Genomic DNA, 55,769 nt, shown 5'->3' with positions numbered 1-55,769 from the left:
GCGTTCAGGCAGGACGCCTTGGCGATTAGCCGCCGATCCTTCTCCTATTCGTGAGCACCGCCTTAGCAGGCCTGACGGTTTGTCGACACGCTGAAAAGACGGCATCAAGCATGCCGTCTTTTTTTATGCTCTCCCCCGCTTCGCTTCGCGGCGCAGCAAATAAATAAAATACGGACCGCCGATAACGGCTGCGATCAATCCAGCCGGTATTTCAAGCGGCGGAACAAGGCCTCTTCCGGCGGCATCGGCAATCAAGAGGACGATACCGCCGACGAGAGCTCCAACGGGAATCAAGATCCTCGTTTCTGCCCCTGCCAGCTTTCTTGCGATATGGGGCGCCATCAGCCCGATAAAACCGATTGTCCCAACGGCGGTCACAGCAGCAGCTGTCAGCAGGACCGCACCGGCAAGCAGCAGAAACCGTGTTCTTTCAAGCCGGATGCCGAGGCCGACGGCAATCCCGTCCCCTGATTTGATGATATCGAGCGGTTTTGCCGCAAACCATATCGGAGGAATCACCAGACAGCACCATATGAAAAGAGACAGCACATCATCCCAGCCTCTCCCCCATAGACTTCCGTTCAGCCAAATTAATGCATTGTTGACATTCGGGCTCCCCCTTGAGATGAATAGCTGAATGCCCGAATGGCAAAAAGCATTGACCGCTATCCCGACGAGCGCCAGCCGTACAGGAGAGATCCCATTTCGATAAGCCAATAAATAGACGAGGACTGCAGCCAAAACGCTTCCTGAAAAGGCGGCGCCTGTCAGCAGCAGCGGACTTTGCTGCGAAAACAAGACCGTAACGATCACAGCGGCCAATCCCGCTCCTCCTGTAATCCCAAGCGTGTCCGGGGCGGCCAGCGGATTTTTCATCAGCGCTTGTGCGACTACACCCGCGATCGATAGCGCACCTCCGGCAAGCACAGCGAGGAGGATTCGCGGCATTCGAAATTCCATCACCAAAAAGCGGACTCCCGCATCCCCTTGCCCTGCCAGCGATTTCATTACCTCCCACAGTCCGATGTTTTCATCTCCGATCGCCAAATTGAGCACAATGAGCACGAACAAACAGGCAAATAGCGCACAGAGAACTACCGCCGATTGTCCGCGCCGTCTTTTCGTTTTTCTTGCCGTATTGTTCATCATGCCGCCCCCTTTTTCCGTCTTCTCGCCAAATAGATAAAAAACGGCGTCCCGATCATTGCCGTGACAACTCCGACCGGCGTTTGGTACGGAAAATAGACAAAGCGGGACAGAATATCAGCAATCAGCAAAAGAACGGCTCCAAGCAATGCCGAATACGGAATCACTACACGGTAGTCAGCCCCGATGAGATACCGGATCATATGAGGAACCATCAATCCGATGAAACCAATCGGTCCGGCAGCGGAAACAGATGCTCCCGCCAACGCGACAACAGTGAAGGCGATGAACAATCTGCTGAGCCATACGTTTTGTCCCAGCCCATGAGAAACATCATCTCCGAGACTCATGACGGATGCCACCCTCCCTAAGGCCAAAGCCGTCAACAAACCCGCAATGCTTACCGGAATCAATAAATGAAGCTTATCCCACGAGCTCCCCGCTAAAGAACCGGAAAGCCAAAACAATAACGTTTCCGTCGACTCTTCATGAAAAATGAGCAGCATTTGCGTCATCGAAGCAATGATCGCCTGAATGACGACACCGATCAAGGCAAAGCTAATATCCCTGTCGTGTTCGCTGAATACTGAGGCAACCGCGTACACGATCAACGCGGCTGCGGCACCACCGGCAAAAGCGGCTCCCATCGCGATCTGGGGAACAGCAAGCGCAGGAAACATCACCGTCAAACATACGACAGCAAGAGAGGCCCCTGCATTGATTCCGAAGATGCCCGGAGATGCGAGCGCATTTCTTGTCACCGCCTGCATCAGTGCGCCCGCGGCACCTAGATTTGCGCCGATTAATGCGGCGGCCAAGGCGCGCGGAATTCGGATGGACTGAATAATCGCGTGCAATTTTGAACCGTCGTACGCAAACACAGCCGCCCAAATGTCGGACAGCGCAATCATTGACGAACCGATTGAAACAGAAAGCGTAAAACTCGCAAGCAAAAGAAAAACAAAAATGAGCGGTGCAAAACGTTTCACATAATATATCAAACAGGTCACTCCTTTAGAAAAAAACAAGCGCATGCTTTTATAAAAAGCATGCGTCATCCCGTCCAACAAGCCGGCAGGCTCCTAAGATTTTTTTTGATCCTCAGACAGAAGATGCTGACCGATTTCATCCATCAGCGCATCTGCTCCGTCAATACTGCGTCGGAGCGACCAGGCGAATCTGTCGGCTTCATAAACCTTGCCGTTTTTGACTGCGCTGAGCTTTTTCCAAAGAGGATCTTTTTCGATCGGTCTTTTCCCGTCTTCATCAACTTTATCCTTTTCTCCCGTCATCAGGACAATCATGTCGGGGTCTTTCTCAAGCAGCTGTTCGAGCGTCATTTTAATATTGACGGATTCACCGTTTTCGGCATCGCCTTTGCTGCTGTCTCCGACACCGTACGTATAGCCGATTTTTGTCAGAAGCTGAGACGTGAAAAAGTTTTCGTCGCGCACGGTGATTTCTTCATTTGTGTTTCCGAGCAGAAGAATGCTCTGTCTCCGGCTGCCAAATGTCTGTTTCAATTCATTCAGCTTTTGTTTATGTTCAGCCAACTTTTTCTCCATTGCGCTTTCTTTGCCGACGGCTTTCGCAATCGTAAGAGACGCATCAAGCGTGTCCTGATAATCGGCATTTAAGTTTTTCAGCGCGATTGTCGGCGCAATTTTCGACAGCTTATCATAGACGCCGCTATGCCTGCTCGAATCGGCAATAATTAAATCGGGCTTTAACGAAGCAATTTTTTCAAAACTTGGCTGGGCGCGGGAACCGACTGAAGTATACCCTTTGATTTCTTCTCTGACCTTCTCGTTAATAAACTTAGGTTTGCCGTCGTCCGCAATTCCGACAGGCTTAATGCCCGCATCAAGGAGCGCATCAATAAAACCCAATTCAAGGACCACAACTTTTTTCGGATGATTCTGCACTTTCGTTTCTCCAAGATCATGCTTAACTGTCACGGAATCCTGACCGGAAGTTTTCGTACTCTCGCTTCCTCCAGAGCAGGCTGTCATCACTGATATCATCAATAGGAATAAAATAGCAAAATATTTGAGCTTCATATGTATCTCCTTTTCTGGTAGTAGACGAGATTATTATAGCAACACTTCATACCAATGACAACGATAATCATTATCATTACAAAAAAAGAAAGGAGTCTCTCCCTCCTTTCTACACCCGTTCATTCGCGGAATCCTCCGCTTTGCTTTCTCTGCTGAGGGAAAGGATGATGACCGTGATAATCACCATCACCGTACCGGCACCTTGAAAGGCATTGAACGGCACATCCAGCCAGACTGCCGACGACAGAACGGCCGCAAGCGGTTCGGCGCAGCTCAGACAGCTCGTTTCTTTTGCAGAAAGATAAGAGAGGCTGCCGATGTATAATGCAAACGCCAAAGCTGTGCCGCACAATACAACAAACAGAATGGCTGCCGCCTCCCCTGCCCCAATGTGCGAAAGGTCAAACCGAAACGGCGGAAACAAAAAAGAAATTCCGGCCCCTCCGATCAGCATTCCCCATCCCGTTACCGTCAAAGCACCGAACGATTGAATTAATCCTCCTGCAAAAACCGTATAGAAAGCAAGCGCACCACCGGACAAAATGCCCCAAACAGCGGCCTGAAACGGAATATACAAACTGTCCGGCCTTCCGCCTGTCAAAAGAAGAAACACGCCGGAGAGCGCCAATAAAGTAAGCACGGCGTCTTTCCATTTAGGCGGAAGTTCTTTTTTAACATATAGGTAAAACAATACGAAAAAAGGCGCCAAGTATTGAAGAATTGCAGCAGCTGCAGCATTTCCCTTTTCAATTGAAGCAAAAAACGTATATTGGACGGCAAGCATCCCAAAAATGGAAAATACCAAAATCGAACAAATATCTGTTTTTTTCTTCCATATCCGACACACATGTTTGAAACCGTTTTTCATTGAAACATATAACAAGAGAATAACTCCCGATGCCAGAAGCCTGACAGAGACAAGCGAGCCGGCGTCAGCCGCTCCCCTTTCGAATACATACTGCGCAGCGCTTCCCGACAATCCCCACAACGAAGCCCCTGCCAGCACCATCAATACGCCTTTCACATGAGCTGATTTCATATCTTTCACCCGTTTCTGTATGCGATATATTGCATATTTTAATAGATAATCGACAAGGCCGCAACTCCTTCACCAAAATATGATGTTATAAAATAAACGAATAGTATTTTCATAAAATGAATCATGTGAATCAATCTCCTGTCATACGCGGACCCCGGGACCTCTTTCCCTGCCAGGATGAAGCGGTCTATTCATACTTTCGAACTGAATAATTTTCTAAAACAGTGATTAATAACCAATAAATTTTAAATTGGTCCTTCAAAAAAATAGGTCTACCATATAATTCATTTTTCTTCTATAATAAATTAACAGAATAATTCGAATAGAGTATATTATCCATCTATTTCAATTATTCTGAATAAAACGGAGGAGAGTGAGTAATGATGAGGAAAAAGAGTTTTTGGCTTGGGATGCTGACGGCCCTAATGCTCGTGTTCACGATGGCCTTCAGCGATTCGGCTTCTGCTGCTCAGCCGGCGAAAAATGTTGAAAAGGATTATATTGTCGGATTTAAGTCAGGGGTAAAAACCACATCCGTCAAAAAGGACATCATCAAAGAGAGCGGCGGAAAAGTGGACAAGCAGTTTAGAATCATCAACGCCGCAAAAGCGAAGCTAGACAAAGAAGCGCTTGAGGAAGTCAAGAATGATCCGGATGTCGCTTATGTGGAAGAGGATCACGTTGCCCATGCTATGGCGCAAACCGTTCCTTACGGCATTCCTCTCATTAAAGCAGACAAAGTGCAGGCTCAAGGCTACAAGGGAGCGAACGTAAAAGTCGCCGTCCTGGATACAGGAATCCAAGCTTCTCATCCGGACTTGAACGTAGTCGGCGGAGCAAGCTTTGTAGCCGGCGAAGCTTATAACACCGACGGCAACGGACACGGCACGCATGTTGCCGGTACAGTAGCTGCGCTTGACAATACAACCGGTGTATTAGGCGTTGCGCCGAGCGTATCTTTGTACGCGGTTAAAGTGCTGAATTCAAGCGGAAGCGGATCATACAGCGGCATTGTAAGCGGAATCGAGTGGGCGACGACAAACGGCATGGATGTTATCAACATGAGTCTTGGGGGAGCGTCAGGCTCAACAGCGATGAAACAGGCGGTTGATAATGCATATGCGAAAGGGGTTGTCGTTGTGGCGGCTGCTGGGAACAGCGGATCTTCAGGAAACGCGAATACAATCGGCTATCCTGCGAAATACGATTCTGTCATCGCAGTTGGTGCGGTAGACTCTAACAGCAACAGAGCTTCATTTTCCAGCGTCGGAGCAGAGCTTGAAGTCATGGCTCCTGGCGCAAGCGTGTACAGCACTTACCCAACCAGCACTTATGCAACATTGAACGGAACGTCAATGGCTTCTCCTCATGTAGCGGGAGCAGCAGCTTTGATCTTGTCAAAACATCCGAACCTTTCAGCTTCACAAGTCCGCAACCGTCTCTCCAGTACGGCGACTTATTTGGGAAGCTCCTTCTACTATGGAAAAGGTCTGATCAATGTCGAAGCTGCCGCTCAATAACATATTCTAACAAATGGCATATAGAAAAAGCTAGTGTTTTTAGCACTAGCTTTTTCTTCATTCAGTTGAAGACTGTTCAATATTTTGAATCCGTTCCATTATGGTCGGATGGCCATATTTAAAAATCTTGACGAGAAACGGCGGATTCGCCTCGCTCAACCCGGCTTTTGAGAGCTCTTGAAAAGTCGAAACCGCTGCATCGCTGTTGTTCGTCAGTTCAATCGCATACTGGTCAGCGGCTTTTTCCTGATGCCTCGAAACTGCGTTTGTAAATGGAGAAGACGCGAAAGAGATGACCCCCATCAGCATCAGGAGAAGCGGGAGTGCGGCAAGATCGGATTTTCCCGCAATGTGAAGACTTTTTCCATAGCGGCCGATGATCCGCTTGTACAGCTTGTCGATCACATAAAAGACGGCAAGGGATAAAAGCAGGTACCCGCCGAGTCCTATGTAAACATGCTTCATTACATAGTGCCCCATTTCGTGCGCCATAATGAATAAAATATCCGGCTCATCCAGCTTGTTCAGCGTGGTATCCCAGAGCACAATCCTTTTATTGGCGCCGATCCCTGTCACATAAGCATTTAACGCATTCGTTTTTTCAGACATGTTCACTTCATAGACGTGATTCGCAGGAATATCCGCCTGATCGGCCAGATTCAGAATGCTTTGTTCGAGCTCTTTATTTTTCAGCGGATAAAAGTCATTGTATAAAGGATCGATGACAACCGGCTGAAGGAAAAATAAAAACAGCGTAACCGGAACCGTCAGGCACCAGGCATAAAACCACCAGCGTTTTTCATTCTTTTTGATCAAAAAGTAAAAGACGATCACCGCCGCAGCCGTTATCGGAAAGCTGATCCAGAAGTCGATCACCTGGTCTTTGATCCAGCTCGCGGTTGTCTGCGTTGATATGCCGTAGTCAAGCGAATATTGATAGCTGATCCAGTCAAGCGGCAAAGAAATGATCGTGACGATCAGAAACAAAGCAAAAACATATGCCGTTATTTGAATCGTTCTCCGTTTTGACGTCTGCTCCGCCCAATTCTTCATTTTCTTTGATAAACCGGCAATCAACAATATAAAAAATAAGAACCACTCAAACGGAATCCGAATAAAAAACAGAAAGTCCTTTATTTTCGAGTACTCTTCCGTCAGCATGAGTTCCCTTTCGTTCATAAATGTCGCCGGGTCTGCGCTTGTCCCTTTCAGCGCCTCGGGAACGGAGGGTTCACCGGCCATAAAGAGATACCAATAGAAAAAAAGGCCGTACAGCACATACAGGAGACCGGCTCCCGCGATCCATTTCCGCATGGCGAATCACTTCCTCTCACATAGCAGTTACTTCTATTGTAAGCTTTTCATGCGAAAGTTAGAACCAAGCCTTACAATGAGAGCAAGAGGCCGGCTCCTGCGAGCGTCAAAATCGTCCCCATCACGACGACTATGACGCTTGCTCCAAAATAGGAAAATAAAAATGCGATAAGAGCGCCGGCAAGTCCGTAGAGCATCCCGCTTTGCACCGAAAAAATGCCCGGGAAAATGAGAGCCCCCAAGACGGCGTACGGCACATTTTTCAGCACGCGCTCCAAAAATCCGGGAAGCTTCAGGCTTTCAAAAGCAATGAGCGGCACCATCCGCGGTATATATGTAACGGCAGCCATGCCGATAATCATCCAGATGATCGGACTAAACATAGTTTCTCTTCCCCTCTGTTCTAAATTGGTGCAGCCATTCGATCAGGATGGCGGATAAAAGTGTAGCACAGACGATCGACCATCCTGCCGATAACATTCCGTTCATTTGGAAAACCGTATTGAATAGCGCGGCCGCTCCCGCCAGCAGCAGGACTTTTCGCTGTTTTTTCAAAGGCGGCACCAACAATCCGATAAACATAGCATAAAGGGCGATGCTCATGCTTTCCTGGAGAACAGCAGGCATGGCAGCCCCGGCAAAATGCCCGGCCGCACTCCAAAAAACCCAGCTTACATATCCGATCGAACCGAGGCCGATCATATACCCTGTCGTCAGCTTTTCCTTTCTTAAAGCAGCGACAGCAAACGATTCATCTGTCACCGCGAAAAATGAGTAAAACGCTTTTTTCCAAGGCGAATCTTTTTCTACCAATTGATTCAAAGTCGCTGAAAATAAAAAATGTCTGATGTTCACAATGAACGTCGTCATAACGATTTCGATCATTCCTGTCTGAACGGCGAGCATGCTTAAAGACATATACTGGGACGCTCCTCCGAAAACAAGGGCGCTCATCAAAAACGTTTCAAAAAGTGACAGCCCCGTTGTTTTTGCTAAAAGCCCGAATGTCAAAGCGACCGGGATATAGCCGACGGCAAGGGAAACCCCTGAACGAAGCCCGTCTAGGAAGTTGAGTGAATCCTGCTTTTCCATCTTGACACCTCTTTACGGATAATAAATGAGTGTATAGCATGATGCCGTTTGTTCCGTGTTGTTTTCGTACGTATGGACGGTGTTTGCGGTAAAATGCATCGCATCACCTTCGTTCAAGTCGCAGGTGTAATCACCCGCCGTCACTGCGATCGCTCCTTTAGAGACGAGCACGTACTCTTCAATCCCGCCGTGGTGAGGCTCTGATTCGTGCACACAGCCGGGCGCAAGTTCAATATAAAAGATTTCAAACTTCTTTTTTTGGTCGAACGGAAAATGCGGAAATGCCGCGTATTTTTCTTCTCCGGCCATAACGGGCGTTTTCTCATGCTTTCTGACGACCGTCGGCTCCCCGGCAGGCTTTTCTGCCAAGGAAGTAAATGATACTTGCAGCCCGTTTGCGATCTTCCACAAGGTTGTGATCGTCGGACTTGAAGCTCCTTTTTCGATTTGCGCGAGCATGCCTTTGCTGACGCCGGTCATCGATGACAATTGATCAAGGCTGTAATTACGGACTTTTCGCAGCCTCTTCATGTTTTCTGCGACTTGTTTTTCAATCGAATTCATCTTCTGCCTCCTCACAATAAATTGAACATATGTATAATTTATTGAACATTATAGCATAATTTTTTAGGATGAAAAGGCCTTTAAACGGAGAAAATAGATAGCCTGGGGTGATCATTCTGAAAAAAATAATGGGGATCATACTTTTTTTCGGTATTTTATCCATCGCTGTCTTTTATGTATTCCACCTGATGGCGGAGCCTTTCGACTCAAGAAATGCTGAAGAAATCATCTTGAAGCAGGCGGAAGACAGCGAAAAAACGGTCCGCATCAAAGACAGGCACAACATAGACGCCCTGCTTGATACATTTAATAAAGGGAAAAGGATGAAGGAAAAGACAGCGCATAACCTGCCTGCTCCGGCGTATCACGGATACATCAGCATGACCGACACACATCGCGTTCACTTCACCGTCTGGCTGAAGAAAGATGAAGCCGTCATCTTGAAAGAAGAGGAGGGCACATATTTCGTTCTCCGACAAAGGGAAAAAGATGCTCTTCTCAGAGAACTGCAGAAAAGGGACGCGGCAAGCGTCCCTTTTAGCGTACATCAAGATTGGTTTGTCAGAATGTCTTTTAAAGCGCGCCTTAAAATTTTGCCGGTCGAGTTTTTCGGAATTTCATCCATGAAAACGATCGCCGACGGACGCTTGTATTTGGCAAGATGCTTTTTGCAGTGCGACAAGACATCATCCTCTCTCAGCGTTTTATTCTGCGGAACGACATAGCAGTGGACGGCTTCTCCCGTATTCGGGTCAGGCACTCCGATGACCACCGCTTCTGCGATCTCCGGATGGAGGTAGAGCACTTCTTCGATTTCCCTCGGATAGACATTATAGCCGCCCACGATAATCATGTCTTTTTTTCTGTCGACGATATAAAAATAACCGTCTTCATCCCGTTTTGCCAAATCACCTGTATACAGCCATCCGTCTTTAATTGTATGGGCTGTTTCTTCCGGCATTTTGTAGTACCCTTTCATGACATTCGGCCCTTTAACGATCAGCTCCCCGACTTGGCCGGCAGGCAGCTCCTCCCCGAGTTCATTGACGACTTTGTTTTTCACATTGAGAATGTTCGTGCCGATCGATCCTGGCTTGCGGCCGGTGCTGAACGGGTTAAAGCATGTAACAGGAGAAGCCTCCGACAAGCCGTAGCCTTCTAAAACGAGGACGCCGAACCTTTCTTCAAAACTTTTCAGGAGAGCGACAGGCATGGCCGCTCCGCCTGAGATACAAAGCCTGATGGATCGAAAACCTGCTTCATCTGCCCCTTCATACTGATAAAGGTAATTGTACATTGTCGGAACGCCTGAGAAGATCGTCGCCTGATGCTTTTTAATCAGCTTGAAAACCTCGGCGGGACTGAATTTCGGCACGATCAAAATCGCTGCGCCGTTCATGAGCGGTGCATTCATGCAGACCGTTAAACAAAAAACGTGGAACATCGGCAGGGCGGCGACGACAAGGTCAGATTCATTCATTGTCAGATAGCGGGCCGTATCATTTGCATTCGAAAATAGATTTTGATGTGTGAGCATCGCCCCTTTTGGTCTTCCAGTGGTGCCTGACGTATAGAGGATGGCGGCCGTATCTTCGTCATCGATTTCAGGAAACGGCCGGACAGGAGGTCTCATGATGCTTGTAAACGATTTCAATTTCATCTTAACCTCGGTGCTTTCCGGTTCTTGAAGCGGCTCCCCCGTTTCGCAAAGCACGACGCAGCTGACTTTCGGAAGGGATTCATGCACCTTTTCGTAAAGCGGGAGCAGCTGTCCCAGAGCCACGATTACTTTTGCATCGCCGTTTGTCAGCATATAGCCGATCTCAGTCGGCGTATAGGCCGGATTGATCGGTATGACAACGGCTCCGGCTTTCAGCGCACCGTAAAACGAAATCACAAAATGCGGTGTATTGCCGAGAAGCAAAGCGACATGATCTCCCTTTTCCACCCCGATTTCGCGCAGCCCTTCGGCAAAGCAATCAATTTTCTGCTGCAATCCCCCGTATGTTTCCCTTTGATCCCCAAAAATAAAAGCGGTTCTGTCAGGCTTTGATTGAGCTGTTTCCCCTAATTTTGAAACTAAATTCATTCTCCCACCCCTTAAAAATGAATGAATGACCATTCATTTTGTGATAATCAAAATCTATTCCCATTATAGTAAATGAACAGAAAACACTCAAGGGCTGCCGGGAAATATCTTCCATTCCTCTCATGTTAAAAAAGGGGCCGCGGAACCCGCAGCCTCCATTTTTAGTAGACAAGCTCCAAAAATTCTTCTTTTTGAATATTGCCGAAGTAATGCTTGATGTCTACGTCTTGCAGGGCTTCTTCAATCGCTTTTCTTTCATACTGCACGCCTGTCAGCTTCTCTTCAATATCGCTGACATCGCCGACTCCGAAAAAGTCACCGAATATTTTGCACTCACGGATCACGCCTTTTTGCACTTCCAGGCGGATGTCGACCGATCCCGCTTGAAAACGTTTTGAATGCTGAAGATTAAATTTCGGAGACTTCCCATAGTTCCAATCCCAGTTTTGATAGCGTTCCTTTGAAATTTGATTGATGATTTCCCAGTCTTTTTCAGTCAGCTTATACTCCGGTATGTCCCCTTCGGTATCAAAAATATAGCGGAGAAGCATGCTTCGGAATTCCACTGTCGTCATCTTCTGATCGAGAAACTCGCTGATATTGGCTACACGGCTCCTGATCGACTTGATGCCTTTTGATTCGATTTTATCTTTTTTCACTTTTAAAGCCGATACGACATGTTCAATCTCAGAATCGAACAACAGCGTGCCGTGGCTGAACATTCTCCCTTTCGTTGAAAACTGGGCGTTGCCCGAAATTTTCCGGCCGTTTGCCATCAAATCGTTTCGCCCGCTCAGCTCCGCATCGACGCCAAGCTTCTTTAAAGCAGCCACAACGGGCTCCGTAAACTTCTTAAAGTTGTGGAAGCTGTTGCCGTCGTCTTTCGTAATAAAACTGAAGTTCAAGTTCCCGAGGTCATGGTAGACAGCTCCGCCGCCTGACAGCCTGCGGACGACAATGATCCCGTTTTCATCCACATACTTTGTGTTGATTTCCTCGATCGTATTTTGGTTTTTGCCGATGATGATCGACGGCTGGTTGATATAAAACAGCAAATACGTCTCTTCAGGATCGAGGTGCTTTAAGCAGTACTCCTCTATCGCCAAGTTGATCCTCGGATCTGTAATATTTTGATTATCGATAAACAGCATGTTTGTCAGTTCCTCCTTCTATTCTCCCCACACATAACCGGTGCGCGCCAGATCAACCGCGCCTTTATAAACGGTTTGGGCCTCTTCTGCTAGTTTTTGATGTTCCCCGAAATGCGGGAGGTGTGTCAAGAGAAGCTGCCCCGCACCCGCTTCCGCAGCGATGCGCCCCGCTTCGAGGCTGTTCATATGACCGGCGCTTCCCCCATCCTGATCCGCATAAAAATTGCACTCTGAGATCAACAGATCGGCTCCTTCGCTGAACGGGATAAAAGCTTCCTGAAAGCTCGAATCGGCCGTATAAACGACAGAATGAACACCGTCCGTCACCCTCATGGCAAAGCAGTCAACAGGATGAACCGTTTTTAAAAATGTGAACGTAAACGGTCCGATTGTCAAAGGCTGTTTCGGATCATACGCCAATCCAGCGGTATGCGTTTTATATGTAAGCTTTGAAAACTGCTCTTCATCAAAAGGATGTCCATATATCGGAAGGGCATTCGTCCCCTTGCCGAGGAATGAGCCGACCAGTTTGGCAAATTGCAAAGGCCCGACATCTGCAATATGGTCGTAATGATAATGGGATAATATAACGGCATCTAGCTCCTCAACGGGCAGAAACAGCTGAAGCTTGGATAAAACGGCACTGCCGCAGTCGATTAAAACAGAATAATTCCCGGATTGAAAGAGATAGCCTGAAGTCGCTTCATTTGCAGCCGGAAATCCTCCGCAGCAGCCGATGACTGTCACTTTCATGTATACACACCTCTTTTTCGTGTCTATCGTCCCCCTATTCAATATACCCATTTTTCTTAAAAATTGCATGTTTTATATTTTGTCATAAAACAGACGTTGATTTTCTGACAACTGTTATAATACAATGATAACAACAAACAAATTGGGGGAATCAAACATGCTCGCTAAAATTACCGAGTTCTTCAGAAATTTGCCTTCAAAAAAATGTTCAGAATGCGGCCACGATATTGATGAGCAGCACGAATGCTACGGAAACACTTGCTCTAAATGCTTAAATGTAAAAGATATATAGACGTCACTAAAAACGCCCCGGCAGATTCCCCGGGGTGTTTTTTTGTCATAAAGTTAGTCATAAAGAGAGAGATTCGTGTCAAAATTCATTATTTTAATAATATCTTACTATTTCACTTAGGGAAATATACACCGATGATCGTCCCGATTTGAATTCAAGACAGGATGATCATCTCATATTTGAATTTTCGATATATTCAGACGTTATTTTTTTGATGGACGAGCTGCTTTTTCTTTCGCTATACTTAATTTACGATCTCAAGTTTAATATTCTAGTATAAAATTAAGCATGCGTTGGGAGGGCATCTATGAAAAGACTTAAATTCGGTTTAGCCACACAAATTTTCCTCGGGCTTATTTTAGGGGTTGCAGCAGGAGCGATTTGGTTCGGAAATCCTGCGGTGGCAACATATCTGCAGCCCGTCGGCGATTTGTTCTTAAGATTAATCAAAATGATTGTGATTCCTATTGTCGTTTCAAGCTTGATTGTCGGGGTTGCAGGGGCCGGCAGCGGCAAAAAGGTCGGCAGGCTCGGCTTTCGGACGATCCTGTACTTTGAAATTATTACGACTTTTGCGATTGTGCTCGGACTTCTCCTTGGAAACATCATTCAGCCTGGACACGGCGTAAACTTTTCTGGTGCTGAAAAACAGGATATCAGCCAATATGTAGAAACAGAAAAAGAAGCAAGCACCAAATCTGTCGCAGACACTTTCCTGCACATTGTGCCGACAAACTTTTTCCAATCGCTCGCTGAAGGCGATCTGCTTGCAATCATTTGCTTCACTGTTCTGTTCGCACTCGGAGTGTCTGCCATAGGCGAAAAAGGCAAGCCTGTGCTCTCCTTTTTTGAGGCAACGTCTCAAGCCATGTTCCACGTCGTCAACATCGTCATGAAATTCGCGCCGTTCGGCGTTTTTGCTTTAATTGGTGTGACGGTTTCAAAATTTGGTTTTTCTTCGCTTTTATCATTGGGAAAGCTCGTTTTACTAGTCTATCTTGCTCTTGCTTTCTTCCTGATCGTCATCTTTGGGATCGTCGGCAAGCTGTGCGGTATCAATATATTTAAATTTCTGGCCTATTTGAAAGATGAGCTGCTTCTTGCGTACAGTACATCAAGCTCTGAAACCGTGCTTCCGCGCGTCATGGAAAAGATGGAGAAAATCGGCTGTCCGAAAGGCATTGTGTCGTTTGTCATTCCGATCGGCTACACGTTTAACCTTGACGGCTCTGTCCTGTATCAGGCGATCGCGGCGCTGTTTCTGGCGCAGGTCTACGGCATCGATCTGTCCATTGGACAGCAGCTCACGCTAATCCTTGTTCTGATGGTCACTTCTAAAGGAATGGCTGCCGTTCCCGGCACATCATTCGTCGTTCTTCTTGCGACTCTCGGCACGATCGGCGTTCCTGCTGAAGGCCTGGCCTTCATTGCCGGAGTCGACCGGATTATGGATATGGCGAGAACGGTCGTCAACCTGACCGGAAACGCTCTTGCCGCTGTGGTCATGTCAAAATGGGAAGGTGAATATGACGCCATTAAAGGACAGACCGTCTTAAATCAAAGGGAGCCGGCAGATATGAAAATATCCGGCTGACAGCTCGCAAAAAAACGTATGTTTCCCGCTTTTGGAGAAACATACGTTTTTTCAAAAATATGCAAATTACTCAAGAAACCTGTCCAAACAACTTCCTTTCGTTTACATACGATGTACTGTAGTTCAATTAGAAAAGAAAACTGGAGGGAAGTTTAATGTATTTTTACCATGACCATTGCAAGAAAGATTATGACTATGACTACCACAAGAAAGACCACGACTGCAAGAAATACTACTACTATTATTACTACTATTATCCATGCTATAAGAAGTATGATTATGACTATGACTACAAGAAGTTTGACCACTTTGATCACTGCAAAAAGAAAAAACACTATGATTACTGGTAAGTAAACGCCATCCTTTACGGATGGATGACTTCCACTCTTTTTTACTCCCAAGGGACCGGGGTCCCTCGGGAGCTTTTTTATGCCATGTCAGACTGGACATAATGATACAGCAGCTTTGCCGTCTGTTCCAAGGACGATTGGTGCGTCCTTTCAAACGCGTGGGATGCGTCAATTCCCGGGCCGATCAGCCCGTGGACGATATCATGGCCCGCTTTGATGGCCGCTGAAGCATCTGAACCGTAGTACGGGTAGATATCAAGCTTATAACCGATTCCGTGTGCTTCACAAAGGGCTGTCAGACGCTTTCGAAGCCCGTAATGATAAGGCCCGCTGGCATCCTTTACACAAATGGATACCGTATATTCATCGGTTGACTGTCCATCGCCGATCGCTCCCATATCAACAGCCAAATATTCCACCGTTTCAGGCGGGATGTTGGAGTTGCCGCCATAACCGATTTCTTCATTGTTGGAAATTAAAAAGTGTGTCGTGTAAGGCAGTGCCATCCCTTTTGTGTTAATCGTTCTGATCAGCTCGATGAGGAGGGCAACGCTTGCTTTATCATCAAGATGACGCGATTTGATAAACCCGCTCGGCGTGATGTCAACGCGCGGATCGAAGGAGATAAAATCGCCGACATTGATGCCGAGCGCCCGGGTTTCTTCTTCACTGCGGACCGGTTCGTCAATGCGGACCTCCATATTCTTCTGGTTCCGTTCGGCTTTTCCGGCGTCTTTGTATACATGCACTGATGTCTGATGCATTAAGATGGTGCCGGTGTAAGTTTTCCCTGATGCTGTTTCAATTTTGCAATACTCGCCTTCAATCGAGTTGTAATTGAAGCCCCCGATTAAATCAATTTTCAGCCTCCCGTCCGGTTTAATCTCTTTCACCATCGCTCCGAGGGTATCGACATGAGCGGTCAGCATCCGGTGCCGGGATCTGTCGCGGCCCGGTATCGTCGCGATCAGGCCGCCTTTACGGTTAAGCCTTGTTTCAACTCCTTCTTTCTGTAAAAGGCGATTGATATAGTCTATGATGTCATACGTATTTCCAGTAGGGCTCGGGATGGAGACGAGCTCCTTGATGAGCTCCATCGTTTTCTGTCCTGACATGGTTCATTCCTCCCAACTTGTGATGTTTATAGTATACCTCAGATCAACATTTTAGTACCAGATACTAATACTAGGTGATATAATGAAAGAAAGGAGAGTGAATTTCATGAAAACTTTATCAAAAGCGCGAATTTCCGCCATTGGCACCTATGTTCCCGAAAAGCGTATGACAAACAAAGACTTTGAAAAGATCGTCGATACTTCTGATGAATGGATCATTCAGCGGACAGGAATGAAAGAAAGACGTATCGCGGGGAGTCACGAATTCACATCAGATCTTTGCATAAAAGCGGTTGAAGATCTAAAAAACAGATACAGTGGCACGCTTGACGATTTGGACATGATCATCGTCTCTACCACAACGGCGGATTACGCTTTTCCAAGCACGGCATGCCAGGTTCAGGAACACTTCGGATGGAACGAAGTCGGCGCGGTCGATGTAAATGCGACTTGTGCAGGATTAGCATACGGATTGCATATGGCCAACGGCCTCATCACTTCCGGATTGCATAGAAAAATTCTTGTAATCAGCGGTGAAACCTTATCAAAAACAACCGACTACACAGACCGCACGTCTTGCATTTTGTTCGGAGACGGCGCGGGCGCCCTGCTTGTCGAACGGGACGACAAAGCCCCAAGCTTCATTACTTTTGCCCAGGATACTAAAGGTGACGGAGCCCGCCATTTATACAGAACCGGCTTGCGAAGCGACCTTAAAGGGGAGCCGCTCTCAGGTGAAGGAAAAATGGTTCAAAACGGCCGCGAAGTGTATAAGTGGGCGGTCAGGTCCGTTCCCGAAGGCGTCAAAAAGCTGCTTATCCAAGCTGAAATGGAGCTGAAAGATATCGATTGGTTCGTCCCGCACAGCGCGAATCTGCGAATGATCGAATCGATTTGCGAAAAAACCGGAATTCCAGCCGAAAAAGCGCTGACGAGCGTCGAATGGTTTGGCAACACCTCATCCGCATCAATCGTTCTCGCCCTTGATGAAGCCGTCAAAAACGGAAAGCTGAAAGAGGGTGACACTTTGATTCTGTTCGGTTTTGGCGGAGGTCTTACATATACGGGACTGATTGTAAAATGGGGCGCGCCAGCTTCCTGATTTCAAAAAAAAACATCTTTTCTTGCCCTAGCCGGGCTTGAAAAGATGTTTTTCTTTTATGCATGCTGCTCTTCAATTTTTCCTTTTCTCAGCAGCACTTTAAAATAAATCAGCGTCAAAGCCATCATAACGATCGCAACAACGCCAAGCACGGCAGCCTGTTCCCACATATACGCGTAGTCTCCGCTTGAAATCACCGCTCTGTATCCGGCAATGCTGTAGGTCATCGGCAGTGCGGAATGGATGACCTGGAAGAACTTAGGGACAAGTGCAAGGGGAAAAGTTCCTCCGCTTCCTCCAAGCTGAAGCACGAGCAGAATGACGGCAATGAATCGTCCCGGATTTCCCATTGTCGCAGCCAAAAACTGAATGATCGCAAGGCATGTAATGCTCATGATCATACTGAACAGATAGAATCTCCAGACGCTTTGCACTTCAAGTCCGATGCCCCAGAGAATAATCGTGCAGGCAATTGCCGCTTGAAGAATTCCCACTGCAAAAAGCACGCTGAATTTGCTCATAAACCAGCCAAAAGCTGATTCGGGCCGGACAGCCGGCTCTTTCACATCGAAGACAACGGTGATCATTAATGCACCGACGAATAAGCCGAGCGACAAAATATACGGGGTTAATCCTGTTCCGTAGTTGGAAACCGGATCGATTTTATCGCCTTTTACATCGACGGGATCTGAAAACATATTGTAGTTTTCGTCTCCCGCTTGAATATCGCCGGTTTGATCGGCAGCATCAGACAGCTTATCAAACAGCTCCCCGCTTCCGTCAGACAGCTTGCCAAGACCTTCATCAAGGGATTTGGCCCCTTCTGCAAGCTTGGAAGAACCGTCTTTCAGTTTATCAGCCGCGCTTTGCAGATCGCCGAACTTCCCGACTAATGTCTGGCTGCCTTCGGCGATTTTGGATGATCCGCTTTTCGCTTCTGCGAATTTTTCGTTGTAAGCACCCAAACCGTTTGTCAGCGCATCGAGCCCTTGCTGAATCTTTTGCGATCCTTTATAAAGTTTATTCACATCCGAAGGGACTCTCTTCAATTCCTCAAGCTTCTGTTTCAGCCCGGATAAATCGGGAAGTTCGCTTACATCGGGAATTTGCGCTTTCAACTTGTCAAACTCAGGAAGCTTCACTGTTCCCATTTTTTCGTCGACTTGTTTCGAAAGCGCAGTTTTCTGTTCTTGTGTCAGCATGTTGCTGGATTCAATAATTTGTTTGACCTCGCTGTGCTGGTTTTTCAATGCTGCTTCAAGCTCATCAATATTTTTTGAGATCTGGCTGAGTTCTTTTTTCGCCTTTTCGGCGTTGGAAAGCGCCGTTTCAAGCTGCTGAATCTTTTCATTTGAAATCGCTTCTTCGAGTTTGCTTATCATCTGCGCTTTTTCATTCATCTGCTCCAATCCCGCCACAATCTGAGGCATGCCTTGTTGGAGCTGTTGAGCACCGCTGTGCAGCTGGCCGCTTTTTTCCAAAAATTGCGCAAGCCCTGAATCAAGCTCATGAATTTTGTCGTTCAGCGTATTGAATGCTGTGCCGAACTTCTCCATTCCGTCTTTGTTGAACTGAATTTGGCTTTTTGCGAGCTTTTCAAGGTTCTTTTTCAGCGTTTCGCTTCCTTCTTTCGCATCTTTCAGTCCTTTATCCAGTTTTCCGGCTCCTTCGCTGGCTTCACCGAGACCTTTTGCGATTTTGCCGAAATTGTCAAAGATGACTTCAGCATATTGCTGCGTGATTTCAGAACCGACTGAATGCTGAAGCTGTTCAATCGCTTTATCGCTGATCTGGGCGCCGACATAGTTTCGTCCGGCGTTTGTATGGTAAATCAGATTCAGCTTTTTCGGATGTTTATCCATAACCGTGCTGGCATCTTTCGAAAAGTATTCAGGAATTTCTACAACCATGTAGTATTCCTCATTTTGCAAGCCTCTCATCGCTTTATCCTTCGTCGTAAAATGCCAGTCGAATTTATCGTTTTTTTTCAGTTCTTTGACAAGGTCGTCACCGATGTGAAGGTCTTTTCCTTCATATGTCGTCCCCTTGTCTGAATTTACAACCGCTACGGGGAGCTGATCGACGTTTCCGTATGGGTCCCAGTACGCCGCCAAAAATATGCTGCTGTAAATCAGCGGTATAAAGAGAACCCCGATCACGGATATCAGTAGCTTTTTATTGGTTATCAGTTCTCTCCACTGGTTTTTGAAAACATTCATGTTGATACGCCTCCTAGTTAGTAGCCGCTCTTTCTATGCGGCTAAGCACCCCTTTAAACAAAGAAAGGATAATCTAACGAGATAATCCTTTTAAAATATACATTTTCAGCATCTCTGCCAACTCTTCATCTTTCAACGGTTCATGGTTTTTTTCCCAGTCAAAGATGAGCGCGATGTAAAGCTTGAAGATGACAAACGCGTTCAGCTCTGGGTCACACCGTCTAATATCGTCATTTTTAATCGCTTCTTTAATTTTTCTCTTAATATAGCTGACGACCATGCGTTCCAGCTTTTCAATGACTTCGCGGGCCGCCGGTGTGCCGAGCTCCGCACCTTCCTGAAAGATTTTGATGGTCAGCTGGTGCTTCTTTCTGTACTCCAATATCGCCATCATCGCGCGATGGGCATTTTCGTGAAAAGGCAGATCAGGATCAATCGCTTGATCAGCCGTTTGCTTCATTTCAATCAGAAGCGAAGAAAAAATATCATCGAACAGTTCCTCTTTATTCTTGAAAAAAGTATAAATCGTACCCTTGCCGACATTGGCAAGCTTCGCCACCAGATCCATCGTCGTCGCTTTGTAGCCGAATTGTGTAAACGATTTTTTCGCCGCTTCTAAAATCAGTGCTTTTCGATCTTTGCTCACGGTTTCTCACCCCGAAATTGACTATTTGAACATTTTGGTCAGTAAGTACAAAAAGTAATTTAACACACTTGAAAATAAAATGCAATGATTTAAATGTTATCTTTTCCATAAACAAACTTTAAAATGATGAAAGCTATAAAAAGAGTGAAAATAAAAAAGCCGCCGAATGGATTCGGACAGCTTTATTTGCTCTTCTTTATTCGAAAAGGTGCGAGAGTACATCGGCTACGGCCTGCTTGCCTTGGTCGATGCAATCCGGGATGCCGACCCCTTCAAAAGAGGCCCCCGTCATGAAAATGCCCGGATATGATGCTTCTAAACCTTCCCTGATCTCTTTAATTCTTTTCTTGTGGCCGACATGGTATTGCGGCATCGCTTCATGCCACCTTGTGATGCAGGTCATTTCCGGCTCGCCGTCGATCTTCATAATCCGTTTTAAATCGTCGAGGACGATTTTCACCATTTCGTTATCCGACTGTTCGACAACGGACTCATCGCCGGCTTTCCCTACGTACGCCCTTAACAGGACTTTTCCTTCAGGCGTTGTGCTCGGCCATTTTTTGTTTGTCCAAGTACACGCCGTAATGGAAAAGTCACTGTTTCTTGAAATGACAAAGCCTGTGCCTTGATGCTCCATTTGGACGGCTTCTTCCGGAAATCCGAGGGCCACATTGGCGACAGATGTTGACACCATATCCTCTAAACCCTTCAGCCAATCCTCTTCTTGAAACATCGCGGCAGCGGCTTTATGAGGAGCGGTGACCACGGCTGAATCGGCGTGAAGCACCTTGCCGTTGTCAAGCTTCATGCTGTAAGCGGAGCCCGCACGCTCGATGCTGACGACCTTTGTGCCTTTATAAACCTTTGTGATGCCGAGCTGCTTTTCCAATTCTTCAACAATTGTCTGCAGGCCGGTTTTCACCGTCTGGAACTGGCCTTTCTTTTTGTTTGCAGGCTTTCCAGCGCTCTGGGCGCCGCGCGATTTTTTCATCCCGATGATCAAGCTTCTGTACTTCTGCTCTGTCTGATAGAACTGCGGGAAAGTCGACATCAGACTGAGACGGTCGATGTCCCCGGCATAAATGCCTGACAAAAGCGGTTCGATCAAGTTCTCCACCACTTCACCGCCGACGCGCCTTCTGAAAAATTCTCCGAGCGATTGGTCTTCCTGCGGCTTGCTCGCTGGAAGCACCAAATCCATGCCGGCTCTCAACTTCCCCGGCAAGGAAAACAAGCCGGTTGTCAGAAAAGGACCGATTTTTGTCGGCACCCCCATCACAGCTCCTTCCGGAATCGGATAGAGCGTTTCGCTGACAAGCACATAAGACTGGCCTGTCGCATTGTTCACGAGCAAATGCTCCAGCCCGAGATCCTTCACAAGCTGAGGTGCGCTTTGTTTCCGTTCCAAAAATGAATCCGGCCCCCGTTCAATCACATAGCCGTCTTTGTGTACCGTCTGTATCTTTCCGCCCAGTCTCGGACTTGCTTCAACAAGCGTGACTTCGGCCGGGAGATCGTTTTTTTTGATTTCCTTCTCCAAGTAGAAGGCGGCGGCCAATCCGGTAATACCGCCGCCGATGATGACAATCTGCCTGCGTTCTCCACTCATTTACAATCGCCTTCTTTACTGTTCTTTCTCCAATTGTTTTAATACAACATCCGCTAAAGCATCGATAAACTCATGTTTAGCGTTAGGCATTTCAGGTCTGTAATAGCTTGCTCCGATATCGTCAGTGACGACTTTGCATTCATAGTCATTGTCATAAAGGACTTCCAAATGGTCGGCTACGAAGCCGACGGGAACATAAACAAAAGCGCTGTACCCTTTTTGCTCTGACAAGTCGCGCGTCAAATCCTGAACATCCGGTCCAAGCCACGGATCAGGGGTGTTTCCTTCGCTTTGCCAGCCGACGGCGTAATCTTTTACACCCGCCGCTTCGGCAATCAGCTTCGCTGATTCTTGAAGCTGTTCAGGATATGGATCACCCATTTCGACGATCTTTTCGGGAAGGCTGTGCGCCGATACAATCAAGACGGCGTTTTCCCTTTCTTCCGAAGGCATTTCGTCATATGTTTTTCTCACCTGATCCGCCCAATATGCGATGAATTTCGGCTCATCATACCAGCTGTTGATCGATGTGATCGACAATCCGCCGAGCTTTTCAGCCTCATCTTTCGCCCGCTTGTTGTACGACTGTACGCTGAAGGTGGAGAAATGGGGCGCGAGCACGATGCTGACGGCTTCTGTAATCCCGTCTTTGTGCATCTTCTGAACGGCATCCTCAATGAAAGGTTCGATATGTTTGAGACCGATATATGACTTGAATACCACATCATCCTGAAGCTCGTTTAAGCGTTTTTCCAGCTGCTTCGTCTGCTCCTGCGTGATCTTTGCAAGCGGAGAAATTCCGCCGATCGCCTTATAGCGGTCTTTTAAGTCCTGAAGCATGTCAGGCTCAGGCTTTCTGCCTCTTCTGATGTGTGTATAATAACGTTCAATGTCTTCCTCCTTGTACGGCGTCCCATACGCCATGACAAGAAGCCCCATTTTCTTTTTAGCCAACGTGAACACCTCTTTAAAGATCATGATCTATACGTATTTTGACAGTTTATATTGAAAAGACCAACTGAAATGCTCATGTGATCAGGCTCGATTTTTTTGAGGCGGAGTACTCATGAACAAATGCCGTCAATTTTTTCAGTGTGTCGGGACTCACTTCGGGAAAGATCCCGTGTCCGAGGTTAAAAATAAACCGGTCCGTCTGCATGCCTTGATCGAGAATGGCTTTCGTCCTTTCTTCGATGACTTCCCACGGAGCAAGCAGGATTGAAGGATCCAAATTTCCCTGAAGCGTTTTTGTCAGCCCCATCTCCCTAGCTTCCTGTACGCTCATCCGCCAGTCCAGCCCGACGACGTCGAGGTCAAGATCGTGCCATTCAGACGCGAGGTGGCTTGCGCCGACCCCGAACATAATCAGCGGTACGCCTTCTTTTTTCAACTCTTTGAAAAGAACGTCCATCGTCGGTTTGATATAGCGGCAGTAATCACCGGTATTCAGCGCACCGACCCAGGAATCGAACACCTGGATGGCTTTGGCGCCGGCGCGGATTTGGGCTTTGACGTATACAGCAGCCATTTTTCCGAGCTTTTTCATCAAGAGATCCCATGCAGCAGGCTGGCTGTACATAAACGCTTTTGTTTTATTGTAGTTTTTGGACGGGCCGCCTTCAATCATATAGCTGGCCAGTGTAAACGGCGCTCCTGTAAAACCGATCAGCGGAACGTTCAGCTGTTCTTCTGTCAAGAGCCTGATCGTCTCCAGCACATATGGAATATGCTCCTCCGGCTCGAGTTCGCCGAGTTTTTCAACATCTACGAGAGATGTGATCGGCTGATCGATGACAGGACCGATGCCATTTTTAATTTCGACGTCAACGCCAATACCTGGAAGCGGTGTCATTATGTCTTTATAAAGTATTGCCGCATCGACACCGTATTGTTCGACGGGCAGCCTTGTCACGTAAGCGCACAATTCGGGCTGATGGGTAATTTCAAACAGTCCGTATTTTTCCTTGAGCGCTCTGTACTCAGGCTGTGATCTTCCGGCCTGCCTCATGTACCATACCGGTACATGGGCTGCCTTTTCTCCTCGGCACGCTTTTAAGAATGTGTCATTAAAAGCCTTGTCGTTTTTCATCATGATATCCACCTTTCAGCTGCAACCATACGTTCGCAAAATTACTCCTTCCAATATACCGTTTTTTTATTGAACGGTATACTCATGAGACTTATTGTTCAAGAAATTGATGAATTTCGGGTACCTAATGACCCGAAGGAAACACTTTCGGTTCGACATAATCAGTTCCTTTCCCCTCTGTTTTCGTCTGCGGATTGTATGGAACAATTTTATAGGAAGCATTGGAAAAGATGTTTGCATAAGGGATTGAAAAGCTTCCTTTTCCCTTAACCGTATCAATCAGCGTTTCTTTTCCGTTTTTCCTTTCATATATTCGGTATTCAACCCTTTTATCCTCTTGTTCATGCCATTTTAATGACACCGTAATCAGCCCCATCGGCGTAAAGGAGTAGTCTGCTTTAACACTTTCCAGGTCTTCGAGGCGGATCGGCCTGTCCAGATCTTTTACCCCTTCAGGCGCCTTAAACCGTTCAGGCTTATGGTTGGAGCGTTTTAAAATGTCTTTAAACAGCCTTGTCGGATAGGCGCTGCCGCCTTTTAAATAATGGGATTCATCCGTTTTATCGTAGCCCATCCAGACAGCTCCCGTCACTGCAGGCGTGTATCCTGCAAACCAGGCATCTTTTGTTCCGCCCTCTTTTCCGGTATACGTGGTCGAACCCGTTTTTCCTGCAATCTCTCCGGAAAAATCACCGGCTTTTCCCGTTCCGCTTTTCACGACCTCCTCTAGCATCCTCGTCATATTCCAGGCTGTTTGTTTACTGAAAACCTTTTCTGATTTATCCTCGTGGCGGAACATGACATCGCCGTTTTCGTCCGTGATTTTATTAATAAAGAACGGCTCGGTGTATTGTCCTGTATTTGCAAATGTCCGGTATGCCCCGGCAAGCTCGAGCGGCGACACTCCTTTTTCTAAGCCGCCTAGTCCCAATGCCAGGCCCTCATCCGGCACGTTCATGCCCAAACGGCTGAGATAAGGCTTCACCGTTTCGATACCGATCTCATTTAACGTCCATACAGCAGGCGCGTTTTTGCTGTAGGTCAGCGCATCCACCATTGAGACCTTGCCCTCGTATTGGCCGTCATAGTTTTTTGGCGAGTAGCCGCCGTATGACAGCTGTTTATCCTCGAGCATGGAGTACGGCTTGAACAGCTTTTCTTCAAGAGCGGGGCCGTAAACGGCAAGCGGTTTAAACGTCGAACCCGGCTGGCGCGGGGCGGTTGCCCTGTTGTAGCCTTTCGGAGCATATTCCCGTCCTCCGAGAGCGGCCACTACGCCGCCTGTCCGGTTATCGATAAAAACAGCGCTCCCTTCAGCTTTGTTGTCTGTTCCGGGAAAATAGCCGTCCTGCTTCATCAGCGTGTAGGCCGCTTTTTGAATCGAAACGTCGAGCGGAACACTGATCGTGTATCCACCTTGGAGAAGCTGTTCGCTCGATATCGAATATTTGTCTTCCGCTTCTTTCATGACAAGATCAATATAGCTGTCAAGCCACGGATTTTTTGATTTTTCTTTCACATGGAGGCCCAATGTGCTGCCTTGGGCCCTGACGGTTTCCTTTGAGCTGATATATCCCTGCTCGTTCATCATGCCAAGAATGACATTGCGCCGCTCCCGGCTTTTTTCCGGATTGAGAATAGGCGAATACGTTGACGGCGCTTTAGGGATGGAAGCCAGCACCGCTCCCTCACTGACCGTCAAGTCTTTCACATCTTTGTTAAAAAAGTAGTTTGCCGCCGCCTGGATTCCATAGACGCCGTGCCCGAAATAAAGCTGGTTCAAATACATTTCCAAAAGCTTGTCTTTGCTGTAATCCCGCTCCAAATTGATGGCGATAATGACTTCTTTTGTTTTTCTTAAAAACGTTTTGTCGTGTGTCAAAAAAGTGTTTTTTGCGAGCTGCTGGGTGATCGTGCTTCCGCCTTCCACTTTTCCTCCAGCCAATATATCTTTATAGACCGCACGGCTCACCGATTTCAAATCGATGCCGTGGTGCTCATAAAAGCGCTTATCTTCAACCGCGATAAAGGCATTTTTTACGCCGTCCGGCACTTCGGCAATTGAAACAGGTCTTCTGTTTTCGGTATAGAGGCTGGCGACTTCTTCTCCATTTTGGTCGACGATTTTAGAAGAAGCATGGAAAATCAGTTTCTTTTCATCAATCACATAATCCCCCAGAAACAAAATCGTAATATATCCGATTAACGATAAAAGGAATATCGCCGCTGTAATGATGATTGGAATGAAAAATCTCTTTCTCATATGGTCACCTCATTCCTTTCTATAGCTAGTATGGGAATTTTTTCTTCAAATTATGTTGCAGCATTTATGGCGGGTAATAGATAGAATTTTAAATCGTCCTTTTGTTATACTATCAAAAAAGGGGTGATGAAATTGAATTTTTACATGACATACGGAACTGTCGATTTTTTAAAAAAGCTCGCCAAACAGCACGGTCTTGAAAACATGTTATTTATGAAAAACTACGATTCCGCCATACTCTTTCACGAAACCGACGGAGAAAGCGTCTTTCATTCTCCTCACCGCTATGAAATCATCGATCAGTCGGGAACATTGGAACATTCCGGATTCACCGTCCTCAACAACATCCCAGTCACACCGGAAGGAAGACCGCTTTTTGAAACCCGTTTTAAAAACAGAGCCGGAAAAATCGAAAATCAGCCCGGCTTTAAAGCCCTCAGGGTGCTGAGGCCGAAAGACAGCGATACGTATATCGTATTGACGCTGTGGGACACAGAACAGTCATTTCAGGACTGGAAAAACTCCAAATCGTTCGGCGAAGCCCATCAAAAGAAGGAATCTTCCACTGGAATCAACCAAGGCGGAACGATTTTTTCACGCCCATCCTATATTTCTTCGTATCATTCTGTCGAATAACTGCCTTTTAAGGCAGTTTTTTATTTCCGAGGAAATGAGCCCCTTCCTTCACACTCTGACAGCCCAGGAATACGCTGTATGAGGTTATGTTAACGGGGGGATCGGGAATGGAAATTGAATTAACGTCCGTTCACTTTTTATATTTAGGCTTTATCGCAGCTATTCTCGCGTTTATGCTTCTTCGTCTTGATACCACCTTTATATCGCTTGCCGGGGTTTTTTTCATTTCATTAGCGGCGACCGATTCTGTCATTGCCTCTGTGATGGGCCTGTTTAACAGCTTAATCTACGCCGCCAGAGAACTTCTCCCGACCATTTTCATCATCTGCTTTACCGTTTCGATGAGCGAGCTGCTGACAAAGACCGGCGTCAATGAAGCAATGGTCACTCCGATCGCCAAATGGATGAAAGGCCCTGTCTTGGCCTACTGGATCACCGGAGCTTTAATGTTTATCATTTCTTCATTTTTTTGGCCCTCCCCGGCTGTCGCACTGATCGGCGCCGTCCTCTTGCCTGCTGCGCTGAAAGCCGGCCTCTCCCCGATGGCGGTCGCGTGCGCCATGAATTTGTTCGGCCACGGCTTCGCTCTTTCAGGCGATTATATCATCCAGGCAGCGCCTAAATTGACCGGAGATGCAGCCGGACTGTCCGTTGCTGAAGTGATGTCTGCAAGCGTTCCACTCGTCTTGATCATGGGCTTTTCGACAACAGCGGCAGCCTTTTTTATGCTCAGAAAAGAGAAAGGCAACAGAGCAGCGGCAAACAGTGAACAGCAGCAAAGCGAACCTGAGTGGCTTCTTCCCCCTGCCCCCAGAAAATGGCTCGCGCTGATGATTCCGGTCATTTTTTTAGGGGATATCGCCGCGATGCTGATACTGGAACTGCAAGGAGACGAAGCGACGGCGCTTGTCGGAGGAACGGCTGTCTTCGTCATGATTCTCATTCATTTTATCGTCCACAAACACCGGGGTCTTGAGAAAATCACCGGCTATTTCATTCGCGGATTTCAGTTCGGCTTTAAAGTGTTTGCCCCCGTCATTCCGATCGCCGCCTTTTTTTACTTGGGCGATGCGGGTTTTGAAAAAGTATTGACAGCGGAGATGACCGGTTTCTCTAATCGGATCGTGCAGGACCTCGGCTCGGCTTTTGCCCACAGCGTTCCGCTCTCTCCAGAAATCGCCGCGGTTGCGCTCACTGTCACAGGAGCGGTGACCGGTCTAGACGGCTCCGGATTTTCAGGGATTTCTCTCGCCGGATCAGCCGCTTCGATGTTTGCTGCGGCGGTTGACGGCAACCCGGCCGTTCTGACCGCGCTCGGCCAAATCTCAGCCATTTGGGTCGGCGGAGGTACGCTTGTGCCATGGGCGCTCATTCCGGTTGCAGCGATTTGCAAAGTTGACCCGTTCGATCTTGCCAGAAAAAACTTTATTCCTGTAGCTGCCGGATTAACCGTCACAACGATTGCCGCCATTTTTCTTCTATAAAATGTGACGGCAAGGTTGAACAGCGGCTCCAATTGTCATAAAATTATAAAAACTTACTATTTCTAAAAGGAGGAATTTTTTTGAGCGCGTCCGCATTCGTTCAACAAATCAATGAGCAGCTTGATGCACACTACGATGAAATGGTTAAATTGAGGCGCCATTTTCATCAGCACCCAGAGCTTTCTTTTCAAGAAAAGAAAACAGCCGCATTTATCGCCTCTTACTATGAAGCGCTCGGTATTCCTATCCGCACCAACGTCGGCGGGGGCGGAGTTCTCGCGCACATCGAAGGCGGATCGCCCGGCCCCGTCATTGCCCTTCGAGCCGATTTTGACGCGCTTCCCATTCATGATGAAAAAGACGCACCTTACCGATCGACGGTGCCGGGAGTCATGCATGCCTGCGGACACGACGGGCACACGGCCACCCTGCTCGTCCTCGCGAAAACTTTGAATGAACACGCGGACCGTTTAAAAGGAAAGATCGTTTTCATCCATCAGCATGCCGAGGAGTATTCGCCGGGCGGAGCCAGGCCGATGATTGAAGACGGCTGTCTTGACGGTGTTGACGTGATTTTCGGAACCCATTTGTGGGCTACTGAGCCGACGGGAACAGTTCAATACCGAACAGGACCGATCATGGCCGCTGCGGATCGTTTTACGATTACGATTAAAGGCAAAGGCGGGCATGGCGCACAGCCCCATAAAACAAAAGACGCCGTGTTGATCGGATCGCAGATCGTCACTTCCCTCCAGCAGATTGTCAGCCGCAGGCTCGATCCGACTGAGCCGGCTGTCGTTTCGACAGGATCATTTGTTGCCGAAAACGCCTTTAATGTCATCGCTGATCAAGCGGTTTTAATCGGAACGGCGCGTTCCTTCAATGAAGAAATCCGCTCCTTGATTGAAAACGAAATTGAACAGGTTGCAAAAGGTATATGCAGCATGCATGGCGCTGACTGTGACTATTCCTTCGAAAGGGGCTATCCGCCGGTCTGCAACCACCCGGAAGAAACGGCCTTTCTCGCCAAAATCGCCAAACAGACGGAAGGCGTTGAAAAAGTTGAGGAAAGCGGCATGCAAATGGGCGGGGAAGATTTCGCTTACTACCTAGAGCGCGTCAAAGGTACATTTTTCTTTACAGGCGCCCGTCCTGAAGATCCGGACGCGGTGTTTCCCCATCACCATCCGAAATTCGATCTTGATGAAAAAGCGATGCTGATCGCAGCCAAGGTACTGGCAAATGCCGCGGTCTCCTATCAGGAGAAAGAGCAGGCGATCAGCGAAACGCCTGCAATGTAATAACCGAAAAAGCAAAAAAACAGCCGGATCATTAATATCCGGCTGTCTCATGAATCAATCTCAGATGGAAAACGTGCCTCGCTGTTTCCCCAAGGTGCCCAAGCAGCTTATAGTTAGCCGTTCCGCCTACGACCGCGCCGAAGCCCGGCACAAGCTGAAGCAGCTTTACAAGATCGAGATAGTCCCGGTATTCCTGCTGAAAAGCTTGCCAATCGATTTCGCGCTTTTCGGTTTCCCAATGTTCAATCATGCGGAAAATTTCTTTGCGGTGCGCTTCCCCGGAAAAGGCGAGCTGAAAAATATACAGAAGAAACATCCGCTCTTCTTTCTCCTTGATATCGTACCCGTAAATCGATGCCAATTCAAACAGGCATTTCATTTTGATGCCGAGCAAGAGCGGAAAGTCCGCCAGTCCGAGAAAAATCCCGCCTGCACCTGTTCCGATCCCTTCAACTGCAGCCGCCTTTTGATACTGGGCGATCGTTTTCTGAGCCAGCTCATCTTTTTCCCTTAGTGAAAGCGTTCCTGTTTTCTTGTCAACAGTCGTCAAATTTGAGCCGAGCAAAGTAGCCTCGACCATCTTTTTAATGCTTTCTGTTATCGCTTTGTGAACTTTGGCGGGAATGCGGGCATTGATTTTCGACTGTACGCCTTTCGACATCCGCTCAGCCATCGACGGCTTTCTGAGAAACTTCATTTTCCAGCGGATCGCTTCCTCCAAATAAAGCTGGTTTTCATTCATGCGCCACTCACCTCTTCTTTTATCATACTTGCGGAAAAAGAAAAGGATTCACCTATCTCTTGGCATTTTTCTTTAATCTGCTGCTGAAATAAGGCTTCAAAATCACAAATATAAGCAATGCGGAGCCGGCCAGTCCGGCGAGCATCCCGGTCCACTGCATCATGGCTCCGGCAACGGCAGACAAAACAAGCGCCTGGACGCTCAGAACAATGTGAAGCAGGCCGAAAAAGCTCTTCCGCTTTTCTTCTGCTTTGACTGGATAAAGCTCCTGCAGTGACAAGTGTGAAAAATGATCAAACAGCGGCGTCAGTTGAATTCCTGTAATGAATACGGTAAAGACGATGAGCGCAGCAGATACCCACTCATATGTCGAAAAATAAGCGATGATGATACCAAAAATCACGGTCAGCCTGACGACGATACCGAAATAGTCGTTTGATCTGATAAATGCCCTTCCGTACATATATGTAAATGTCCGGCGCTGTTCATACGGAATAAACCGGAGCATCCAATCGAGATATGCTCTTCTTTTCGCATGCTTTCTAAGGTGGGGAACGTCCGTGAATAGGTTCGCAATTCGGTAGAACCGCTGCTTTCTTCTGATTTCGTCTTCTATATGCAGCTCCCATTTAAACGATTTTTTCTTATCGATCATTTTAAAATATACATACAGGGCGGCCATAATCAGGTAGACAGCTGCTGCAAATGCGTATGAAGACGCTAAAGCGAAATAGATCACGATCGTGTTGAGAAGCAGTCTGACAATCCAGTCGGTGACCCTCATGTTTTTTTCGCCGAAAAACGTCATCCGCCATTGCATCGCTGTGTTCCATCCTTTTAAGACGAGCAGTTGAATCAGCAAGATCAAGTACGCGGAAAACGCCTTGCCGCTCACTTCAAGATAGAGCGGCGCCAAAACGAGAGCCGCGGCGGCCAGCGGAAACAGCTGCGTCAAAAAACTGAACCGGAAAGCCTGCTGAAAATACGGCTCCATCTTTGCTTCGAGCGGCAGCAAAAAGACGAGGTCCGCTTCTTTAATCAGCGTGCGGACGTACGAGCCTGTCAAAATGAACGAAAAGATGACGGCCATCACCCAATAGGCGGGAAAACCTTCGGGCATCTCTTTCAGCCATTTGCTGTACCAGCTCGCAGCTCCTGCAAGGAAAAAAATCATGACGATGACAAGGTGGTCATTCAGCATGTATTTCAAATATGATCTTGTTTCTTTGACATACTCCTCAATTCTTGTCTTCCAAATCCCCAGAATGCTATTCATAGCTCTCTTCCTTCGTCAGTTCAAGATACAGGTCATCGAGGCTCGCTTCTTCCATCGAAAACTGTTCTCTGAGCTCTTCAAGCGTTCCTTTCGCCCGCACTTCGCCGTTATGGAGAATGATGAAGGAGTCGCAATACCGCTCTGCCGTTGCCAAAATATGCGTCGACATCAAGACGGCCGAGCCGTTTTTCTTCGCTTCGTTCATCCGCTCGAGAAGGGCATTGATCGCCAGTGGATCAAGGCCGAGAAACGGTTCGTCTATAATGTACAGGTCGGGTTCGACAAGGAAAGCGCACATGATCATAACCTTCTGCTTCATTCCTTTTGAAAAATGGGCCGGGAACCATTTCAGACGCTTCTCCATTCTGAATTCTTTCAAAAGCGGCTGCAGCCTTTTCTCAAACGTTTCCTTCGAAAGCCCGTACGCCATCGCCGTCAGCTCCAAATGCTCCTTCAATGTCAGCTCTTCATATAAAATCGGTGTTTCCGGAATAAACGTAAATTGGGAACGATAGCTTTCCGGATCGTCCATGAACGTTTTGCCGTTCAATTCAACAGATCCTTTGTGCGGTTCCATTAAGCCGATGATATGCCGGATCGTCGTGCTTTTCCCCGCTCCGTTCAAACCGATCAGCCCGACGATCTGCTCCCGTTCAATCGCAAATGAAACATCGCGCAGCACCGGGTTTCTTGTATACCCTCCAGTTAACTCTTTAACAGTCAGTAGTGACATACGTTCGTTCCTTTCCTGCATTTTTCTTAATAGTACCAAAAACAAGAATGTATTTGAAACGTTTTCCCTCCCGCTTTTCAGGCTTAAAATAAAACGAATAATCGAATGCGCCTCAGGACATTCTAATTCTTGAAGAAGGGAAAGCTTATCAACTCTGGCGAATGAGGTGTTTGTCAAAGACAAAATCGGCAAGAGTTCCTGAGTATGAAACATGTCAAGCTTAGAAATTTCTTTCATCCACTGAATTGAGAAAGCACCTGCTTTATTTGACATCTCCGTCATATAAAAAAGGTGTGACGATCAAATGAGGTGTTTGTCGCAGGAAATGTATAGGCGTTACAAGCTTTCATTTTGACGAAAATGGGGTGCTTGCAAAAGGCAGTTAACGTTTCTTCATTAAAGCCGTACCTTCTTCAGGCAGGGTGAACGTTGGAGCCGTTCATCCTGTTTTTCGTGTTTTCTCGCAAATTGTGGTAATATGTTGCTTATACATAACCTTTCCCTAATGGAAAAAGGAGGAAAAGTATGAGCGACTGTATTTTCTGCAACATCATAAACGGAGAAATCCCTTGTGCAAAGGTATTTGAAAATGAACATGTGCTGGCTTTTCTCGACATCAGCCAAGTCACAAAAGGGCACACGCTTGTGATTCCAAAAGTTCATAAAACCAATATTTACGAAATGACACCTGATGTTTCAAGGGAATTTTTTGAAGCGGTTCCGAAAATCGCGCAAGCCATTAAAGACGAATACGAGCCGATCGGCTTAAACCTTCTGAATAACAATGGCGAAAAAGCGGGGCAGTCCGTCTTCCACTATCACATGCACATCATCCCCCGCTACGGCAAAGGAGACGGATTCGGAGCCGTCTGGAAAACACATGCGGATGACTATTCACCGGAAGACTTGCAGAACATTGCAGCTTCCATCAACAAACACCTGTAAACGAGACGTTGTCCAAAGGCGTCGGCAGCTGCCGGCGCCCTTTTTTCGTTCAAAAAAACTCCACATTTATCAGATCGCCCGGCACTGCTAAATAGACTTGCTCTATATTTCACACAATTCAAATTTTTTATGTATAACCGGGACCTTTTATGATAGGATTGTTTTATATTTTTATACACGAACAGGGAGCGATTGTGATGATACGTACAACGAACTTTAACGCAGGACCGGCAGCACTGCCTTTAGAAGTACTGCAGAAGGCTAAAGACGAATTTCTCGATTTCAATGGTGCGGGGATGTCCGTGATGGAGCTGTCCCATCGCAGCAAAGAGTATGACGCCGTTCATCAAAAAGCGAAAGCTCTGCTAAAAGAACTGATGGACATACCTGATGATTATGAAGTTATGTTTCTGCAAGGCGGAGCAAGCCTTCAGTTTTCAATGATTCCGATGAACTTTCTCTCCAAAGACAAAACGGCCCACTTTATGATGACAGGCGCCTGGTCTGAAAAAGCGCTGGCCGAAGCAAAGCTCTTCGGAAACACATCGATCATCGCGTCCAGTAAAGAAGATACGTACAGTTATATTCCCGAAGTGCCGGAGATTCCGGCAGACGGAGCTTACCTCCACCTGACTTCCAACAACACGATCTTCGGAACGCAGTGGCAAAAGTTTCCTGACGCTCCGATTCCGGTTGTCGCAGATATGTCCAGCGATATTTTAAGCAGAAAAATCAATGTTTCCCAATTTGACATCATCTATGCCGGCGCTCAGAAAAACCTCGGACCGTCAGGGGTGACCGTTGTCATCATGAAAAAAGACTGGCTCGGCAAAGAAAACGAGCAAGTTGCCAAAATCCTGAAGTACTCAACACACGCTAAGGCGGATTCGCTCTATAATACCCCTCCGACTTTTGCGATTTATATGCTGTCTCTCGTGCTGGAATGGCTCAAAGAAAAAGGAGGTCTTGATACCATTGAGAAACGCAATCGCGAAAAGGCCGGAATTTTATACAATGCGATCGACGAAAGCGGCGGATTCTACCGCGGCCATGCGAGAGAAGACAGCCGCTCAAACATGAACGTCACCTTTACGCTCAAAAACGATGAGCTGACAGCATCATTCATCGCAAAGGCAAAGGAAGAAAAAATGTCGGGGCTTGGCGGACACCGTTCGGTCGGAGGCTGCCGCGCTTCGATTTACAATGCCGTATCAGTTGAAGACTGCGAAAAGCTGGCGGCCTTTATGAAGAAATTCCGCGAAGAAAACTGATGTTTATCCTGATGATGGAAGATGGCGAAAAAGGCTTCCCCATTCCTTCGAAAGTTTGATATACTACTAGAAAGCTTTCGCAATAAATGACGAGCATATTATTGGAAAGCGTAAAAAGAGCCTAGATGAGGAGAGAATAGACATGAAAACAAAAGAATTAGTGGCTATGGCCCTGTTTGTCGCCATTGGAGCGGCGCTGCATGCTGTGATTCCGCCTTTTTTCTACGGGATGAAGCCAGATATGATGCTGATCATGATGTTTATGGGAATCCTTTTGTTCCCTAGATTGCAAAATGTTCTCGTCATCGGAGCCGTGACAGGCGTCATTTCCGCGTTGACGACTGCTTTTCCCGGGGGACAGCTGCCCAACATCATCGACAAACCGCTAACAGCCTTGATGTTTTTCGGCGCATTTCTGCTTGTGAAAAAGCTGCACAGCAAAACGCTTGCTGCCGCCGGATTAACTGCTGCAGGAACGGTTCTTTCCGGAACCATTTTCCTCACGGCTGCGCTGTTCATCGTCGGCCTGCCTGGAAACCAGGGGTTCATCACCCTGTTCTCTGTTGTCGTTTTACCGGCTGCCGTGATCAACACGATCGCCATGGCGGTCATCTTTCCGATCGTGCAGTCGATCATGAAGCGTTCAAGGCTGATTGAACCAGTCAAATAAACCAGAACCTCTTCTTGAAAAGGGACATCCTTTTTTGGAAGAGGTTTTTTTCGTTTTGATGGTCAAAAAAAGGGGAATCCGCCCGATATTTTATATAAGAAGCTGAATAAAAAAAAGGAGCAGGAGCGCCAATCCTGCGCTTCCCGTACAAAAAAGCGCTTTTTGTTTAAGAATGCGTTTCGGCGGATAAGATGCAGAATATCCGAGAAGCCTTAAATAATAAAAGGAGCCGGCGGTAAACACAGCGCTTATAATTGTCAAAACAATGATAATGACAGACAACCCTCTCCCTCCTTTTTAAAAAAGTATGCTAAAATAAAGCAAGCTATGCAGAAGTTTCTAAGAAGAGGAACGGATTGCCTGGCTCGGACGTCAATATTTAATTATAAGACGGGCGCCTGCCAAGCCTGATCTTTAAAAATATAACCGGGGTGATATACATGTCAAAAGGCCGATCTTTAGCAGCTGGACTGATTGTAGGCGGTGTTATCGGCGGTGTTGCAGCATTGCTGACCGCGCCGACTTCAGGAAAAAACTTGAGAGGACAGCTTAAAGCCAACTGCGGTAAATGGGAAGACACCGTCAAAAGGCTGAAAAACGACGGAATCGCATTAAAAGAGCAATTCGTCAAAACCGCCATAGAAGGCGCGGAAATCATCAAAGACGTCGGCAGCGAACTGCAAACGTCCATCCAGGAATGGCGCGAGGAAATCAAACCTCACCAGCAGGACTTAAAAAAGGAAATCGCTGAGATTGAAGAAAAGATAAAACAGCTGGAGAAAACCTTACAAAACTAATATACTCAGCGAAAAAAATGAACCTTAAAAAAGGGGTGTGAATGGAAAATTTTCACGCTCTTTTTTTAGGTAAAATCCTGATTTCACACCACAAAACTGGATTTTTTAAAAATTTCGTAAATTTACATCTTTATTAATCTTTATTTTATTGGCATAATAGAAATTATAAGATAAAGAGAAGCAGGTGAAGTGAATGAATCGAGCGGAAGAGCCCTATACGGTGAAAGAAGCCCTTTTATTCAGTCAAAGAATGGCACAGCTTAGCAAGGCGCTTTGGAAGTCGATAGAAAAGGATTGGCAGCAGTGGATTAAACCTTATGATCTGAACATTAACGAGCATCATATTTTGTGGATCGCCTACCAGCTGAACGGAGCATCCATTTCAGAAATCGCCAAGTTCGGCGTCATGCACGTATCCACGGCGTTTAATTTTTCAAAAAAGCTTGAGGAAAGAGGTTACCTGGAGTTTTCCAAAAAATTGAATGACAAACGAAACACTTACATTCAGCTGACTCCGAAAGGTGAAGAAGTTTTCCTTAAAATCCTCGAGTCTTACGATCCAACCCGGAATGCCGTCTTAAAAGGCGCTCAGCCCCTTCATCAGCTGTACGGGAAGTTTCCAGAAATCGTCGAAATGATGTCGATCATCCGCCATATTTACGGCGATGATTTCATGGAAATTTTCGAAAAATCGTTTTCAAACATCGAAAGTGAATTTACGAGCGAAGAGGGCAAAATGAAGAAAAAACAAGAAGCAAAAGAAGCCGGGGAATCGATAGAGATGGACAAACCGCTTGAGCCTCTTAAAAACTAAGCCAGATCGTATTGCCTGATAATGCTGATGAATTCGCTCATCAGCGGTTTGTACAGACCTTGTCTGTGAAGGGCGAAAATCGTTTCGTGCACTTCAAGTTTTTCATTTAACTGTCCCGCAAAAAGCGTGAGGAGATGGTCGAACATCACATATCCTTGCGCTTTTTGTGCTTCGAGCTCCTTTGAGAGCTCTTCACACAGCTTTTCCGTTTGCTTTGCTTCTTCCTCTGATAAGCCCTTTTCGATCAATATTTTATAATACGGATACCCTTCCATATCCGCATTGTTCAATAACAGTTTGATGTAATATTCCAGCCGTTCAAGGCGTTGCTCCATTGAGTTCATATTTGTCCCTTCTCTCCCTTTCTCTTATTTTAGCCGATATTCCCTTCTGATGAAAGTTCAACACGGGAGATTTCTGTTCCTTTTACACCCTTCTAAATTCTTTGGAAAATGACGAAATTTTTTTTGGAAAAGGGATTGATTTTTCTCATCCAGAGGAGTAAATTATTCTGAGGATTTCATATAACAGTTTGTTGAAACGGAAGGATGTCATTTATGAGTTGCTGGAAAACCATCAATCTCGTTAAAGATTATGGAGGCATGCGCATCGTGCTCACTGCCGTCAGTTTAATGATTTTATTTTTTATACCCGAATATTTAGCGATGCAGCTTATTCATCCGCAAACTGTTCAGAGAGGCGATCATGCCCTTTTGTTTGCAGGACTTTTGGTTGCGGCTATAATCGCCCATAAAATTCTTCATATCTTGCCGATGATCAGCAAGAAAAAAATAGAAAAAAAGATTTATTGGTTGAAAATGAGAACATGGAGAGAAATTCCGAAAAACACGATGCTTGTCTCTCTTCTCTGCCCTTTTTTCGTCATCACGCCTGTATTATTTTACGCGGGGGCAGCGATGCCGAGCTTTGCTCATTATTTCTGCATCATTTCAAGCATTCATTTCGGCTATTGTCTGCCTGATTTTCTGTTTGCCTGGAAATTGATCAAAGCGCCTAAAAATTGCTTTGTCGATCAGGAAGCCGATGATTTTGATATTTTAATACAAAAATAATCCAACCGCTGGCACTTGGAAAATCCTTTTTTTCAGTCTATTTTCTATCTTTTTTAATAAATATTTGGTAATGTAGTATGGAGCAGAAACAGAGAGGGGGATCTCCTATCATCCTTTTTTATTTCATCTTGTTTGCGGTTTTTACTGTCTTCAACATAAACAAGCTTACAAACTCTTTATGCCTTGTCAGAGAGATTCCTGAAGAGCGGCAGGATAAGGTATTTAGAATGATTAATGTGCTGATCTTAATTCTATTGATCTCATCATTCATTGAGATTTCCTTTACCGTGTAAAGAAAAAAGGATAGCTGCCGATCGTATTGATCCGGCAGCTATCCTTTTGTTGATTAGCATATCCAAGAAGCACCAATAATAATTAATAAGATGAACAGTACCACAAGCAGCGCAAAGCCGCCAGCGAAACCTCCTGCATAACCGTCGCCCATATTGACACCTCCTCTGCCCCAGTCGTTACATTAGTGTATGCACGAATGTCATGAAACGATTAGGCTATCGTCCAAAAGAAAAGAACCGCCTGAAAAAATGACGGTTCTTTTCTCATTTTCTAAGGTTTTAGTACAGATAAGCTGCACCAACGATGATTAATAAAATGAACAACACGACCAATAAAGCAAAACCGCTTGAGTATCCTCCGCTCATGTTATTGACCTCCTTTTCTTGATCAATATATTTGTATGAGCGGAAAGAAAATTTGACTAGACGGATGCCCCTCTGTTGAAAATCTTTTTACAGCATGCCAGAATATGATATGATACAATTCAAAGGAAAGTTTAAACTGTAATGATTAGGAGTGTTTGCATTTATGAAGAAGATTGCAATTGCGGCGATTACAGCGACAAGCGTACTGGCTCTCAGCGCATGCAGCGGGGGAGATTCTGAGGTTGTTGCAGAAACAAAAGCTGGAAATATTACAAAAGAAGACCTTTATCAAACATTAAAAGACAATGCCGGAGCGGATGCACTGAACATGCTTGTTCAGCAAAAAGTACTCGACGATAAATACGATGTCTCCGACAAAGAAATCGACAAAAAGCTGAACGAGTACAAAAAATCGATGGGTGACCAGCTCAACCAGCTCATTGACCAAAAAGGCGAAGACTTCGTCAAAGAACAGATCAAATACGAACTTCTGATGCAAAAAGCCGCAAAGGATAACATAAAAGTAACTGATGATGACGTAAAAGAATATTATGACGGCCTGAAAGGCAAAATCCACTTAAGCCACATTCTTGTGAAGGAAAAGAAAACGGCTGAAGAAGTTGAGAAAAAGCTGAAAAAAGGCGAAAAATTCGAAGACCTTGCAAAAGAGTATTCAACTGACGGAACAGCCGAAAAAGGCGGCGACCTCGGCTGGGTCGGCAAAGACGATAACATGGACAAGGATTTCGTCAAAGCGGCGTTTGCTTTGAAAACCGGCGAAGTCAGCGGACCTGTGAAATCGCAATTCGGCTATCACATCATTAAAAAAGACGAAGAGCGCGGCAAATATGAAGACATGAAAAAAGAGCTCAAAAAAGAGGTCCAAGAACAAAAGCAAAACGATCAAACTGAACTGCAATCTGTCATCGACAAACTTGTCAAAGATGCTGATTTAAAAGTAAAAGACAAAGAGTTGAAAAAACAAGTCGACCAGCGCCAAGCTCAGCCAAGCAGCAGCAGCTGACGTCAAAAAAGCTGTCCTCCCCTCGCGGGGCCGGACAGCTTTTTTTTATGCGATGGAATGGCTGTCAGCCGATTTTTCATGCTGTTCTTGATCTTCATCCAATGAACGATTCATGCGCTTTGCTTTTTCTTTTTCCATCCGTTCGATATAAATGCGGCCTTCTTTTTCGATAAAAGCCTGATCGATCTTTTCCTCTTCCTTTGCCGTCGTCATCAGCTTATAGGCGCTGAAAATAATGCCGACGATGCAAAGGTACACCCACCACGGAAACAGCAGCACGGCTTTTCCCCCTTTTTGAATAAACTGTATATCAGACATTATGCAAAAGGGAGACAAGTTATGACGCTTATTTGTGAAAAACGGGCTTGTAAAAGGAACGGTTATCCAATGCAAAGACGCGTTCGGTATATTCTCCCGGCTTGACCCGTTCGAGCGCTCTGTCCATCATATTGATCTTCGCGTCAAGGTTGTCGATATAGTGAAGAATTTCCGCTTCCTTGACCATCGGCGGCTTCGGGCTGCCCCATTCGGGTTTACCGTGATGACTTAAAATCAAATGCTGAAGAATCAACACTTCTTCTGAATCAATTTGAAGCTCTTCGGCGGCTTTTGCAATTTCTGTCACCATAATCGAAATGTGTCCCAGCAGGTTCCCTTCGACAGTATATGTCGTGGACACCGGGCCGGATAGTTCTTTTACTTTTCCAAGGTCATGCAGAATAACGCCTGCGTACAAAAGGTCGCGATCGAGCGACGGATACAGGTCTGCGACCGATTTGGCCAGGTTCAGCATGGAGACAACATGATATGCGAGACCTGACACGAACTCGTGGTGATTTTTCGTCGCAGCCGGATAATCAATGAATTCCTTGCCGTATTTTTTGACGAGGTGCCTCGTGATTCGCTGAATACTCGGGTTTTTCATTTCAAAAATATATTGAGTGACCGCATCCATCATTTCGTTTTTGGGAATCGGTGCAGTCTCAAGAAAGTCATCGATTTTGACATTTTCATTCTCGCCCGCAGGTCTGATGTTTCGCAGCTTCAGCTGGTTCCGCCCGCGGTAATGATGAATGTCGCCGACCACTTTCACGATCGTCTGCGGGCCGTAGGTCACTTCGTCCTGCTGCTTGGCGTCCCACAGCTTTGCTTCTATATCTCCGGACTGATCCTGCAGCATCAGCGTTAAAAACGGTTTCCCGTTGCTTGCGATTCCTTTCGTTGACGATTTAATGAGCAAATACAAATCCACCTGCTCGCCAACTTCGTGCAGCATGATACCTTTTGCCATGATAAAGCTCCCTCCGTTTTCCTACATAAAATCATTATAGCACACACTTTTATTTGTTAGTTATACCCTTTACTTCCACATTTTCCATACCGGAAGGAAGCAGAATCACATCTTCGTCGTGAAAAGCTTCTTTTACATGTTCATGACACGTAAAATACAAGATTTGCTGATCTTCGCCTGAAAGCTTTTTTAAAATGTTCAGCACTTGTTTAAACCTCTCGTGGTCGAAGTGGACAAAGCTGTCATCCAGCTGGAACGGCAATTTGACTTCCTTCTGATGGGAGAGGGCCAGAGCGAATCGGATCGCTAAATAGAGCTGTTCACAAGTCGCCTGAGACAGTTCGTGGGCGTAAAAAACGGCCCCGTCTTTTCGCATAACCATCATGGAATCATCTGTTTCAGAAAAATAAATTTTTTCGTATTGTCCGGCAGTCAATGGGTTCAGTAATGTTTCAGCTATCTGTAATAACTTCGGAAGCCGAACCTTCTTATGTTCATCTATCTTGTTTTTGACCGCCTGCCGGATCAGCTTGACGGCGGCCCACTTTTTGGCCAGTTCGGCGACCCGCTCTTTTTGCATCCCGGTCTGATAGGCGAGCTCGGATACCGCTCCTGACTCCTCAAGTCTGACGAGCTCTGCATGGAAATTAGCCGCCTTTTGCCTTTCTTCTGCCAGCTGTTTTTCTGTGCGGGCTCTTTTTTCCTTTGCCTCGGCCAGCTTTCCTTTCAGTTCTGCAAGAGAGTGGCCTGATGCGAGCAAGACGGCCTTCTCGTCCTGCCTGCCGAGTTCTCTTTTGAGCTGCCCGAGCCTTGCCGTTAATTCTTTTTTGGCTTGGTCGCGCTTCGCCAGTCTGATAAACATCTCACGGCCGTCCGCCCGTGCTTTTTGAAAGAGTTCGGCAATTTGAGATTGAAAGTATTCCGTCTCTTTTGTCAGCTCTTTGATTTGTTCGGCTGTATGCTTTAAAGACACGTCTGCTTCCTGTTTTTGTCGAAGTTTTTCTTTTTGGGACTCAAGCGCGCTTTTCAGCTGAAACACCTGCTCTTGGGCGCTTCCGCCCGTGAGGCTGAGGGATGAGACAAGCTTTCTCAAGCCCGCTTCAAAGGATGCTTTTTTGGCCTGAAGACGGCTCAGTTCCTTCTCGATATCCCGCTTTTTCAAAATTTCCTCTCGGAGTTCCTTGATCAAAGCGTACGCATCAGCTAAAAATGACGGGTCGATTGACAGGTTCAGCTCTTTCAAATAGCGTTCGGTCTTCTCCTGATACGGACGGATATCCTTTTCCCACTCTTCGAACTTCTGAATCGCTCTTTCATATTCCGTTTCTTTCTGTCTGAGCTCAGCTTGTTTTGCGATGAGGAGCTGCCGGGTTTGGTCGTCCTTCCACAGCTCTTCCCTTAAAGCGTTGTCACTCACTCCGCTTTTTGAACCACTGCGATCAATGTCGTCCAGCTGCTTTTGGATAAAAGCCGCTGCCGCGGAAGACTCAGGCTTTTTTAAAACAAAAGCGGCTAATATGAGCAAGATCGGCACGAACAAAGCGCCCGGAAACCACTCCTTGAAAAAGAGCGCCGCACAAGCTGCCGCAAAAGCAGCACAAAGCGCTACCGCAAAAGCGGTCTTTCTTCTTTTCATCCGAACTTTTTGTTCTTGCTTCAGATAAGACAGCTGAAGGATCAGCTCTTCCCGCCTTCCGGCATGAACGCCGGCGGACGCAAGGCGGCTAAGGGTTTCTTCCTTTTGCTTGCGGACATCATCCGGCATCACTTCATTGTTGAGAGCGGCATGAGCCTGTTCAGCTTCCTCCAAATCAGCCCTCGCCTGCTCAAACCGCTCGTCGAGCGACCGCTTCAGTTCACGAAGCTCGATGTATGCCTGAACGGTTTCCTGCAGCTTCCACTCGTATTCATACGTGGTGTCTGCATTGAGAATATCGTATTCCTCGATTTGCAGGCGCTCAAGCCCCGCTTGAACCCGTCCGTTTATCTGGTGAAGCTGTTCAGTCAAAGACGCGATTTTTTCGGTATACGACTGGTAAAACGGATATGCTGTTAAAAGCTCTTCAGCTTCGGCTTCGTGCTCGATGAAGTCTTCAGCCGTTGCAAAAGCGGCGGCGCGCTGTTCCAAATCGCGCTTTTTTTCTTCCAGCGCCTTCAGCTGAGCCGCTTTTGGATGCAGGTGGGATTCGAGCTTTTCGAGCTCGAAAAGTCCCCCTTCGGGGAAACGGCTTTCTCCTGAGCCGCCGAAAGATGCGAGCTGCTCTTCCAGCTGGCGCTTTTCCGCGGCCGCCGGCAGAATCTCAATCGCCTGCTCGATTTGTGAGACGAGGTGTTCAAGATCTTTCAGCAGTTGTCCGCTTTCCTTTATCGACGCCTCAGCGCCTTTTTTTTCGTCTAACAGACGGTGGTAGTCGCCTTCCCGCGCTTTCGCCTTTTTCAAATCTTCGGAAAGCCTTTTTAACCGATCGAGCTCCTGATTCAGCTCAGGCTTCCGTCCGTTCGGTTTAAACAGCTCCTCCTGTTTTTTCACGAGGCCGGCATCCATCTTGGAAATCGCATCAGAGCCGAACAGACTCGAAAACAGCAGAAAACGGCCGATTTTGTCGCGGTTGAATTTATGAATTTCCTGAAGGCCGAATACGTCAAATGAGTAGATCGCTTTATACAGCTGCCTGTCGACGCCTGACAGCAGCTCATTTAAAAAACCTTCGGGCTTTGTGCTGCCGTCTTCCAGATAAACGGCGACCCGCTCAGGCTTTCCGGCTGTCCGTTCGATTCGGATCTGACCCAAATCAGGGTGCCCGATCTCAAGCATCCCCCCGTAAATGACGCCTGTTTTCGGCTCGTACCGTTTCGTCTTCGGAAAACCGAACAGCACGCTTTCAATAAACGACATGAGCGTCGTTTTCCCGGCTTCATTGAGCCCATAGATCAAATGCAGATTTGAAGGAGACAGGCGAAATGTCTGATTGGCAAATTTACCGTATCCGTATATATGTATCGCATGTATATTCACCCTGCATCCTCCCTTATCTTTTCAATGTCTTCAGTTCATGAAGCAGCAGTTTTTCCGCCTGTGCGCGAATGTCCCGGAAGTCTTCCTCATTAAAACGCTCTCCGTTCCTTCTAAAGACCGGATGCCGCTCCAAATCGTCAAGAATCAGGCTGAAATCTTGAAATTCATGCATTTCTTGCAAAAGCTCCTGGAAAAAAGCGTCCCGTTCGATTCCCGACAAGGCGGCATCGGTTTGATCTTCGATTGCGGTAAGCCAGATGAACGCGTCTTCCTCCCGCTCTTCTTCATGGAAAATGTCAAGGATCTCGTCCGCAATACCGGCCTGTCCTTCCGCCAAATAAGAGGGTGTTTCTCCTGTCAATACCATCTTGACGCATGCGGGCTTGCCTCTGTTTCTGAAAGATTGAAAGGCATCCTGCATGAGGCTGATCAGCTCTGTCATCTGCTTTGTCCCGGAGATATCGATGCAGGCCGTTTCCCACAGGACATCCGATACGGCTTTAAATTCGAAGGTCAGTTCTCCGCTGCAAACATTGACGAGATAGCAGCCTTTCTCTCCCGTTTCCTTCATGTGCCGGGATTGCGTGTTTCCCGGATAAATCACCGCCGGATCGGCGGCTGAAATGACCTGTCTTTTATGTATATGGCCAAGCGCCCAGTAATCCATCTGACCGTTTTTCAAATCTTGAAGGGAAAAAGGACAGTACGGGTCATGGCCGCTTTCCCCGGAAAGCGTCCCATGAATCATCCCGATATGCAGGGGCGCGTCTGTCGTTTTTTTGATTTCAGCTGCCTTATTGGCAAAAACAGAGCGCTCGGGATAGCTGTAGCCGTAGATGCTTGCGGCAAGCCGGCCGTCTTTGTAAAACGATTTTTCTTCAATGTCTTCCGCTGAAAAGATGTGGACGTTGTCAGGCCATTCAATTGGGGTCCAATCGCCGCCCAGATGATCGTGATTGCCAAAAATCACATAGACTTGAATGTTGTTCTCTTTAAGCTTTAAAAATTGCTTTCTCAAAAACATCTGTGCTTTTAAACTGCGGTTTGCTTCGTCGAAAAGGTCGCCGGCAAGCAAAATGAAGTCGGCCTGTTCATCAATCGCAAGCTTAAACACATTTTCAGCGCTTTTAAATGTGCTGTTTTTGATCCGCCGGTAAACCTCTTCAGGTAGCCGGCTGATGCCGTGAAACGGACTGTCCAGGTGCAGATCGGCCGCATGAATGAAAGTGATGTTTGTCAATCTTCTGCTCCTTTTCATAAATCATTCTGCTCCCATTCTATCACGGGTTGAAAGCGAATGCACGTTCTACTCTTTGCATGAAAAAAGCAGCTTTTCTTTCAAGCTGCTTTTCTCTTTCATTATCGATCTTTTGACAGACGAAGCGCCTGTTTGATATTTTTCAATCCGCCGCCGCTCGTGTACATGAGCACGCCGCCTTTATATACCCTCGCCCCGATGACGGCGAGAATCACAATGGTGAGAGCGGTGATGCCGATGCCGAGAGCCGCTTCCCAAAACGGAATATCAAGCACGCCGACTCTGAGGAACATGATCATCGGCGCAAAGAACGGAATGAATGAAGTGACAGTAATAAACGTCGAATCCGGAGCATTCAGTCCGAACATGGCAATCATGAATCCGGCAACGACCAACAAGATCATCGGCGAAATCATCTGCTGAACATCTTCAATCCGGCTGACGACGCTTCCGAGAAATGCTGCAAGAGTTGCGTAGAGGAAGTAGCCGAGCATCAAGAAAATGACCGCGTACACAAGTGTTGCGGTAGGTACGCCGGAAACATCAAAAAATCCTTTAATCAGCTCAGCCGCATCTCCTCCGCTTTCCTGGCTGGACTGAAGCGACAGATAGCCGGCAAGAAGGAGCGCGGCGAGCTGTGTCAGGCCTAACAGGGCAACGCCGAACAGTTTGGCGAACATTTGCTGGACAGGGGGCACACTGGAAATTAAAATTTCCATTACGCGGGAAGACTTTTCCGTCGCAACTTCTGTCGCAATCATTGAAGCGTACATCAAAACGGAAAAATAAATGACAAACAGCACAACATACACAAGCCCTGTCGCCTTTTGAAGCTCTTCCTCGGTTTTCGCGCCTTCTTTCAAGGCAACACTGTTAACTTTTACCGGTGTAAACAGTTCACTCAGCTTTTCCTGAGGTACGTTCAATTCAGCCGTTCCAACGGCGATTTTTGCTTGTGAGAGCGCCTGTTCAATCGTGGAGACAGCTGTGGAATCAGCGATATCGAGCGCTTTATACGTTCCTTTCAGCACGCCTTTTTTATCTCTGTCCAGGATTAAAATGCCTTCGAGCTTTTCGTCTCTGACGTCTTTTTCAAGCTCTTTTTCCGGCTTATCCGCTTTTTCGACCTCCAGCGCTTCATCAGTGTCGAGTGCTTCCACCTGCTGGGCAAACGTGTCGTACAGCTGATTTGAGCGGTCAATGACGGCGATTTTATCACCCTCTCCGCCGTCATCAAACATGGAAATAATCGATCCCATATTTGTGACGAGCACGACAAGCGCGAGCGTGATGGCCGTTGAAATGATGAATGACTTCGTTTTCAGCTTGCTGAGATATGTATGAAAAAGAACAATCCAAAACTTATTCATAACGGGCACCTACCTTTTCGACGAAAATATCATGCAAAGAAGGCTCTTCAAGTTCAAACTTTCTGATAAACCCGCGTCCTTGAAGCATTGTAAACAGCTCTTGAGAGACTTCTTCATTCTCGACCTGCAGGCGGACTCCTTCGGAATGATCCCGCCATTTGACGATGCCGGCTGTCTCTTTCAAGAAGCTCAAGTCGCCGTCTGCGTGAATCGTGACATTCTTTCTGCCAAAAGAACGTTTGATTTCTTTTAATTTTCCTTGAACGACAGGCGTCCCGCGCTGCAAAATGCAGACGTGTTCGCACAGCTCTTCGACATGCTCCATCCTGTGACTTGAAAATACAATCGAGGTGCCGTCGTCTTTTAAAGAAATGACCGCGTCTTTTAAAAGCTCGACATTCACCGGATCGAGCCCGCTGAACGGCTCGTCAAGAATCAAAAGCTCCGGCTTGTGCAGCACAGCCGTGATGAACTGAATTTTTTGCTGGTTCCCTTTGGAGAGCTCCTCAACTTTTTTATCGGCGTATTCCGTAATATGGAACCGTTCGAGCCACTTCTCCATTTCCTTGAGCGCAGTTTGTTTTGTCATGCCTTTCAGGCGGCCGAGGTACACGAGCTGATCTTTCACCTTCAGCTTCGGGTACAGTCCGCGCTCTTCAGGCAAATAACCGATGCTGTTTGTGACACCGTAGTTAATCGGCTGTCCTTTCCATGTGACAGTACCCTCTGTCGCATTCAAAAGGCCGAGTATCATTCGAAATGTCGTCGTTTTCCCTGCTCCGTTGGCGCCGAGAAGACCGAACATTTGCTTGTCTGGAATCTCCAGCGTCAGATCATTTACAGCTGTAAATGAACCGAACCTTTTCGTGACATGATCGATTTTGAGCATTATAACTCCTCCTTCCAATTTACAATCATACGTTAGTCATACCATTTTAAAAAGGATTTTTTTGATTTTTATATAATTTTAAACAAATAGATCATATTTTGAGAAAGGGGAAGAGAAATGGAAAATTATTATGTAACCGTTTTCGACACTAGTGGAGAAACGCTTTTGAATGAGCGATTTGAAGCGGCCGATGATAAAGAAGCGAAAGAGAAAGGAAGAGGAATGCTGAAGGAAAAGCAATTTTTGGAGCATACACACCGGGTAGTACATTCGTCCGGTAAAATCATTGTTTTTCGCAGCTGACTAAAATACGGGGTAAGGCGGCCTTCTGGGAAAGCTCTCTGGCTGCTGCCGCCTGCCCTTTGATCCGCAAAACACTAGCGGATCATCAAAACAATGAGCAGTCCCATGTTGATGAAACCGAGTAAAAACGATACGTAAGCGACGCCTTTATTTTTTTGCAGAAAATAAAGGCCATTGACCGCCAGCACACAGACGATGACAGCATCAAACATTCGAAACAAAAGATCCTGCAAGCGGTAGGCCGGAGCGAAAAAACAAATCACAGAGACGATCAGGATGAAAAGGCAAGAAACTGTAATATACATCGTCCATTCTTTCGCTGCGTCAGCCCGCTCATTCTGAGATGAAATCATGTCCTTAAACTCGGGCCTCCTTGTCAGTCGTGATCATTTTGTCCGCATACAAGGAAGGGGCTTTCCCCGCATCTGCCAAAAAGCTTGAAGACGTTAACACCACAGCCAGCGACACCACGACGAACAACAGTTTAGCTTTCATACAACGCATCTCCCCTTTTGATTTTTCGTCTTGCCTGAGCGCACTTTTCGTAGTAAAAAATGGAATCTTCAAGCCGCTCAATTTGATTATAATACTGGGCTGCGTCTAAAGCCAGCTCTTCAACAGCTGCATATAAATGGTTTGACTCCAAATAATCAAATCCGTTTTCCACGGCTTTCCGATCTCCGCCGTCCAAATACAGCCCGTACAGGATGTTAAGCTTTGCCGCGTGTTCTTCATCCCCGAGCGATGCCGCGCTTCGGATGCCTTTTTCATAACAGGCGGCAGCTCCGAAATGGTTTCCCTGCTTTAGACGAACGTACATCAAGTTGTACAGCACTTTTGGAATATATGATGAACTTTCCTGTTCAAAAATGGAAAGAGCGCTCTCCATATGATCTGAGGCTTCCCGGTACGATTCTTGATGGAAATAGCAATTTCCCAAATTAAAATGAGCGGCTGCCGTCAAATGGCTGTTTTTGATTTTCCTGGCGTCTTCAAGCGCATTGGCCAGGCTTTTCAGCGCGGGTCCGTATGTCATTGATTCAACCCAATTGCCGGCAATGATAAAATCGCAGAAAATCTTTTTTTCTTTTAGCGTTTCATACCGGTTAAAAATGTCGGAAGCGAGCGTCGCATAGTTGATTGATAGGTATCTCTGGTTGATATAATAGTAGATTTCCGCAAGCTTATAATAAAATTCCGCTTTTTCAACCTCGTCTTCCAATGCGCTGACTTTTTGTTCAGCCGTTTTATAGCAGCCGATTGCCTTGACGAACCGTTTTTGTTTGAATTCATACATCCCTTTAAAAAACCAATAATAGTAGTTTAATAAACCTGTCATTTGGTCTTCTCTTTCTTCTAAGTCGCGGAGGTTTTTTTCGATATTTTCAGTCTTTTCCGGTTTCAAATAGCTGAGCATCAGCTTATGCCTGAATTCAAGCAGCGAATAGTAGAGCAGGACGTCCTGATTTTCTTCCATGTCTTGAAAATCATTTAAAATTTCCGCTTTCAATGATTCACTGGCGGCGACCTGATTTTTCCGAATGGCGTTGTACCAATCATTCAGCTTTCTAGCAACGTATTCAGATGGAATCTTTTGTTTCAATTTCCCCGCCTCCCGAGAGCTCGTACAGACCTGTGTCTTATGAATCATTTTATAGAAACTTAAATTTTTTTACAATTGCTTCTGCAAGACAATTTCCTGCCGGGCCGCTCTTGTTATACTTGCTGACGGTTAAATTGCGGCTGGCGCTTTTCTAAAAATGCGCGGATCCCTTCCTGATGGTCGCTTGTCAGCCGCATTTTCATCTGGGCCGTTTTCTCGAGTTCGAGCGTTTTTTGCAGCCGCCCGCCATTCAGCGCCTGGTAGATCTTTTTCGTTTCAATCATCGCTGCCAGCGGAGCATGCAGAAGCTTTTCAAGGTAGATGCGTGCAAAACGGCCGGAGTCTCCGCTGAATACGGCGTCTGCGATCCGAAGCTCGTGCGCTTCGGCCCCCGTCAATTTTTTCCCGCTCCAAATCAATTCTTTGGCCGCAGCTTCACCGACTCTCCGCTCTAAAACGAAGTGTCCGCCTCCATCGGGAACAAGCCCGATGCCGATAAAATTCATCGCCAGCTTCGCCTCTTTTTCGACCAGTACATGGTCGCAGCTGAGCGCGAGGCTCAATCCCAGACCTGCGGCCGCACCGTGGACAGCCGCTACAGTTATTTTCGGCATGCTGTAAAGCTTCACCGCAATTTCAGAAATCGTGTCAATGACGCGGGCGGAGCTGTCTTGATCTCCGGAAGAGAGCATCATCTTAATGTCTCCGCCTGCAGAAAATTCTTTGTCGCTGCCTCTCACGAGGAGGAGCAGCGATTCGCTTTCCTCTGCAATACTCAAAGCTTCATTCAGCTCTTCAAGCATTTTTTCATTCAGGGCATTGTACGCCTCAGAGCGATTCAGCACAATTTCAAATATCCCGTTTTCGTCTTTCCATTTGATATACTCCATCTTGCACCTCCGTGAATACGTTTACAATTGATACTATTTAAACTATTCCACCTTTGTCCTCCAAAACCTTTTTTTGTTGCCGATTCCGGCTTGATTCCGCAATAAAAAAGCTGCCGGTAATCCCGGCAGCAGCTTCTATTCTTGTGGAGAACCGCTTTTTGCATGCTTCTGAAAAAGCTCAGACAAGTAGCGGATTTTTTCGTTTGTATAGTGTTCAAATCTGTCATTGTACGTTTTCGGGTCTTTCGGATTGGAGAAGTGCGTGATTTTTCCCGTTCCCGGATCGACAAATTTGCTCGCAGCTCCGCAGCCGATCCCGATAATCGTCTGTTTTTCCTCCATGATCATAATGTTATAGATGCTTTCCTGGCCGGGAAGGGAATAGCCTATATTCTCCAGGTTGCCGAGAATGTTTTTCTGCCTGTACAAATAGTAGGGATGGTAGCCGTGCTGTTTCGTCCACGAGACAGCGTCATCCATCATCGCGACAATCTCCTCGCGGTCAGCCACCTTATACTTATGCTTGTTCTTCGTCATTTCAGACGCGCGCTTAAATGACAGCGTATGAACGGTCAACGATTCAGGCATTAATTTTTCGGTTTCGGAAAGAGAATTTCTGAATTCTTTTGCCCCTTCGCCCGGAAGGCCGATGATCAAATCCATATTGATGTTCGACATGCCGGCATTTCGCGACAGATGATACTTTTCGATCGTTTCTTCCACGGTATGGTGGCGTCCGATCGCTTTCAGCGTTTCATTTTCGTAAGACTGCGGGTTAATGCTGATTCGGTCGATGTTCCATTTTTTTAAGACCGCGAGCTTTTCCTCTGTGATCGTATCAGGCCGTCCAGCCTCAACTGTGACCTCGCGGATATTTTTCACATCGGGAAATGAACGGTACATTTCTTCATACAATAGATCCATTTCTTCAGCGGTAATGCTTGTCGGCGTTCCGCCGCCGAAATACACGGTCGTGATGCTGACATCGTTCTCCTTGAGCCATTCACCGATTTTTTGCATTTCATAGTGAAGCCCCCACAAAAATGAGCCGACCCGTCCGGCTTGTCCTCTGATCGCGTACGCCGGAAACGTGCAGTAGGCACACTTCGTCGGGCAGAACGGGATGCCGATGTAAATGCTGACCTCTTGACCCAGCTCATACAAATCAGGTACAGCTTTCAGCTGACGGTCAATGATGTTTTGCATCAGTTCGATCTTTTCGTCCTGAATTAAATAATCCCGCTTCAGTTCGGCATGGGCCTCTTCCTTTGGCTTGCCGCTCTCCAGCTTTTTGTGAAGCAGCTTTGTCGGGCGGACACCGGTGAGAATCCCCCATTTCTGAATGATCCCGGTATGCTCCTGAAGCATGCTCAAAAAAACGTAGGAAACGGTGTTCTTCACCTGTTTAAACGCTTCCTTTTCCGTCAGTTTGAGGTCAATGTTTTTCGCATATTCTGCAGTAATGTCCGTATCTTTTATCGCACCCGAAGCCTTAACACCGTTCTCTTCCCGTTCATAGCCGAGAACGATCGCAAGGTCTGCCGGCGCTTCTTCGCCAAGAACGACTTCGCTTTCCTCAAAGAATAAGTTGGCTATATGCTCAAGCGGTCTCTGGAACCTTTCGTCTTGGAGCCCTTCTATATAAATGCGCAATGTCATCACCTTTTTCGTTTCAAAACTTTCTTTAGTGTACAAAAATAAATGGGCAAAATCAATCCGGGAAACAAACATTCCTTTAAGGCAGCGATGAATGAATCATCCCCGCATTCAAGTTGAAAGCGGGGACCCTATAGGAATCAGACTTTTTTAATATGGAATTTTTTAAGAAACCCTTTGCTTTGCTGCATTCTGAAGTATTCTTTAATCATATAAGCGACGCCCTGTTCATCATTGGAGCGCGTCACCCAATCCGCTTTTTGCTTGACCTCCTGAGGAGCATTGCCCATTGCGACTCCGAGCCCGGCAAGCTCGATCATCGGAAGGTCGTCGATATCATGGCCGATCGCAACGACATCTTCCATTTTTAAACCGAGGTCGGCGGCGAGCATCGTCAAGCCCGATTCTTTCGAAATCCCTTTATGGACAATCAGCATTTTTTCCCCCGCTTCAATAATGTCGACGAGAGGAAACGCATTTGTGATCGTCTGCCTGATTTCTTCGGACTGTCCTGTTGAGCAATAAACCTCGATCACCGGTGCGCTGACCGGTTCATCCATCAGCATGTCGCTCAGCGAATCGACAAACTGGACGGGATAAAAAATCGGGTCAGACGGGTGAATCATCGTTTTCCCCAGCAGGTTTGAATTCGTTTTTTTCCGGTTTCCAATCGAATATTTTTCATGGAGGATTCTGATATTGCAATCATAGCTTTCCAGTATTTGAACAAGGTTAAATGTTTGTTCTTCGGAAATCCTTTTTTCTAATAAAGGTTCATCGATTTTGTCCGCTATAATCGCTCCGCTGTGTGTAATCAGCTTCGTATCCAGCTTTAAAGATTTGGCGATTTTTTGAGCGGAGCGGAAATGTCTGTTCGTCACAAGCGTAACATATACACCTTTCTTTTTTGCATATTCGATCGCTTCCTTCGTTGCGGGATGAAGCCGTCCGTTTGTCCGAAGCAGCGTTCCGTCTATATTCAGCGCAAGCATTTGTTTTGACACCAGGAGGTCCCCCTTCTTTGATGACTGAATCTGTTATAGAGGATATGTCCCGGTCCCTTTTTTTAGAACAGCCCTCTTGATGTACATACTAAAAAAAGCCTGTTTTCACAGACTTTTCACTTCGCATCGTGTGGATACGATCATGATTCTCCCTCATATTCAAAACAGTGAATTCAACGCCCCTTTCGTTCAATTCACCTTATATTGACAACCCCTTTATTTGACCAGCAGACGTGCTTTCAGTCTGTCAATTTCCTCTGTACCCCTTATCATTTTGCCGCCAGTCCGTTTTTCATGATCGTATCCCGGCAAAAAAATGAAAGCACTTACATTTAGTATTATCGCAACTATTTCACGAATTGACAAGTCTTTTTTTAAATCTTTATGAACGTTATTTATTCACTTAGTGAAAAAATCCCCTCTTGTCTTGACAAGGGGGGATTTTTTATCAGCTCTCTGGATTTCCGTAAAGCTCTTCCAAAGGCTTCATGATGATTTTGTTTAATTCAGCAATCAGCATGCTCATCCGCTGTTCCGCTTCCATCAGCTGCGAGATTTTCTCATGCTGCTGGACGAGCGCCACGGATTTTTGTGCTTGTTCGACCTCTTCCTGAGTGATGTCTTCGCCGTTCATCTGTTTTTGCTGAAGGTTCAATTGAATATCGCGAAAGTTATCAAACATCTTTTTAGCAGATGGGTCGCCATTCACCTCATCATAAAGATTTTTCAATCGGGAATATTCTTCGCTTTGACGCAAGGCTTGTTCCAACTCATAAGCCGAGTCATGTAAATTGACCGTCATCCTGATCCGCTCCTTTCCTGCCTGGATTCTTCTTATGGAATCGGCACCACTCCACTATAACAAACTATGGAGTGTTTTTCACAGTTATACGATAATTCCGTTTGAACAGGCTGTCTTCAGCCTCAGATCAAAATCACAAAGATGGCTTGCACGGCTCCGATGATTCCACCAAGCAGACCGCCTAAATACGTGATCATTTTGAACTCCCGCTTGGAAATGGACAACACCATTTCTTCAAGACGTTCAACGGGGAAGTTGTCCACCTGTTCCTTGACGATTTGCTCGAGCTCCAGCTGCTTGAGCACTTGATCCAGGCGGCGGCCCGCCTCTTCGAGAAGGCGGTCGGCCATCTGCGGCAGGCGCAAAGCGATGTCCCGCTCAAAACTGGAAATAGAGGAGCCTATCGTCTTTTCGAAAAACGGCTGAAGCGAGAATCGTTTCAAAAACTTTTCCTTCAAATCGAAAATGAGAGGTTTGAGGTTCCATTTGTCATCCGCTTCTTTGAACGTATATTCTTTCAGCTTGTCCCATTCGTTTTCAAACAGATCTGTTAAGAGCCGCGCGGTCTCGCCGTTCTTTAAAAACTTCACAATCTCCGGCTGAACGCGATCAACCAGACTGCTGTTGCCTAAAAACATCTGCACCATGCTGCCGAGCATGCCCCGTTCTTTCAAAAAATCGTCAATCATATGTCCGAGGCGTTCCTTTCCTTCATCACTTTCAAAGTAGCTGACAGCCCGGCTTAAAATATAGCCTGACACCATTGGAATTTTCTCTTTCAGCTTTTCTTGGGCCTCAAGAGGGATAAGCTCTTTCAGCGGTTCATTTTCATACGCCTCTAAAAATGCGGACAGCTTCTCATCGGCCCATCTGGATACCGCTTGATCCGCTTTTTGGGCGGGATTTGAAATTCCGATGCTTTCCAATGCTTCTTCAACGGTGGCCGTTGATTGCGAGAGGTGCGCCAAGAGCCGCTCTCCAACCTGCACTGCCTGGCTTTTGACCGCATCGGATGCAAGCCTTGTTTTGATCCCTTCTGTTGTCAGCAGATGGCCTGTGACCATCTGTCCCATCTGTCTCGCCAATTCATCGCGCCTTTTCGGAATTAATCCGGGTGTAAAAGGAACCCGCTTTCCAAATATGTAGATCGCTTTATATGGGCGAAAAAGCATTTTAATCGCAAAATGATTCGTTACAGCGCCGATAAGTGCACCGACTGCAATCATAACGGCAAAAACCCCAAATACATACATGTTCTTTTCAACTGCCTTCCTTTTTACCTGACATCATAGCTGCACAGCGTGGGCCTTGACGATCGGCCCTCACCGTCTTGCCTAACGTTATTATAGTAGCTGAATAAAAGACGGGCAAATAACGGAATGGAGCAAGCCGCTTCAAAATACAATGGGTCAGATGGCAATTGTATGAAGGGCGCTCTAAAATTTTTAATCATTTCCAATTTACAAAAGCCTATTTCTGCAATCTCAAGCGTATCATGAAACAGAAGTCTATATATTAAAGTTTGCCCGAAGTTTGACAGTCTCAGCCTGTTAAGCCTTGTTTTTCATGAAGGAGGTATAATCATGATGACGCTTGGATTTATGTCGCTGTCGCACGAACATGAAAAAGCCTATGCCGAAGAACTGGCCAAAGCGGCTTCGGACTACGGAATCCGGTTTATCCGGTTCACACCCCTGGATATTTCCCCCGGTTCCCTGCTTGTGAAAGGACTCTCCTTTCACCCGAAGTCAGGACAGTGGAATGAAATTGAACGAGAAATCCCGGAATTGATTTATGACCGCTGCTTTTACGGCAGAGATCAGCAATCGAAAAAAGCAAAACCGATTGTCGAATGGCTCAAAAAGTATCCTAAAACGACATTTTTAGGACTTGGACTTCCTGACAAATGGACGGTTTACAAAGCTTTGAAAGCCGATCCCGTCATCAAGTCCTACCTTCCTGCAACAACGATTGCAGAAAATGCCCAGGATATCCTGCGCAAGCTTGCAAAAGAAAAATCGTGCATCTTGAAGCCTGCATCCGGAACAGGAGGCCGCGGCATCATTCACCTCGAGCTTACGGGAAAAACGGTGAAGGCCGCCTACCAAACCGGAAAACACAAACAGTTGAAGTCATTTTCGAAACAGGCCTCATTTGAAACGTGGTGCCAAAAAGTTCTTCAGCACCGCTATCTGCTGCAATCGTTCCTCGATATTCAAGACAAAGACGGTTTTCCGTGTGATATCAGACTGCTG

General features: G+C 46.6%; 57 protein-coding genes and 1 pseudogene (1 of these 58 running past the window's edge). 19 read left to right on the top strand and 39 right to left on the bottom strand.

Going from position 1 to position 55,769, the window contains the following annotated elements; translation table 11 throughout:
* Positions 1-123 precede the first annotated feature (123 nt).
* The 4 genes from BTA31_RS17330 to BTA31_RS17315 form a co-directional block, all read right to left on the bottom strand.
* Positions 124-1,146, bottom strand: a complete 1,023-nt coding sequence (locus tag BTA31_RS17330; RefSeq protein ID WP_142243755.1) for a FecCD family ABC transporter permease — start codon at positions 1,144-1,146, stop codon at positions 124-126.
* Positions 1,146-2,144: a FecCD family ABC transporter permease gene (locus BTA31_RS17325; RefSeq protein WP_076793306.1), complete on the bottom strand. Its 999-nt coding sequence runs from the start codon at positions 2,142-2,144 to the stop codon at positions 1,146-1,148. Before BTA31_RS17325 ends, BTA31_RS17330 begins: the two co-directional genes overlap by 1 nt.
* Positions 2,145-2,228: 84 nt before the next feature.
* The gene (locus tag BTA31_RS17320) at positions 2,229-3,206 is read right to left on the bottom strand and encodes an ABC transporter substrate-binding protein (RefSeq protein ID WP_076793300.1); all 978 of its coding nucleotides are present in this window, start codon (positions 3,204-3,206) and stop codon (positions 2,229-2,231) included.
* 109 nt (positions 3,207-3,315) lie between these two features.
* Entirely contained in the window at positions 3,316-4,245 is a 930-nt protein-coding gene (locus BTA31_RS17315) for a DMT family transporter (RefSeq protein WP_043927056.1), read from the bottom strand.
* 383 nt (positions 4,246-4,628) lie between these two features.
* On the opposite strand from BTA31_RS17315, the gene BTA31_RS17310 reads away from it, so the two are divergent.
* Entirely contained in the window at positions 4,629-5,765 is a 1,137-nt protein-coding gene (locus BTA31_RS17310; RefSeq protein ID WP_043927109.1) for a S8 family peptidase, read from the top strand.
* Between the two features lie 57 nt (positions 5,766-5,822).
* Here BTA31_RS17310 and BTA31_RS17305 read toward each other — a convergent pair whose 3' ends face one another.
* The 4 genes from BTA31_RS17305 to BTA31_RS17290 form a co-directional block, all read right to left on the bottom strand.
* Positions 5,823-7,079 carry a M48 family metallopeptidase gene (locus tag BTA31_RS17305; RefSeq protein ID WP_076793299.1) on the bottom strand — a complete coding sequence of 419 codons (1,257 nt, stop codon included), beginning with the start codon at positions 7,077-7,079 and terminating at the stop codon, positions 5,823-5,825.
* Between the two features lie 71 nt (positions 7,080-7,150).
* The gene (locus tag BTA31_RS17300; protein WP_043927058.1) at positions 7,151-7,462 is read right to left on the bottom strand and encodes an AzlD domain-containing protein; all 312 of its coding nucleotides are present in this window, start codon (positions 7,460-7,462) and stop codon (positions 7,151-7,153) included.
* Positions 7,455-8,171: an AzlC family ABC transporter permease gene (locus tag BTA31_RS17295; RefSeq protein ID WP_043927059.1), complete on the bottom strand. Its 717-nt coding sequence runs from the start codon at positions 8,169-8,171 to the stop codon at positions 7,455-7,457. The genes BTA31_RS17300 and BTA31_RS17295 overlap by 8 nt, the downstream gene beginning before the upstream one ends.
* Positions 8,172-8,183: 12 nt before the next feature.
* A complete protein-coding gene (locus tag BTA31_RS17290; protein WP_076793298.1) occupies positions 8,184-8,735 on the bottom strand; it encodes a helix-turn-helix domain-containing protein in 552 nt (183 codons plus the stop codon).
* A gap of 128 nt (positions 8,736-8,863) precedes the next feature.
* On the opposite strand from BTA31_RS17290, the pseudogene BTA31_RS23845 reads away from it, so the two are divergent.
* Positions 8,864-9,193 (top strand): annotated as a pseudogene (locus BTA31_RS23845) (YhfM domain-containing protein); the annotation flags it as partial.
* Between the two features lie 89 nt (positions 9,194-9,282).
* Here the strand turns inward: BTA31_RS23845 and BTA31_RS17280 are convergent.
* The 3 genes from BTA31_RS17280 to BTA31_RS17270 all read right to left on the bottom strand — a co-directional run bounded on the left by BTA31_RS17280 (position 9,283) and on the right by BTA31_RS17270 (position 12,728).
* Positions 9,283-10,824 carry a fatty acid--CoA ligase family protein gene (locus BTA31_RS17280; RefSeq protein WP_043927062.1) on the bottom strand — a complete coding sequence of 514 codons (1,542 nt, stop codon included), beginning with the start codon at positions 10,822-10,824 and terminating at the stop codon, positions 9,283-9,285.
* Positions 10,825-10,985: 161 nt separating this feature from the next.
* Entirely contained in the window at positions 10,986-11,975 is a 990-nt protein-coding gene (lplJ, locus tag BTA31_RS17275; protein WP_043927063.1) for a lipoate--protein ligase, read from the bottom strand.
* Positions 11,976-11,993: 18 nt separating this feature from the next.
* A complete protein-coding gene (locus BTA31_RS17270; RefSeq protein WP_076793297.1) occupies positions 11,994-12,728 on the bottom strand; it encodes an MBL fold metallo-hydrolase in 735 nt (244 codons plus the stop codon).
* Between the two features lie 157 nt (positions 12,729-12,885).
* Here BTA31_RS17270 and yhfH point away from each other — a divergent pair, with 157 nt between their 5' ends.
* The 3 genes from yhfH (at position 12,886) to BTA31_RS17255 (ending at position 14,964) form a co-directional block, all read left to right on the top strand.
* On the top strand, positions 12,886-13,020 hold the full coding sequence (yhfH, locus tag BTA31_RS17265; protein ID WP_076793296.1) for a protein YhfH: 135 nt from the start codon (positions 12,886-12,888) through the stop codon (positions 13,018-13,020).
* Between the two features lie 307 nt (positions 13,021-13,327).
* The gene (locus tag BTA31_RS17260) at positions 13,328-14,614 is read left to right on the top strand and encodes a cation:dicarboxylate symporter family transporter (protein ID WP_076793295.1); all 1,287 of its coding nucleotides are present in this window, start codon (positions 13,328-13,330) and stop codon (positions 14,612-14,614) included.
* A gap of 155 nt (positions 14,615-14,769) precedes the next feature.
* The gene (locus BTA31_RS17255) at positions 14,770-14,964 is read left to right on the top strand and encodes a hypothetical protein (RefSeq protein WP_043927067.1); all 195 of its coding nucleotides are present in this window, start codon (positions 14,770-14,772) and stop codon (positions 14,962-14,964) included.
* Between the two features lie 77 nt (positions 14,965-15,041).
* Here the strand turns inward: BTA31_RS17255 and BTA31_RS17250 are convergent, their stop codons facing one another.
* Positions 15,042-16,079 (bottom strand): M42 family metallopeptidase, encoded by a 1,038-nt coding sequence (locus BTA31_RS17250; protein ID WP_076793294.1) that lies wholly within the window; start codon positions 16,077-16,079, stop codon positions 15,042-15,044.
* A 106-nt stretch (positions 16,080-16,185) separates the two neighbouring features.
* Here BTA31_RS17250 and BTA31_RS17245 point away from each other — a divergent pair, with 106 nt between their 5' ends.
* Entirely contained in the window at positions 16,186-17,181 is a 996-nt protein-coding gene (locus BTA31_RS17245; RefSeq protein WP_076793293.1) for a ketoacyl-ACP synthase III, read from the top strand.
* Between the two features lie 56 nt (positions 17,182-17,237).
* On the opposite strand, the gene BTA31_RS17240 is transcribed toward BTA31_RS17245, so the two are convergent.
* The 6 genes from BTA31_RS17240 to BTA31_RS17215 form a co-directional block, all read right to left on the bottom strand.
* Positions 17,238-19,400, bottom strand: coding sequence for a YhgE/Pip domain-containing protein (locus tag BTA31_RS17240; RefSeq protein WP_076793292.1), 2,163 nt, complete (start codon positions 19,398-19,400; stop codon positions 17,238-17,240).
* A gap of 73 nt (positions 19,401-19,473) precedes the next feature.
* Complete coding sequence (locus BTA31_RS17235) at positions 19,474-20,046, bottom strand: TetR/AcrR family transcriptional regulator (protein ID WP_076793291.1); 573 nt, start codon at positions 20,044-20,046, stop codon at positions 19,474-19,476.
* 196 nt (positions 20,047-20,242) lie between these two features.
* Positions 20,243-21,655, bottom strand: coding sequence for a protoporphyrinogen oxidase (hemY, locus tag BTA31_RS17230; RefSeq protein WP_043927074.1), 1,413 nt, complete (start codon positions 21,653-21,655; stop codon positions 20,243-20,245).
* A gap of 15 nt (positions 21,656-21,670) precedes the next feature.
* Positions 21,671-22,609: a ferrochelatase gene (hemH, locus tag BTA31_RS17225; RefSeq protein ID WP_076793290.1), complete on the bottom strand. Its 939-nt coding sequence runs from the start codon at positions 22,607-22,609 to the stop codon at positions 21,671-21,673.
* 73 nt (positions 22,610-22,682) lie between these two features.
* A complete protein-coding gene (gene hemE, locus BTA31_RS17220) occupies positions 22,683-23,744 on the bottom strand; it encodes a uroporphyrinogen decarboxylase (protein WP_167370615.1) in 1,062 nt (353 codons plus the stop codon).
* 124 nt (positions 23,745-23,868) lie between these two features.
* On the bottom strand, positions 23,869-26,007 hold the full coding sequence (locus tag BTA31_RS17215) for a transglycosylase domain-containing protein (protein ID WP_076793288.1): 2,139 nt from the start codon (positions 26,005-26,007) through the stop codon (positions 23,869-23,871).
* Positions 26,008-26,139: 132 nt separating this feature from the next.
* Between BTA31_RS17215 and BTA31_RS17210 the strand changes: the two genes are divergently transcribed.
* The 3 genes from BTA31_RS17210 to BTA31_RS17200 all read left to right on the top strand — a co-directional run bounded on the left by BTA31_RS17210 (position 26,140) and on the right by BTA31_RS17200 (position 29,428).
* Positions 26,140-26,643, top strand: coding sequence for an antibiotic biosynthesis monooxygenase family protein (locus BTA31_RS17210; protein WP_083698336.1), 504 nt, complete (start codon positions 26,140-26,142; stop codon positions 26,641-26,643).
* Positions 26,644-26,750: 107 nt separating this feature from the next.
* Positions 26,751-28,127 (top strand): hypothetical protein, encoded by a 1,377-nt coding sequence (locus BTA31_RS17205; protein WP_076793286.1) that lies wholly within the window; start codon positions 26,751-26,753, stop codon positions 28,125-28,127.
* 140 nt (positions 28,128-28,267) lie between these two features.
* Positions 28,268-29,428, top strand: coding sequence for a M20 family metallopeptidase (locus BTA31_RS17200; protein WP_167370616.1), 1,161 nt, complete (start codon positions 28,268-28,270; stop codon positions 29,426-29,428).
* Positions 29,429-29,459: 31 nt separating this feature from the next.
* Here BTA31_RS17200 and BTA31_RS17195 read toward each other — a convergent pair whose 3' ends face one another.
* The 3 genes from BTA31_RS17195 to BTA31_RS17185 are packed head-to-tail and all read right to left on the bottom strand — an operon-like array spanning position 29,460 to position 32,179.
* Complete coding sequence (locus tag BTA31_RS17195) at positions 29,460-30,170, bottom strand: EcsC family protein (RefSeq protein ID WP_076793284.1); 711 nt, start codon at positions 30,168-30,170, stop codon at positions 29,460-29,462.
* A 52-nt stretch (positions 30,171-30,222) separates the two neighbouring features.
* Positions 30,223-31,446, bottom strand: a complete 1,224-nt coding sequence (locus BTA31_RS17190; RefSeq protein WP_043927082.1) for an ABC transporter permease — start codon at positions 31,444-31,446, stop codon at positions 30,223-30,225.
* A complete protein-coding gene (locus BTA31_RS17185; protein ID WP_076793283.1) occupies positions 31,439-32,179 on the bottom strand; it encodes an ABC transporter ATP-binding protein in 741 nt (246 codons plus the stop codon). The genes BTA31_RS17190 and BTA31_RS17185 overlap by 8 nt, the downstream gene beginning before the upstream one ends.
* Before the next feature lie 525 nt (positions 32,180-32,704).
* On the opposite strand from BTA31_RS17185, the gene BTA31_RS17175 reads away from it, so the two are divergent.
* The 3 genes from BTA31_RS17175 (at position 32,705) to BTA31_RS17165 (ending at position 35,065) form a co-directional block, all read left to right on the top strand.
* On the top strand, positions 32,705-33,124 hold the full coding sequence (locus BTA31_RS17175) for an HIT family protein (RefSeq protein WP_043927084.1): 420 nt from the start codon (positions 32,705-32,707) through the stop codon (positions 33,122-33,124).
* A 197-nt stretch (positions 33,125-33,321) separates the two neighbouring features.
* On the top strand, positions 33,322-34,395 hold the full coding sequence (serC, locus tag BTA31_RS17170) for a 3-phosphoserine/phosphohydroxythreonine transaminase (RefSeq protein WP_076793282.1): 1,074 nt from the start codon (positions 33,322-33,324) through the stop codon (positions 34,393-34,395).
* Positions 34,396-34,537: 142 nt separating this feature from the next.
* A complete protein-coding gene (locus BTA31_RS17165; RefSeq protein WP_076793281.1) occupies positions 34,538-35,065 on the top strand; it encodes a tryptophan transporter in 528 nt (175 codons plus the stop codon).
* Positions 35,066-35,155: 90 nt separating this feature from the next.
* Here the strand turns inward: BTA31_RS17165 and yhzF are convergent, their stop codons facing one another.
* On the bottom strand, positions 35,156-35,347 hold the full coding sequence (gene yhzF / locus BTA31_RS17160) for a membrane protein YhzF (RefSeq protein ID WP_003180258.1): 192 nt from the start codon (positions 35,345-35,347) through the stop codon (positions 35,156-35,158).
* Between the two features lie 158 nt (positions 35,348-35,505).
* Between yhzF and BTA31_RS17155 the strand changes: the two genes are divergently transcribed.
* Both BTA31_RS17155 and BTA31_RS17150 read left to right on the top strand, forming a co-directional pair.
* Positions 35,506-35,862, top strand: coding sequence for a YtxH domain-containing protein (locus tag BTA31_RS17155; protein ID WP_003180256.1), 357 nt, complete (start codon positions 35,506-35,508; stop codon positions 35,860-35,862).
* A gap of 193 nt (positions 35,863-36,055) precedes the next feature.
* Positions 36,056-36,676, top strand: a complete 621-nt coding sequence (locus BTA31_RS17150) for an HTH-type transcriptional regulator Hpr (RefSeq protein ID WP_043927088.1) — start codon at positions 36,056-36,058, stop codon at positions 36,674-36,676.
* Here BTA31_RS17150 and BTA31_RS17145 read toward each other — a convergent pair.
* Positions 36,673-37,020: a YhaI family protein gene (locus tag BTA31_RS17145; protein ID WP_043927089.1), complete on the bottom strand. Its 348-nt coding sequence runs from the start codon at positions 37,018-37,020 to the stop codon at positions 36,673-36,675. The two genes, BTA31_RS17150 and BTA31_RS17145, sit on opposite strands and share 4 nt — an antisense overlap.
* Positions 37,021-37,233: 213 nt before the next feature.
* Here BTA31_RS17145 and BTA31_RS17140 point away from each other — a divergent pair, with 213 nt between their 5' ends.
* Positions 37,234-37,749: a DUF3267 domain-containing protein gene (locus BTA31_RS17140; protein ID WP_043927090.1), complete on the top strand. Its 516-nt coding sequence runs from the start codon at positions 37,234-37,236 to the stop codon at positions 37,747-37,749.
* Positions 37,750-37,826: 77 nt separating this feature from the next.
* Positions 37,827-38,042, top strand: a complete 216-nt coding sequence (locus BTA31_RS17135) for a hypothetical protein (protein WP_003180249.1) — start codon at positions 37,827-37,829, stop codon at positions 38,040-38,042.
* Positions 38,043-38,095: 53 nt separating this feature from the next.
* Here BTA31_RS17135 and BTA31_RS17130 read toward each other — a convergent pair whose 3' ends face one another.
* Together BTA31_RS17130 and BTA31_RS17125 are read right to left on the bottom strand one after the other, a co-directional pair.
* The gene (locus BTA31_RS17130; RefSeq protein WP_003180247.1) at positions 38,096-38,194 is read right to left on the bottom strand and encodes a YjcZ family sporulation protein; all 99 of its coding nucleotides are present in this window, start codon (positions 38,192-38,194) and stop codon (positions 38,096-38,098) included.
* Positions 38,195-38,321: 127 nt separating this feature from the next.
* Positions 38,322-38,408 (bottom strand): YjcZ family sporulation protein, encoded by an 87-nt coding sequence (locus tag BTA31_RS17125; RefSeq protein WP_003180245.1) that lies wholly within the window; start codon positions 38,406-38,408, stop codon positions 38,322-38,324.
* Positions 38,409-38,571: 163 nt separating this feature from the next.
* Between BTA31_RS17125 and BTA31_RS17120 the strand changes: the two genes are divergently transcribed.
* The gene (locus tag BTA31_RS17120) at positions 38,572-39,432 is read left to right on the top strand and encodes a peptidylprolyl isomerase (RefSeq protein ID WP_076793280.1); all 861 of its coding nucleotides are present in this window, start codon (positions 38,572-38,574) and stop codon (positions 39,430-39,432) included.
* 45 nt (positions 39,433-39,477) lie between these two features.
* On the opposite strand, the gene BTA31_RS17115 is transcribed toward BTA31_RS17120, so the two are convergent.
* The 6 genes from BTA31_RS17115 to BTA31_RS17090 all read right to left on the bottom strand — a co-directional run bounded on the left by BTA31_RS17115 (position 39,478) and on the right by BTA31_RS17090 (position 47,256).
* The gene (locus BTA31_RS17115; protein WP_043927094.1) at positions 39,478-39,711 is read right to left on the bottom strand and encodes a sporulation YhaL family protein; all 234 of its coding nucleotides are present in this window, start codon (positions 39,709-39,711) and stop codon (positions 39,478-39,480) included.
* A gap of 67 nt (positions 39,712-39,778) precedes the next feature.
* On the bottom strand, positions 39,779-40,723 hold the full coding sequence (gene yhaM / locus BTA31_RS17110; protein WP_043927095.1) for a 3'-5' exoribonuclease YhaM: 945 nt from the start codon (positions 40,721-40,723) through the stop codon (positions 39,779-39,781).
* Positions 40,724-40,772: 49 nt separating this feature from the next.
* Complete coding sequence (locus BTA31_RS17105; protein ID WP_076793279.1) at positions 40,773-43,739, bottom strand: AAA family ATPase; 2,967 nt, start codon at positions 43,737-43,739, stop codon at positions 40,773-40,775.
* A 13-nt stretch (positions 43,740-43,752) separates the two neighbouring features.
* Positions 43,753-44,997, bottom strand: a complete 1,245-nt coding sequence (locus tag BTA31_RS17100) for a metallophosphoesterase family protein (protein WP_076793278.1) — start codon at positions 44,995-44,997, stop codon at positions 43,753-43,755.
* A 101-nt stretch (positions 44,998-45,098) separates the two neighbouring features.
* A complete protein-coding gene (locus tag BTA31_RS17095) occupies positions 45,099-46,367 on the bottom strand; it encodes an ABC transporter permease (protein ID WP_076793277.1) in 1,269 nt (422 codons plus the stop codon).
* Positions 46,360-47,256 carry an ABC transporter ATP-binding protein gene (locus BTA31_RS17090; RefSeq protein WP_076793276.1) on the bottom strand — a complete coding sequence of 299 codons (897 nt, stop codon included), beginning with the start codon at positions 47,254-47,256 and terminating at the stop codon, positions 46,360-46,362. Before BTA31_RS17090 ends, BTA31_RS17095 begins: the two co-directional genes overlap by 8 nt.
* Before the next feature lie 117 nt (positions 47,257-47,373).
* Between BTA31_RS17090 and BTA31_RS17085 the strand changes: the two genes are divergently transcribed.
* Positions 47,374-47,559: a YhzD family protein gene (locus tag BTA31_RS17085; RefSeq protein WP_076793275.1), complete on the top strand. Its 186-nt coding sequence runs from the start codon at positions 47,374-47,376 to the stop codon at positions 47,557-47,559.
* A 74-nt stretch (positions 47,560-47,633) separates the two neighbouring features.
* On the opposite strand, the gene BTA31_RS17080 is transcribed toward BTA31_RS17085, so the two are convergent.
* The 8 genes from BTA31_RS17080 to BTA31_RS17045 form a co-directional block, all read right to left on the bottom strand.
* Positions 47,634-47,912 (bottom strand): hypothetical protein, encoded by a 279-nt coding sequence (locus BTA31_RS17080; RefSeq protein ID WP_043927102.1) that lies wholly within the window; start codon positions 47,910-47,912, stop codon positions 47,634-47,636.
* A gap of 4 nt (positions 47,913-47,916) precedes the next feature.
* Positions 47,917-48,054: a hypothetical protein gene (locus tag BTA31_RS23090; protein ID WP_165569705.1), complete on the bottom strand. Its 138-nt coding sequence runs from the start codon at positions 48,052-48,054 to the stop codon at positions 47,917-47,919.
* Entirely contained in the window at positions 48,044-49,162 is a 1,119-nt protein-coding gene (locus tag BTA31_RS17075; RefSeq protein ID WP_076793274.1) for a Rap family tetratricopeptide repeat protein, read from the bottom strand. The genes BTA31_RS23090 and BTA31_RS17075 overlap by 11 nt, the downstream gene beginning before the upstream one ends.
* A 113-nt stretch (positions 49,163-49,275) precedes the next feature.
* Positions 49,276-50,052: an enoyl-CoA hydratase gene (locus BTA31_RS17070; RefSeq protein WP_076793273.1), complete on the bottom strand. Its 777-nt coding sequence runs from the start codon at positions 50,050-50,052 to the stop codon at positions 49,276-49,278.
* Positions 50,053-50,187: 135 nt separating this feature from the next.
* Complete coding sequence (locus tag BTA31_RS17065; protein WP_076793305.1) at positions 50,188-51,705, bottom strand: coproporphyrinogen III oxidase; 1,518 nt, start codon at positions 51,703-51,705, stop codon at positions 50,188-50,190.
* A 143-nt stretch (positions 51,706-51,848) separates the two neighbouring features.
* Positions 51,849-52,712: a Cof-type HAD-IIB family hydrolase gene (locus BTA31_RS17060; protein ID WP_076793272.1), complete on the bottom strand. Its 864-nt coding sequence runs from the start codon at positions 52,710-52,712 to the stop codon at positions 51,849-51,851.
* A gap of 448 nt (positions 52,713-53,160) precedes the next feature.
* The gene (locus tag BTA31_RS17050; protein WP_043927106.1) at positions 53,161-53,514 is read right to left on the bottom strand and encodes a YlbF/YmcA family competence regulator; all 354 of its coding nucleotides are present in this window, start codon (positions 53,512-53,514) and stop codon (positions 53,161-53,163) included.
* Between the two features lie 122 nt (positions 53,515-53,636).
* On the bottom strand, positions 53,637-54,767 hold the full coding sequence (locus BTA31_RS17045; RefSeq protein WP_076793271.1) for a DUF445 domain-containing protein: 1,131 nt from the start codon (positions 54,765-54,767) through the stop codon (positions 53,637-53,639).
* 330 nt (positions 54,768-55,097) lie between these two features.
* Here BTA31_RS17045 and BTA31_RS17040 point away from each other — a divergent pair, with 330 nt between their 5' ends.
* A protein-coding gene (locus BTA31_RS17040) for a YheC/YheD family endospore coat-associated protein (protein WP_076793270.1) crosses the window boundary here: on the top strand, positions 55,098-55,769 show its 5' portion. Its footprint extends 414 nt past the window's final position; only the first 672 of its 1,086 coding nucleotides appear in the window; it begins with the start codon at positions 55,098-55,100; its stop codon lies beyond the right edge, outside the window.

The organism is Bacillus haynesii (assembly GCF_001969855.1).
GTDB lineage: Bacteria > Bacillota > Bacilli > Bacillales > Bacillaceae > Bacillus > Bacillus haynesii.
This window is presented reverse-complemented; position numbering and strand designations above follow the sequence as displayed.

Coding starts and splice junctions, on each gene's coding strand:
- BTA31_RS17070 (WP_076793273.1), bottom strand. CDS start 50,052: ATGGAGTATATCAAATGGAAAGACGAAAACGGGATATTTGAAATTGTG.
- BTA31_RS17140 (WP_043927090.1), top strand. CDS start 37,234: ATGAGTTGCTGGAAAACCATCAATCTCGTTAAAGATTATGGAGGCATG.
- BTA31_RS17245 (WP_076793293.1), top strand. CDS start 16,186: ATGAAAACTTTATCAAAAGCGCGAATTTCCGCCATTGGCACCTATGTT.
- BTA31_RS17330 (WP_142243755.1), bottom strand. CDS start 1,146: ATGAACAATACGGCAAGAAAAACGAAAAGACGGCGCGGACAATCGGCG.
- BTA31_RS23090 (WP_165569705.1), bottom strand. CDS start 48,054: ATGAAAGCTAAACTGTTGTTCGTCGTGGTGTCGCTGGCTGTGGTGTTA.
- BTA31_RS17090 (WP_076793276.1), bottom strand. CDS start 47,256: ATGCTCAAAATCGATCATGTCACGAAAAGGTTCGGTTCATTTACAGCT.
- BTA31_RS17045 (WP_076793271.1), bottom strand. CDS start 54,767: ATGTATGTATTTGGGGTTTTTGCCGTTATGATTGCAGTCGGTGCACTT.
- BTA31_RS17145 (WP_043927089.1), bottom strand. CDS start 37,020: ATGAACTCAATGGAGCAACGCCTTGAACGGCTGGAATATTACATCAAA.
- BTA31_RS17250 (WP_076793294.1), bottom strand. CDS start 16,079: ATGTCAGGACAGAAAACGATGGAGCTCATCAAGGAGCTCGTCTCCATC.
- hemE (WP_167370615.1), bottom strand. CDS start 23,744: ATGAAAAACGACAAGGCTTTTAATGACACATTCTTAAAAGCGTGCCGA.
- BTA31_RS17200 (WP_167370616.1), top strand. CDS start 28,268: ATGGTTAAATTGAGGCGCCATTTTCATCAGCACCCAGAGCTTTCTTTT.
- BTA31_RS17295 (WP_043927059.1), bottom strand. CDS start 8,171: ATGGAAAAGCAGGATTCACTCAACTTCCTAGACGGGCTTCGTTCAGGG.
- BTA31_RS17315 (WP_043927056.1), bottom strand. CDS start 4,245: ATGAAATCAGCTCATGTGAAAGGCGTATTGATGGTGCTGGCAGGGGCT.
- BTA31_RS17310 (WP_043927109.1), top strand. CDS start 4,629: ATGAGGAAAAAGAGTTTTTGGCTTGGGATGCTGACGGCCCTAATGCTC.
- hemY (WP_043927074.1), bottom strand. CDS start 21,655: ATGAGTGGAGAACGCAGGCAGATTGTCATCATCGGCGGCGGTATTACC.
- BTA31_RS17085 (WP_076793275.1), top strand. CDS start 47,374: ATGGAAAATTATTATGTAACCGTTTTCGACACTAGTGGAGAAACGCTT.
- BTA31_RS17175 (WP_043927084.1), top strand. CDS start 32,705: ATGAGCGACTGTATTTTCTGCAACATCATAAACGGAGAAATCCCTTGT.
- BTA31_RS17255 (WP_043927067.1), top strand. CDS start 14,770: ATGTATTTTTACCATGACCATTGCAAGAAAGATTATGACTATGACTAC.
- BTA31_RS17125 (WP_003180245.1), bottom strand. CDS start 38,408: ATGAGCGGAGGATACTCAAGCGGTTTTGCTTTATTGGTCGTGTTGTTC.
- BTA31_RS17080 (WP_043927102.1), bottom strand. CDS start 47,912: ATGATTTCATCTCAGAATGAGCGGGCTGACGCAGCGAAAGAATGGACG.
- BTA31_RS17155 (WP_003180256.1), top strand. CDS start 35,506: ATGTCAAAAGGCCGATCTTTAGCAGCTGGACTGATTGTAGGCGGTGTT.
- BTA31_RS17095 (WP_076793277.1), bottom strand. CDS start 46,367: ATGAATAAGTTTTGGATTGTTCTTTTTCATACATATCTCAGCAAGCTG.
- BTA31_RS17165 (WP_076793281.1), top strand. CDS start 34,538: ATGAAAACAAAAGAATTAGTGGCTATGGCCCTGTTTGTCGCCATTGGA.
- BTA31_RS17050 (WP_043927106.1), bottom strand. CDS start 53,514: ATGACGGTCAATTTACATGACTCGGCTTATGAGTTGGAACAAGCCTTG.
- BTA31_RS17280 (WP_043927062.1), bottom strand. CDS start 10,824: ATGAATTTAGTTTCAAAATTAGGGGAAACAGCTCAATCAAAGCCTGAC.
- serC (WP_076793282.1), top strand. CDS start 33,322: ATGATACGTACAACGAACTTTAACGCAGGACCGGCAGCACTGCCTTTA.
- BTA31_RS17120 (WP_076793280.1), top strand. CDS start 38,572: ATGAAGAAGATTGCAATTGCGGCGATTACAGCGACAAGCGTACTGGCT.
- BTA31_RS17320 (WP_076793300.1), bottom strand. CDS start 3,206: ATGAAGCTCAAATATTTTGCTATTTTATTCCTATTGATGATATCAGTG.
- lplJ (WP_043927063.1), bottom strand. CDS start 11,975: ATGCTGTTTATCGATAATCAAAATATTACAGATCCGAGGATCAACTTG.
- BTA31_RS17135 (WP_003180249.1), top strand. CDS start 37,827: ATGGAGCAGAAACAGAGAGGGGGATCTCCTATCATCCTTTTTTATTTC.
- BTA31_RS17100 (WP_076793278.1), bottom strand. CDS start 44,997: ATGAAAAGGAGCAGAAGATTGACAAACATCACTTTCATTCATGCGGCC.
- BTA31_RS17190 (WP_043927082.1), bottom strand. CDS start 31,446: ATGAATAGCATTCTGGGGATTTGGAAGACAAGAATTGAGGAGTATGTC.
- BTA31_RS17305 (WP_076793299.1), bottom strand. CDS start 7,079: ATGCGGAAATGGATCGCGGGAGCCGGTCTCCTGTATGTGCTGTACGGC.
- BTA31_RS17195 (WP_076793284.1), bottom strand. CDS start 30,170: ATGAATGAAAACCAGCTTTATTTGGAGGAAGCGATCCGCTGGAAAATG.
- yhfH (WP_076793296.1), top strand. CDS start 12,886: ATGCTCGCTAAAATTACCGAGTTCTTCAGAAATTTGCCTTCAAAAAAA.
- BTA31_RS17300 (WP_043927058.1), bottom strand. CDS start 7,462: ATGTTTAGTCCGATCATCTGGATGATTATCGGCATGGCTGCCGTTACA.
- BTA31_RS17240 (WP_076793292.1), bottom strand. CDS start 19,400: ATGAATGTTTTCAAAAACCAGTGGAGAGAACTGATAACCAATAAAAAG.
- yhaM (WP_043927095.1), bottom strand. CDS start 40,723: ATGGCAAAAGGTATCATGCTGCACGAAGTTGGCGAGCAGGTGGATTTG.
- BTA31_RS17290 (WP_076793298.1), bottom strand. CDS start 8,735: ATGAATTCGATTGAAAAACAAGTCGCAGAAAACATGAAGAGGCTGCGA.
- BTA31_RS17185 (WP_076793283.1), bottom strand. CDS start 32,179: ATGTCACTACTGACTGTTAAAGAGTTAACTGGAGGGTATACAAGAAAC.
- BTA31_RS17270 (WP_076793297.1), bottom strand. CDS start 12,728: ATGAAAGTGACAGTCATCGGCTGCTGCGGAGGATTTCCGGCTGCAAAT.
- BTA31_RS17130 (WP_003180247.1), bottom strand. CDS start 38,194: ATGGGCGACGGTTATGCAGGAGGTTTCGCTGGCGGCTTTGCGCTGCTT.
- BTA31_RS17205 (WP_076793286.1), top strand. CDS start 26,751: ATGGAAATTGAATTAACGTCCGTTCACTTTTTATATTTAGGCTTTATC.
- BTA31_RS17150 (WP_043927088.1), top strand. CDS start 36,056: ATGAATCGAGCGGAAGAGCCCTATACGGTGAAAGAAGCCCTTTTATTC.
- BTA31_RS17215 (WP_076793288.1), bottom strand. CDS start 26,007: ATGAGAAAGAGATTTTTCATTCCAATCATCATTACAGCGGCGATATTC.
- BTA31_RS17260 (WP_076793295.1), top strand. CDS start 13,328: ATGAAAAGACTTAAATTCGGTTTAGCCACACAAATTTTCCTCGGGCTT.